The organism is Synechococcus sp. ATX 2A4 (assembly GCF_024346375.1).
GTDB lineage: Bacteria > Cyanobacteriota > Cyanobacteriia > PCC-6307 > Cyanobiaceae > MW101C3.
In genome coordinates, this window is sequence record NZ_JAGQCV010000003.1 from 1 (window position 1) to 57,671 (window position 57,671).

Genomic DNA, 57,671 nt, shown 5'->3' on the forward strand with positions numbered 1-57,671 from the left:
TTCGAAACCTTCTACACGAAGAACATTCTTCTGAATGAAGGTCTGCGTGCCTGGATGGCACCGGCTGACCAGCCGCATGAAAACTTCGTCTTCCCTGAAGAGGTTCTGCCCCGTGGTAACGCTCTCTAGTCCTTCTCTTACGGCCGTCGGCGGCAAAGACCTGGACTCCACCGGTTATGCCTGGTGGGCCGGCAATGCACGCCTGATCAACCTGTCTGGTCGTCTGCTTGGGGCCCACGTGGCCCACGCCGGCCTGATGGTGTTCTGGGCCGGCGCCATGATGCTGTTCGAGGTGAGCCACTTCACCTTCGACAAACCGATGTACGAACAGGGCCTGATCCTGTTCCCGCACGTGGCCACCCTTGGCTACGGCGTCGGTCCCGGTGGTGAGGTCACCAGCCTCTACCCCTTCTTCGTTGTCGGTGTTCTGCACCTGATCAGCTCGGCCGTTCTCGGCCTGGGCGGTTTGTATCACGCCCTGCGCGGCCCTGAGATCCTTGAGAACTACTCCTCCTTCTTCTCTCAGGATTGGCGTGATAAGAACCAGATGACCAACATCATCGGCTACCACCTCATCCTGCTGGGTGTGGGTTGTCTGCTGCTGGTGTTCAAGGCGATGTTCTTCGGCGGTGTCTACGACACCTGGGCCCCTGGCGGCGGCGATGTGCGCATCATCACCAACCCCACCCTCAGCCCCGGTGTGATTTTCGGTTATCTGTTCCGCGCCCCCTTCGGTGGCGAGGGCTGGATCATCGGCGTCAACTCCATGGAAGACATCATCGGCGGCCACATCTGGCTCGGCCTGATCTGCATCTTCGGTGGCATCTGGCACGTGGTCACCAAGCCGTTCGGCTGGGTGCGCCGCGCCTTCATCTGGAACGGTGAGGCCTACCTCAGCTACAGCCTGGGCGCCCTGAGCTTCATGAGCTTCATCGCCTCGGCCTACATCTGGTTCAACAACACCGCTTATCCCTCTGAGTTCTACGGCCCCACCAACGCCGAGTCTTCACAGGCCCAGAGCTTCACCTTCCTGGTGCGTGACCAGCGCCTGGGCGCCAACATCGGTTCGGCCATGGGCCCCACCGGCCTTGGCAAATACCTGATGCGCTCCCCCACCGGTGAGATCATCTTCGGTGGTGAAACCATGCGCTTCTGGGACTTCCGCGGTCCCTGGCTTGAGCCCCTGCGTGGCCCCAATGGCCTCAGCCTCGACAAGCTCCAGAACGACATTCAGCCCTGGCAAGTGCGCCGGGCCGCTGAATACATGACCCACGCACCGAACGCCTCCCTCAACTCCGTGGGCGGCATCATCACCGAGCCCAACTCGGTGAACTTCGTGAACGTGCGCCAATGGCTCTCGGCCACCCAGTTCGTGCTCGCCTTCTTCTTCCTGGTGGGCCACCTCTGGCATGCAGGCCGCGCCCGCGCTGCTGCTGCTGGTTTTGAAAAGGGCATCGACCGCAAGGCCGAGCCCACCCTGGCCATGCCGGACCTCGACTGAGCTCCGCTGGTTTCTGCCCTACCCCTGGCTCCGCCGGGGGTTTTTTCATGGGCAGCCAGGCCAGACAGACTTGGTGATGCTTTGCCGCCGGGAGGACACAGTCCAGTGATGCCAGCCCCCTCGGCTCTTCGTAGCTTTGAGAGACACCGCGAGTTTCCCGTGAGCATCCGCCCCTCCGCAGGCCTCATGGTTGCCGCAGCAGCCCTCCCGCTGGCCTTGGGGCCATTCGCAGCTGCTCTGCCGGCGGCCGCCAAGAAAGCCTCCGTCGATTTCCCGCGCAATGGCGTGGTCTGCGATCAGGCCACAAAGATGTGCTTTGACCGCACAGGGGTGTCGGTGACGCTCACCCGGGAGTTTTTCGGCCGCAGCGCCGAACGGGAGCTGATCCGCAAGCTGTCAGGCAGCAACCGTCCCACCCAGTTCAAGCTCAGCAACGGTGATGTCTGCGATGTACGGCGGCAGACCTGCTGGGACGATGGCTGGGGCGGCAAGAACATCAGCAAGGCGTTGAGCAAGCAGTTGTTCGGCAACAACGGCGCCTGGCGCAACCCTGGATCCAACAACAACAGCTGGAACAACAGCAACAACAATGGTTGGAATAACAACAACAGCGGCGGAGGCTGGAATAACAACAATGGTTGGAATAACAACAACAACTGGCAGCAGCAAGGTCAGGGCAACACCGCCTGCGAGTTGCGGCAGGGGAACCGCCGCCTCTTCAATGGCAACTGCGTGCTCAATCGGCGCGAATTGTCGAGTGGCATGGCTTACAACGTGGAGCTCGGCGATGGGCGCCGCTACAGCTTCTTCAACCGGCAAGGCAATCTTGTGCTCAGGGATGCCAGCGGTGTCTGGCCTGTGCAGGTGAGCAACCGCAACGGCAACGTGAGCTTCCGCTGGTCTGACCTGCGGCTTGAGGCCCAGGACAGCCGTTGGAACAACCAGGGCCAGCCAGGCGGGGTCGAAGAGGTCAACCCCACAGGTTTGTTCCTTCAGAACCTGTTCAACACCCTCTTCCGTTGACCAACTGCTGACCAACTGCTGAACCGCTCTCAGCCCCTCAAGCACTCGCTTGCAGGGCGCCGGCATCTTTCAACCAGCGGCGCAACAGCGGCAGGCTGAGGCCGATCACATTGCTCACGCAGCCCTCGATGCTCTCCACCAGCAAGCCGCCGCGGCCTTCCAGGGCAAAACCACCCGCACAGCCGAGCGGTTCACCGCTGGCCACGTAGGCCTCGATTTCAGCGGCTTCGAGCTGGGCGAACTGCACGCGGGTGGTCACGCTGGCCAGGCGCGGTGCGCCGCTGCCCAGCAGGCAATGGCCCGTGTGCAGCTCGCCCCAGCATCCAGACATGCGCTGCCAACGCTCGATCGCCTGGCGGGCGTCCCTGGGTTTGCCGTGGATCTCGCCCTCAAACACGAACAACGAATCACAGCCCAGCACGAGCCCCGGGCCGTGGGCAGCGGGGGCGCCGCCGGCGAGAGTGGTGGCCACGGCCTCAGCTTTGGCCGCGGCCAGCTGCCGGGCCAGCGCACAGGGGTCGGGGGCCACGATCGTGGCTTCATCGAAGCCGCTGGCCAGGGCGCGATGGGGAATGCAGGCCCGCTCCAGCAGCAGGCGGCGGGCCGGGGAGGCGGAAGCAAGCACCAGGGGAGAGGTGAACACGGCGGTATGGAGGGACAACTGCAAGGCGCAAAAGGGAGCGAACCAGGGGCTGCTCGCCCAGCCTGGGGGCGGAAGCCACCGCCGGCCGGCGCAGGGATTGGGGAGAATCAACCCCATGGACCCCATCCTGGACAACCCTCGCTCGCTGGCCCGCGCCGCCAGCGCCATGCGCTGCCTGCCGTTTCGCCTCAACCTCTACCGCCTGCTGGAGCATGAGCCGCTCAGCAGTGTGGCGCTGTGGGCCCGCGCCGATGCGGACACGCTCTGCAGCACCAGGTTGACGCCCGACGACACCGAAAATCTGTTCATCTGGCTGATCCGGCTCGGCGTGCTGCGCCGTGAAGTGGATGGCCAGGGGCTCACGGAACGGGTGCGGCTCACCCCCATGGGCCGCCAGCTGTTGACCGGCTGGGGGAACGAAATTCCACCCGCCGGCTGGAATGAACAGCTGCGCCATGCGATCAGCCGCTACCGGCCGCGCCTGTGACCGCTCCTGTGACCATGCCGGCCCCAGGTTCCGGCCAAGTGCCGCCAGCATTGATGGTGCTGGGCACCAGCAGCGGCGCCGGCAAATCCCTGATGACGGCAGCGCTCTGCCGGGTGCTGCGGCGCCGCGGCGAAACACCGGTGCCCTTCAAGGGGCAGAACATGAGCCTCAACGCCTGGGTGGATGAGGACGGCGGTGAAATGGCCTACAGCCAGGCGCTGCAGGCCTGGGCGGCGGGCCTGGAGCCGCGGGTGGCGATGAACCCGGTGCTGCTCAAGCCGCAGGGCGACAGCACCAGCGAGGTGATCCACATGGGCCGCGCGGTGGGCACGGCCCGCGCCGAGCACTACTACCGCGACTGGTTCCGCCCCGGTTGGCAGGCGATTCGCCAGGGGCTCGAGGAGCTGCGGCTCAGCCATCCCGGCGGGCGGTTGGTGCTGGAGGGGGCCGGCAGCCCGGTGGAGGTGAACCTGCAGGCCCGGGATCTCACCAACCTGCGCCTGGCCCAGTTCCTACGGGCGCGCTGCCTGCTGGTGGCCGACATTGAGCGCGGCGGTGTGTTCGCGCAGATCGTTGGCACCCTGGCCCTGCTCAGACCGGTGGAGCGCCCGCTGATCCGGGGCATCCTGATCAACCGTTTCCGCGGGCGGCGGCAGCTGTTCGACGCAGGGCGCCAGTGGCTGGAGCAGGAAACGGGGATTCCGGTGCTGGGCGTGATGCCCTGGCTCGATGAACTCTTCCCACCGGAAGATTCGCTCGATCTGCTGGAACGGCGGGCCCGCAAACCCGAGGCGGAGCTGGAGATCGCCGTGGTGCGGCTGCCGTCGATCAGCAACTTCTCCGACTTCGATCCGCTGGAGGCCGAACCGAGTGTGCGCCTGCGCTGGGTGCGGCCCGGGGATCCGCTCGGCCAGCCCGATGCGGTGATCCTGCCCGGCAGCAAGCAGACCCTGCGGGATCTGGCCGCGCTCAAGGAGAGCCCGCTGGCCGATGCGCTGCTGCGATTCGTGGCTGGCGGCGGCCACCTGTTCGGCCTCTGCGGCGGCCTGCAGATGCTGGGGGAACGGCTCGAGGATCCGCAGGGGCTGGAGGGGGGCGCAGGAACGGCCACCGGGGAGGATGGGCGCGGACTCGGGCTGCTGCCACTGGCCACCCGCTTTGTGGCAGGGAAAACCCTGCGTCAGCGCCGCGAGCTGGCCTGCTGGCCCGCGGCGGGCACACCGCTGGAAGGCTTCGAGCTGCATCAGGGGCACACCGAGTGCCTCGATTCCGCTCGCTGCCAGCCGCTGGCGGCGGGTGAAGCGGGCGCCGGGTTGGGCTGGTGGTCGGGCAGGGTGGCCGGCTCCTACCTGCACGGCCTGTTCGAAAACGGCCGCTGGCGGCGGCAGTGGCTCAATCAGCTGCGCGAAGCGCGCGGGCTCAGCGCCCTGCCGCTGGATGTGCCGCATCACGGCCTGCAGCGCGAAGGCTTGCTCGATCGCCTCGCCGACGCCTTTGAAGCGGAGGTGAACCTGGCGCCACTGCTGAACGCGAGCGGCCCCCAGCCCGCTTGCGTCCTCCCCCCTTCGCTCCGCCATGCCTGAGGTCCCGCCAAACCCAGCGCCCGTGGTGGCGATCCAGTGGCCCGACGGCAGCACCACCAGGGCGCCCGTGGGCAGCGACTGGCTGCAGGCCGCAGCAGCGGCCGGGGTGGTGATTCCCACCGGCTGCCTCGGCGGCAGCTGCGGTGCCTGCGAGATCGACGTCAATGGCGAGGTGCTGAGGGCCTGCATCGCTGCGGTTCCCGCCTGCGGCAGCGGCGTCCTGCAGGTGGAGCTGGCGGTTGATCCCTACTGGTGAACTTCTGGGGCAATCAAGCCACCACCCAGCAGCACCTCCCCGGCATAAAACACCGCCGCCTGGCCGGGGGTGATCGAAAACTGCTCCTCAGCAAATTCCAGGCGGGCGCGGCTGGGCCGGCCCGCGGCCGTATCGGCGGCGGTGGCGGCCAGGGGGGTGAGCCGGGCGGCCACCGGAGCACTGCGGTAGCGCACCTGCACGTCGAGATCCAGCGCCGCCTCGGGCGGATCAATCGACACCCAGTTGATGGCCCCCACCACACAGCCCCCCCGACCCGCCTCGGCCCGCGGCGCCACCACCACCCGGTTCATGGCGGCATCAAGGCGCACCACATGCAGCGGTTCGCTCCAGGCCACCCCCAGACCCTTGCGCTGGCCGATGGTGAAGTGCTCGATGCCGTCGTGCTGGCCCAGCACCCGCCCATCGCTCAGCACGATCTCCCCCTGGCGCGGCGGCAGGTAGGCATCCAGAAACGCCTTCATCGAGCCGTGGTGATCGGCCAGGCAGAGGTCCTGGGATTCAGGCTTCTTGGCCGTGCGCAGCCCGTAGCGCTCCGCCTCCAGCCGCGTGTCCGCCTTGGTGAGCTCCCCGAGCGGAAACACCAGCCGGCTGAGCACCTGCTGGGGCAGGTCGTAGAGGAAGTAGCTCTGGTCCTTGCGCGCATCCAGGCCGCGCAGCAACTGGGTGCGACCGGCCGATTCGGCCGCGTGCCGCAGGCGGGCGTAGTGGCCGGTGGCGATCCGGCCAATGCCGCGTTCGCGCTGCGCCCACTCCAGCATCGGCGAGAACTTCACCTCGCGGTTGCAGCGGGAGCAGGGCAGGGGCGTGACCCCGGCGGCATAGCCCTCCACCAGAAACCCGACGATCTGCTCCTCGAAGCGGGCGCGCGAATCCACCACGTGGTGGGGAATGGCCAGCTGTTCGCAGATCCCGGCGGCGTCCACCAGCCCTTCGGCGCAGCAGGTTCCCTTGCCGCTCATCAACCAGAGGGTGAGCCCCTCCACCTGCCAGCCAGCCTCCACCAGCAGCGCCGCGGTGAGCGAGCTGTCGACGCCACCGGAGAGCCCCACCGCCACGCGATGCTCGCCGGGCCAGCCCCGCAGGCGGCCGATCGCGGCAGCAGCGGGGGCAGCAGCAGAGCCCGCAGGAGTGGCAGAACGGGCGGCAGGAGCGCCGGTTGTGGCGGAGGGGGAGGAAGCCAAAGGAAGCAGTGCCGCCGGCGCGAGTGCGCAGCGTCGGGGCGTCTCCATCATGAAGCGAAGCGCCCAGCTCGGTTGGGCGCCGCCCCTGGAGTGCTGCCATGACCTGCTGGCCCGCCCGTGATGCCGCCCACCTGCTGGTGGAATCCGCGCCGATGGCGGCGTTGGAACAGCGCCTGTTCGCCAGCGGGCTGCCGGTTGAGGCGTTGATGGAAAAGGCAGCCCTGGCGATCAGCCGGGCGCTGCTGGCGCGGCCCGAACTGCTGCGCGATGGCGTGCTCGTGCTGGCAGGGCCGGGCCATAACGGCGGCGATGCGCTGGTGGTGGCACGGGAGCTGCACCTGGCCGGTATCGCCGTACGGCTGTGGAGTCCATTTGAGCGCCACAAACCCCTCACTGACGCCCATCTGCGCCATGCGGCCTGGCTGGGCATCGAGCGCCTGGCGGGGCCACCCGATCCGGCGGCGGCCGAGCTGTGGGTCGATGGGCTGTTCGGTATCGGCCAGCACAGGCCGCCGGAGCCCCGGATCGCCACCCTGCTGGAGCAACGCCAACGGCTGATGGGCGGCCGGCTGGTGGCGATCGATGTGCCCACCGGCCTCTGCGCCGACAGCGGCCGGCCGCTGGGCTCCGTGGCCGCCTGCGCCACCATCACCTATTGCCTGGGCTTGCTGAAGCAGGGGCTGGTGCAGGACACGGCCCTGGCCTGGGTGGGCCAGCTGGAGCGCCTCGAGCTCGGGCTGCCGGCGGCGCTGCTGGCGGAGCTGCCCGCCGATCAACCGCTGGCGCTGCTGGGCGGCGACCGGGCCAGCGCGCCCTGGCCCCAGCGGCCGGTGGCGGCCAGCAAATACGGGCGGGGGCGCCTGCTGGTGGTGAGCGGCAGCGCCGCCTACCCCGGCGCCGGCCAGCTCAGCCTGCTGGGGGCCAGTGCCAGCGGCTGCGGCAGCCTGCGGGCGGCCCTGCCCCATGCACTGGCGGAGGGGATCTGGATGGTGCAGCCTCACGTTGTGATCAGCGCCGCCCTGGGGGAGCAGGCCGGCGGCGGGCTGGCGCTGGCGCAGCTGGCGGCTCCTGGGCTGTTGGAGCGGCTCGATGCCGTGCTGGTGGGGCCAGGCATCGGGGGCGGCAGCGGGGCTGCTTGCGGCGCGGGCAACGAAGCGCATGGCTGGGACGCGCTGCGCCGCTTTGAGGGCCTGTTGGTGCTCGATGCCGACGGGCTCAACCGCCTGGCTGCCGGCGCCGCTGGAGCGCCGGAGGACTGGCTGCGGGGCCGGGCCGGAGCCACCTGGCTCACGCCCCACCAGGGAGAGTTCACCCGGCTGTTTCCCGACCTGGCCGGCGAGGCGCCGCTACGGGCCGCCGCCGCCGCCGCGCAGCGGTGCGGGGTGAGCCTGGCGCTCAAGGGGGCCCGCACCGTGGTGGCCGCTGCCGATGGGCGGCGCTGGCAAGTGCTCCATGCCGCCGCCGCCGCCGCCCGGGCCGGCCTGGGGGATGTGCTGGCGGGGTATGCGGCCGGGCGAGGCGCCTGGGCCGCCGCCGGAGATGGGTCGCTGCTGGCGGCGGCAGTGCTCGACCATGCCGAAGCGGGCCTGGCCTGCGGGCGGCAACGAGGGGCAGGGCAGGCCACGCCCCAGGCGGTGGCTGCGGCCTTGGGCGATGGCGGTTGAAGGAGGCGAAACAGGCTCGAATCGTTCAATCAAACCGGCCAATGTTTCCTTTTGCACGCAAAAAGTTGAAAGGTTGCTGAAATCACAGCCCCTTTTAAAAAACTGACCGGATAGTGACGACCTACAGCGGCCACAGGCTCCTCCATGACAGCCTCCAGCCTCCAGGGCGAAAAAAGCACTCGGAGCCGCGGCGGGGATCCGATCAGCTGGTATCTCATCTCCATTGGCCGGGAACCGCTGCTCACCCCTGCAGAAGAGATCGAACTGGGCAATCAGGTGCAAGCCATGATGCTGCTCACCCAACCCACGGAGCCGGTTCAGCCCACCGATCAACAGCGCCAGACGATCCGGATCGGCCGCCGCTCCAAGCAACGGATGATGAAAGCCAACCTCCGGCTGGTGGTGAGCGTTGCCAAGAAATATCAGGGCAAGGGTCTGGAGCTGCTGGATCTGATCCAGGAAGGATCGCTCGGCCTGGAGCGGGCGGTGGAGAAATTCGATCCCACCCGCGGCTACAAGTTCTCCACCTATGCCTTCTGGTGGATCCGCCAGAGCATGACCCGCGCGATCGCCTGTCAGTCACGCACGATCCGCCTGCCGGTGCATCTGAGCGAACGGCTCACGGCCATCCGCCGCGTGAGCCTCGATCTGGCCCACAAGCTCGGCGCCATGCCCAGCCGCCGCGAAATCGCCGAGGCCATGGCGATGCCGATCGAAGAGCTCGATGCCCTGCTGGGCCAGGCACTGACCACCTCCAGCCTGGATGCGCCCGTGAACGGCGAAGAGGGCCGCAGCTTCCTGGGAGATCTGATCGCCGATCCCGCCAACGAGGAGCCGCTCGATGTGGTGGAGCGCGGCATGCACCACGAGCAACTCAATCACTGGCTCAGCCATCTCTCCGAACAGGAGCGCCAGGTGCTCGAACTCCGCTTCGGGTTGCACGGCGATGAGCGGCACACCCTCGCCGAAATCGGCCGTCGGCTTGAGGTGTCGCGCGAACGGGTGCGGCAGGTGGAACTCAAGGCGCTGCGAAAGCTGCGCAGCCTCACCCACCGGGTGCCCAGCCGGCTTTGAGGGCCGGCACCAAGGCTCAGTCTTCGGCCCAGATGTAGCGGGTGAGCTCGGCGGGATCGGGCTCGGGTGCCGCCAGGGCGAAGCTGACGGCATCGGCCACCTCCGCGTCGATCTCCTTCTCGATCGCCTTGAGCTCCTCGGCGCTGGCGAGGCCGTGGGCGGTGAGATGGCCGGCGAGGGCCTTGATCGGATCGCGCTGCGCCCAGAACTCCTTCTCCGCCTCGCTGCGCAGTTCATCGGGGTCGGCCAGGGAGTGGCCGCGGAAGCGGTAGGTGAGGCACTCCAGCAGGGTGGGGCCTTCGCCCGCCCTGGCCCGCTCCACCGCCCGCTGGGCCGCGGCCCGCACCGCCAGCACATCCATGCCGTCGACTTCCTCTCCGGCCATGCCGAAGGCGGCGGCTTTGCGCCAGATCTCCGGATCGCTGGTGGCACGGTCGTGGGCCATGCCGATCGCCCACTTGTTGTTCTCCACCACGAACAGGATCGGCAGCTTCCAGAGCGCCGCCATGTTCAGGCATTCGAAGAACTGGCCGTTGTTGCAGGTGCCATCGCCGAAGAAGGCGGCGGTGACCGAATCGCTGCTGGCATCACCCATCGCGTCGCGCTTGTAGCGGCTGGTGAACGCCGCGCCAAGGGCCACCGGAATGCCCTCGCCGATGAAGGCATAACCGCCCAGCAGGTGGTGCTCCTTGGAGAACAGGTGCATGGAGCCGCCGCGCCCCTTGCTGCAACCGGTGGCCTTGCCGAACAGCTCACTCATCACCTCACGGGCCGGCACACCGCAGCTGAGGGCGTGCACGTGATCCCGGTAGGTGCTGCAGAACCAGTCGTGCTGGGCCCGCATCGCCTTGATCACGCCCGTGCTCACGGCCTCCTGGCCGTTGTAGAGGTGCACGAAGCCGAACATCTTGCCGCGGTAGTACATCTCCGCGCACTTGTCTTCGAAGCGCCGCCCCAGGGTCATGTCCCGGTAGAGGATCAGGCCGTCGTCGCGGCTCACCGCTGTGGGGCCCGCTGTGTAGAGGGAAGCGAGCCGTTCCGAGTGGCTGCTGAGTGGGCTGCTGACCGGGGTGGCCTCCGGCCGGGCCGGAACAGCGATCTCCTGGGTCATGGCAGGGCCGGTGGAACGTCTGACCGCCGACTGTACGGGGTCTGTTCCGTCAACAGAGTCAAATTCGTTGCCTCTGCCTACACTCCCTGCCAAGCCCGTGCCACGGGATTGCGAGTCGCCAGGGTTGGAACTGCCGATCGACCATTTCCAACTTCTGGGGGTGAGACCGGCCACCGACGCCCAGACGGTGTTGCACACCCTGCAGCAGCGGCTCGACCGGCCGCCGGAACAGGGCTTCACCGCTGCAGCCCTGGAGGCCCGCGCCTTGCTGCTGCGCGAAAGCGCTGATCTGCTCAGCGATCCAGAGCGCCGCCAGGCCTATGAAGCCGAGCTGATGGCGCTCGACACCGAGGACGGCACCCTGACACCGGGCCTGGACGTGCCGCCCTCCCGCGAGATCGGAGCCCTGCTGCTGCTGATGGAAGCGGGGCAGGCGATCGAGGCCTTCGATGCGGCCCGCCGCTGCCTGCAACCGCCGCAGGCTCCGGCGCTGGGCAGCCACCGGGAGGCGGATCTCACCCTGCTGGCGGGGGAGGCCTGCCGCCTGGGCGCCAGGGAGCTGCAAGGGCGCCGTCAGTTTGAGCGGGCGGCCCAGCTGCTCCAGGAGGGCATCACCTTGATGCGGCGCACGGGCCGCCAACCGGAGCAACAACGGCAGATGGAACACGACCTGGCCGATCTGCTGCCGTTTCGGGTGCTGGATCTGCTGCGGCGCGATCTGAGCGCCACCGACGAGCGCGCCGAAGGGCTGAAGCTGCTGGAGATGCTGGTGGAGCGCCGCGGCGGACTGGAGGGCGACGGCGATCCAGCCCTGCCGAGGAAAGACTTCCAGGACTTCTTCAAGCAGATCCGCCAGTACCTGACGGTGCAGGAGCAGGTCGACCTGTTCAGCCGCTGGGCCAGCGGCAACGCCACCACCGCCGGCTCCGCCACCGCTGAATTCCTGGCCAGCCTGGCGCTCACCGCCTCCGGCTTCGCCCAGCGCAAACCGGAACGCATCGCCGCCGCCCAGCTGCGGCTGGAGGCGAGTGGTCAACCGGGCCTGCAACCCTTCCTTGCCTGCCAGCACCTGCTGCTGGGGCGGGTGGCCACGGCGGAGGCCTGCTTCATCCAGGGCGCCGATCCCGCCCTGCGCGCCTGGGCGGCAGAACAGGGGAGCGAGCCGCTGGCCCAGCTCTGCGCCTACTGCTGCGACTGGCTGCGGCGCGACGTGCTCGCCGGCTACCGCGACATCGAAGCCGACCCCGATCTGGAGGCCTACTTCGCCGACCGCGATGTGCAGGCCTACGTGGAGCAGCTCGACCGGCGCCAGGCCCGCGCGTTGCAGAGCCAATCGGGCATTGAAGCGCCTGCGCCCCTCAGCACGGCTCCAGCCCTCGCTACCACTCCGCCCCTCAGCACGGCTCCTGGCCTTGCGGCTTCGCCGCCCCTGACCCCGGCCGACGCCGCTGAAGATCCGATGCGCTGGCCGGATGCGCTGGAGCCCGCTGCGGGAGCCGCAACCCCGCCGCTGGACCCCACCGATCCCTTCGGCACAACGGCCACCGCGCCGGCACAGCCCAGCGCCAGCGACCGCGCCCGACGGGGGCCCCGTGGCACCGCTGGCTGGAAGGCACTGCCCACCTGGGGCCGCCTGGCTGCGGCCGCGGTTCTGGTGGGGGCCTTTGTTGCCACCGGCCTGGCGGGGATGATGGCCCTGCGGCCCTTGTCGCCGGTCACGCCGGGCGAGCGGCCCGCGCCGGGAGAGGGCGCCGCCGGTACGCCCACGGCCCCAGCAGGCACCCCTGCCAAGAGCCCCACCGCGGTGAACCCACCGCCAACGCCTACGCCGGCCCGTCCGGCGGCAACGGTGCCGCTCACCAGCGCGGAACCGAACGCGGCCCAGCTGCGCGCTCTGCTGGAAGCCTGGCTGCAGACCAAAGCCGCGACGCTTGCTGGCAACACCCCCGCCACCCCGCCGGCGGATCTGGCCGGGGAAAGGCAGGTGCGCGAACTGACCGCGCAGCAACGCGACAACCGCGCGCGGGGCGTGAGCCGCGAGCAGGTGACGGCCGAGATCCAGGACTTCCGCATCAATACCCGCACGCCAAAGCGGATCGTCGCGGCGGTGGAAATCCGCTACAGCGACACCGCGCTCGACGCACAGGGGAAGGTGATCGGGCGCACCCCCACCACCAACCTGCGCAACCTGTACGTCTTCGGCCGCGAGGGCGAGGTGTGGAAGGTGGCCGGCTTCCGTCCGCGGCCCTGAACGGAACCCAAGCCCTTGGGGCTTGGCGACTGAAACCGGCTGCCGATTTGGCCCGCTGAGGCGGGCTACTGAAGGTGTGGCGGAAGCCGGGCCGGCATGTTTTTACGATCGGTTCACGATCCGCCGGCGCATCGCTCCATGTTCGACGAACTTTCTCTGCGTTTTGAAGACGCGGTCAAGAGCCTGCGGGGTCAGGCCACGATCACCGAAACCAACGTGGACGGGGCGCTGCTGCAGGTGCGCCGGGCCCTGCTGGAGGCCGATGTCAGCCTCGATGTGGTCAAGGGCTTCATCGCCGATGTGCGTGAGCGCGCCGTCGGGGCCGAGGTGGTGCGCGGGGTGAGCCCGGATCAGCAGTTCATCCAGCTGGTGCATCAGGCGCTGGTGGAGGTGATGGGCGGCGAGAACGCGCCGCTGGCCCATGCCGATCAAGCCCCCACGGTGGTGCTGATGGCCGGTCTGCAGGGGGCAGGTAAAACCACCGCCACCGCCAAGCTGGGCCTCCACCTCAAGGAACGGGGACGGCGCGCGCTGCTGGTGGCCGCCGACGTGTACCGGCCTGCCGCCATCGAGCAGCTGCAGACCCTCGGCAGGCAGATCGGCGTGGAGGTGTTCAGCCTGGGGGCCGACGCCAAACCGGAAGACATCGCCGCCGCCGGTGTGGCCAAGGCACGCGCTGAAGGCTTCGACACCGTGCTGGTGGACACCGCCGGCCGGCTGCAGATCGACACCGCGATGATGGAGGAGATGGTGCGGATCCGCACCGTGGCAGCGCCCGATGAGGTGCTGCTGGTGGTGGATTCCATGATTGGCCAGGAAGCGGCCGAGCTCACCCGCGCCTTTCACGAGCAGGTGGGCATCACCGGAGCGGTGCTCACCAAACTCGACGGTGACTCCCGCGGTGGTGCAGCGCTCTCGATCCGCAAAGTGAGTGGCGCCCCGATCAAGTTCATCGGCACCGGCGAAAAGGTGGAGGCGCTCGAGCCTTTCCACCCGGAGCGGATGGCCAGCCGCATCCTGGGCATGGGCGATGTGCTCACCCTGGTGGAGAAAGCCCAGAAGGAGGTGGAGATCGGCGATGTGGAGCGCATGCAGAAGAAGCTGCAGGAAGCCTCCTTCGACTTCAGCGACTTCGTCCAGCAGATGCGCATGATCAAGCGCATGGGATCGCTCGGCGGGCTGATGAAGCTGATCCCGGGCATGAACAAGATCGACGACGGCATGCTCAAACAGGGCGAAGCCCAGCTCAAGCGGATCGAGGCGATGATCGGCTCGATGACCGAGAACGAACGCCAGCAACCGCAGTTGCTGGCGGCCCAACCGTCGCGCCGGCGGCGCATCGCCGCCGGCAGCGGCCACACCCCGGCGGATGTCGACAAGGTGCTGGCCGATTTTCAGAAGATGCGCGGCTTCATGCAGCAGATGACCCGCGGCGGCGGCATGCCCGGAATGCCCGGAATGCCCGGAATGCCAGGGATGGGTGGGATGCCAGGGATGCCCGGAATGGGCGGCGGCCTGCCGGGCATGGGCGGCATGCCCGGATTCCCGGGGATGCCGGGCGCTGCCGGTGGGGCCGGTGGTGGCGGCGCGCGCAAGGCCAACCGGCCCGCCAAGAAGCGCAAGGGTTTCGGCCAGCTGTGAGCAAGCGCCGCCTGCGGGTGGTGGCTGTGAGGGCTGTTGTACGGTTAGGAACTGCCATCTTCACGACTGCGCCACGATGATCAAGCTCCGCCTGAAGCGGTTCGGCAAGAAGCGGGAAGCGAGCTTCCGCTTGGTTGCCACCAACAGCACATCACGTCGTGATGGCCGGCCGCTGGAGGAGCTGGGCTTCTACAACCCCCGCACGAAAGAAACCCGCCTCGATACCGAAGCGATCCGCGTGCGGTTGGGCCAGGGCGCCCAACCCACCGACACGGTGCGTTCGCTGCTCGAGAAAGGCGGTCTGATCGAGAAATCGATCCGTCCGGGCGAAACCGTCGGCAAGGCCAAGCAGGCCGCTGCCCGCGAAGCCGTCGCCAAGCAGGCTGAAAAGGAAGCAGCTGAGGCCAAAGCCGCCGCTGCTGAAGCCGCTGCCAAGGAAGCCGCCGAAGCTGCTGCCAAGGAAGCTGAAGCTGCGGCGGCAGCCGCTGAGGCTGCTGCAGCCGCAGAAGCCGCTGCTGCTGAGGCCGCTGCCCCTGAGGCTGCCGAAGAGGCCGCTGAGCCTGAACCCACTGCTGCTTCTGCGGCCGCTTGAGGGCGCGCCCCATGACCGGGGCCGACACCTCTTCTTCCCGCACGCTCATTGCATTGCCGAATCCTTCGGCGGCGCTCGCACTGGCCGGCGAAGCGGAAGCCACCCTGCATCACATTGAGGCGCTCACCGGCGCTGCGATGGTGCTGCGGGGTCTTGATTTATCCATTCAGGGGCGCAGCAGCCAGCGTGAGCGGGCCGCCGCGCTCGTGGATCTGTTGCGGCCGCTCTGGCAAGAGGGCCAGGCCGTCGGGGCGATCGATGTGCAAACCGCCCTGGTGGCGCTCGACACCGGCCGCAGCGCCGAACATCGCGACCTGGGCAATGTAGTGCTGGCCCGCAGCCAGGCCGGCAAGCTGCTGCGGCCGCGCACGCTGCGGCAGCGCAGCTATGTGGAGGCGATGGAACGCCACGACCTCACCTTGGCGCTCGGGCCGGCGGGCACCGGCAAAACCTTCCTGGCCACGGTTCAGGCGGTGCGCATGCTCAACGAGCGGCGGGTGGAGCGGCTGATCCTCACCCGACCCGCGGTGGAAGCCGGCGAACGGCTGGGCTTCCTGCCCGGCGATCTGCAGCAGAAGGTGGATCCCTACCTCCGCCCCCTCTACGACGCGCTGCACAGCCTGCTGGGGGCGGAACGCACCAGCGCCCTGCTGGAGAAAGGCGTGATCGAGGTGGCACCGCTGGCCTACATGCGGGGCCGCACCTTGGCCGATGCATTCGTGATCCTCGATGAGGCGCAGAACACCACTGCGGCCCAGATGCGCATGGTGCTCACGCGGCTGGGGGAGAACTCGCGGATGGTGGTCACGGGCGACCCCACCCAGGTGGATCTGCCGCGCGATCAAATCAGCGGCCTGGAGGAGGCGGCGCGGGTTCTGGAAGGCGTCGAAGGGGTGGCGGTGTGTACCCTCACCGCCGCGGATGTGGTGCGCCATCCGCTGGTGCAGCGGCTGGTGGAGGCCTACGGCCGGCTCGACGCCGAGCGGCAGCAACGGGGGCGGGAAGCGGGCAGCCGCGAGCCGCGCGGGCGGGACCGGCTGCGCTGAAACGCGCATGGGAGCTCGTGGTTAGGGAGATCCACACTCCGCAGCCCGGGCCTCGCTGGCAGGATGGAGAGGTTCGAACCTCTGGTGAGCCATGCCGGCCAGCAGCAATTTTCAGCAAGCGATCCGCGAGGCGCAAGGCAGCGCCCTCGTCGGCCCCAACGTCGTCAACAAGGCCCTGCCCTATGTGGGCGGCGGCATGGTGCTCACCGCCGGTGGTGTGGTGGGTGGCCTGTCGATGATCGGCACCCCACTGTTCATGCCCCTGTTCTGGGTGGCGTTGATCGGCAACTTCATCCTGTTCTTCGTCGCCCAGAACGTGGCGATGAAGGGCAACAACAGCACGGCGCTGCCGATCCTGGCGATCTACAGCCTGATCACGGGCTTCACGCTCAGCGGCATCGTGGCGATGGCGATCGGCACCGCGGGCATCGGCGCGATCGGCACCGCAGCCTTGGCCACCGGCATCACCTTCGTGGTGGCCTCGATGGTGGGCCGGCGCATGAGCGACAACCTGGGCCAGGCCCTCAGTGGCGTGGTGGGCCTGGGCATCCTCGGCCTGATCATCGCCATGGTGGTGCAGGTTGTGGGCGGGATCTTTATCCCCGGCTTCGGTGGCAACGGCTTTGAGCTGCTGATCGCCGGCTTCGGCACCGTTCTGTTCGTGGGAGCCGCCTTCCTCGACTTCTACACGATGCCTCGCACCTACAGCGACGACCAATATCTGGCCGGCGCGCTGGGCATGTATCTCACCTATATCAACCTGTTCATCTTCATTCTGCGCCTGATCATCGCCCTCAATGGCGGCGGCCGCCGCGACTGAGCCATCGCTGCATCCTGTTTCAATGCCAGGGGTTCGCCCCTGGCTTTTTCATGACTGCTGGCGGCTTGATGCCCGAAGCACGCAGACCAGGCCAGCGCCAGCGTGCTCGACGGCCTGGTGCAGGAAACACCGCAGCAGAAATCCACTCCCTTCTATCCAAGAAGCCCCAATGGGGGGCGGCAAAGCTTGATACCTGCTGGATCACCCTGAATGATCGGGAAGCCCATGGAATGGATGCCTGCAATGGCATTCTGTTCAACCACGAAAGCCCACGCCGCGGCGATATCTTCGTGACCCGCAAGATCACGCGCGCTACGGTGGTGGGATCGATGGAGATCCGCCGATACTGGTGCCTTAGCCCCCGCGCCTCTCCCCCAGCGCAAACGGCGCGAAGAAGGCGGTGATGCCGAGGGCCTCGGCAAATTCCAGCACGCGGCACCAGGCGCGGTTCTCACGCAGGATGCCGCGCAGGATCACCGGCGCGTTGCCGCCCTGGAGGCCCATCTCGAACAGGGGATGGCCGATGGAGGTCTGCACGCCGTCTTCTCGGTAGGTGGGGGCAATGTCGGTGCTGCCGATCAGGATGCGGCATTGGCCGGGGTTCCACTCAAACGGGATGTCGTAAAGGGTGAGCAGGTCGGCGGCCAGGGCCCAGGAGGTGCCATTGGCATCGATGTCCACAGCGAGGCTGGTGCCGCGGGCCGTCATCGAGGCCTTGCGGCGAAAGAGCAAAGGGGCTGGGCCCACGGCACCAGCGGGGGCAGGGGCCAGGAGTTCACGAATCCGTTGCCGCAGCTGCTCGCCACCGTCGGCGGGGCCACCCCTGCGCAGTTGCATGAAGTCCCAGCGTTCGCCGCTGCCGCCCCAGGCCACCGGGCCGTAGTTGTCATGCATCAGGCGGCCATCTCGGTTGGCGGCCGCTTCCGCGTGGGTCATCACGCGCTGAATGGTGATCTCTTCGGCTCGCCAGTTCCAGCTGCGCGCCACTGCGGCCACCTCCTGGCACATCGCTTCGAGCTGGGCCTCGGTGGGAGGAATCGTCCAGGGATCGGGGTTGCCACCCATGCAGGCACAGGAGATGGCCACGGCATTGCTGTTGCGACGCCAGGTATGGGCGTTGAGATCCATCGTGTAGGAATGGAGCCGATGCAGATGTCCATCACCAGCCACGATCGTGTGATACACCCCTGATCTCACCCAGCTGTAAGGGGTGGCCGTCCAATGCAGATAGATCGTTGCGGCCATAGATGCAGCGATGGGCCAGGTGGTGCGGCGGAGGTTAGCGAGGTTGGCTCAGTGCTGCTATCCCTCACGGACCCTGGCTTCGGCAGCGGCTCCCGAGCAGTGGTGGGGACGGCGGGGAAGACGCAATGAGGCCATGGGTTATGCTTCAGCAGGAATAACCATGTCACCGCTTACACTTCTTTGCCTCCGAGCAAGAATTGATATCAGCGTTGTCCAACTTTAGAGCAATCAGTTTCTTCCTCAAAGGAGTTTATGAAAGCCTTTCTTAAGCAAAAGCTGAAAACTGCTGCGAGGATGATGATCAACGCAGGAGCGGAGAGGATCGCAGAGGAAATCATTAGCGGCTCCGTGCAGGTCAACACTGTGCTGGCTGAGTTTCCCAGATCAGGTGGCAGCTTTCTCTTTTTTGTTCTCAATCATCTTCTTGAGAACAGGGATCAGCTTTGCGTTGCCAATCCGCATATCTATGCGAGCCTGCGCTCTTCACTAGACCTTGATCAATCAACATCAAGCCTGGCAAAGGCATCGGGGTTGATGAAGATAGATTCGAACAATGGCTGCCGGGTGCTGAAAACCCACGCGCGCCACAAGACACAATTTCGCTCGATCATCTGCCTCTATCGCGAGCCATTGTGTGTGATGAAGTCCTATTACAGATTCCTCATTGCCAGCGGCTGCAGTGACTACCAGAATCTCAATCAGCTGATCACCTGCCGCCACCACGGTTTGCCCGCATGGCTCGACTTCTACCGCAGCTATGCAGCGGCGCCCCAGGGCAGCCGGATTTACTTCCTGAACTACGCAGACCTTTGCGCCAATCCCGTTCAAGACATTGAGGACGTGTTGCTTGGCGTGTTTGGTCTCGGCCTCAACCAAGCCGGAAGGGAATGTGTTGGCAGAATTTCGAGCGTATCCTACGGGCAACGTCTTGAAGAGATCGTGATTAGCCATGATCCAAGGATGTCCTGCGAGCGACGCTTGATCCGCTCTCAATCGCCACTCGGCCAGACTTCCGATGAGCTTGAAATGCCCGCAGACCTGTCGATTCAATGCGAAGAAATGATGGGCTGGCTCAATGGATCCAGCGCAGACACTGAAGCGGGCACAAGCGAGCCTCAAGCGAATCAGCATGCCAATATGTCATGACTTTATCGGTGGACAGCCAGCAGCCACGCCACGCAGGGACAAATCACGCGAGACCAGAATAGCCATCACCAGTTTTTTTAGACGCTGAATTCCCTGGCATCAGCTTTTGACCATTTCGCAACGCCCGGTCACAACATCAACAACCGAAATCACCTTTGCCCGTTTATGCTTCATGTCCTGCCTCGAACGATTCGAAGAGGAAGACAAGCTTCATGATTGAGCCAGGTTGCTTCTCGCTATCTTTTGCTGAACACCAAGCCATCGTGCAACTCCTCGCAGCGGTGGGATCGGATCCATCCCTTGAACAACTTTGGTGGCTCATGGACCAGGCCTGGCAGGAGTGCGGTTGTGACAACCTGCGCGTGGATGAAGAGCGCTACTCCAGCTTTTACCGCCATCCGGTGTGGTTGCTGAACGGCATGTTCATTGAACAACATTCCACATCAATGGGGCACTGGCGTGCCATCACAGCGGCCGCCGCCGCCCTTCGCCCTGAGCATGTGGTGGATGCGGGCGGTGGCTTCGGCAACCTGGCCCGGTTGTTGGCCTAGGCCCTTCCAGCGGCGCCGATCCACATCTGCGAGCCCTATCCACACCGGCACGGCATCGAGAGCTGCCGGCCCTTCTCAAACATCCATTTTGTGCCCGGATTCACCAGTGAGGCCTATGACGTATTGGTGAGCACTGATGTGCTCGAGCATGTGCCAGATGCACTGGCCCTGCTGGCGCGCATGGTGCAGGCTGTGCGCCCTGGAGGCCATCTGCTGATCGCCAATTGCTTCCATCCAGTGATCCAGTGCCACCTGCCCTGCACCTTTCACCTGCGCTACAGCTTTGGCAGCTTTTGCCGTGAGCTGGGGCTGGAGAGGCTGGGCCCCTGTGAGGGAAGCCACGCCACCATCTACCGGCGTTCCCAGAGGATCGAGCCAAACTGGCCGCGCTTGCGGGCCTTGGAACGCCGTTCCCAGCAGCTGTTTCCCTGGCGCCAGTGGAAATCCAACCGCCTGCAGAATTGGAGCCATCGCGCTGGCCTGCTGGTCACCCAGCCGCTCCACTATCCACGCACAATGTTGGCGGTGATTAGGCCAAGGCGATGAAGATCCTCCACGTCAATGCGTCTGACATCTCCGGTGGAGCCGCCCGCGCCGCCTACCGGATCCACCGTTGCCTGGTGGACCACGGCCAACCCCACGGGCTGCAATCGCAACTGCGGGTGCTCCAGAAACTCAGCAGCGACTCCTCTGTGATCGGCGGCGCGGCCCCTTCGCAACGCAGCAGGATGTGGCGGCGGCTGGCGCCACGGCTGAGGAACTGGTCATACCGCGGCTTCGTCACCACCAATCCGGTGCTGCATTCCAATGCCTGGCTGGCCACCGGATTGGGGGCGGAGCTACAGGCTCGCCGCCATGCGCAGACAACCGATCTGCTGCACCTGCACTGGCTCTGCGATGCCACTCTTTCGGTGCAGGAGATCGGCCAGCTCCCCCAGCCCCTGGTATGGACCCTCCACGACCAATGGGCCTTCTGTGGCACTGAGCACTACACCCACCCGCCGGGGGCGGGCGAGAGCGAAAGCTCGGATCGGCGTTTCGAACTGGGCTACACCCCAGACAGCCGCCCGAAGCAGGAGCGCGGCCCCGACCTCAACCGCCGCTGCTGGTTGCAGAAACGCCGTGCCTGGCAGCGGCCAATGCGGATCGTTTGCCCCAGCACCTGGCTGGCGAATTGTGCACGGCGCAGCGCCCTGATGCGTGAGTGGCCGATCACAGTGATCCCTAATCCCATTGATGTCGAAGCATGGGCACCCTGCGACCAGGCGCAAGCCCGCATCCTGTTGGGGTTGCCGCTGGATCGGCCTCTGGTGCTGTTCGGGGCGATGGGCGGCACCCTCGACCCGCGCAAGGGTGCCGACTTGCTGCGGAAATCGCTGCGTTCTCTCAAGGCAGGCGCCTCAGACACGCCGCTGGCAGAGCTCGAACTGGTGGTGTTCGGCCAGAGCCTCCCTGCGGAGCCTCCTGAGCTGGGCTTTCCCATTCACTACAGCGGCCATCTCCACGACGACATCAGTCTGCGGTTGTTCTACGCCGCTGCCGATGTATTCGTGATTCCTTCCCGCCAGGACAACCTGCCCAACACTGGCCTGGAAGCCCACGCCTGCGGCACACCCGTGGTGGCTTTCCGCACCGGCGGGTTGGTCGACGTCGTTGAGGATCGAATCACAGGCTACCTGGCAGAGCCCTTCGATCCCGCCTCACTGGCTGCAGCCATCGCCTGGGTGCTGGAGGATCCTCATCGAAATCGACAACTTGGTGATGCGGCGCGGCAACGAGCCGAGCAGCTCTGGAACCCCGAGCGCGTTGCTGGGATGTATGCACAGCAGTACCGGCAGGCGTTAGGTTCCGCCGTGTCTGCATGAATGGGGCGCTACATAGAGTGTTAAGAAGATGAATACGTCCAAAGGGTCAACTGCATTATCTCAAGGGAAAAGAGATGTCATTGGGTCTATACCTCTGAACTTTGATGTTAGCAATACCAACGCCGTTTAACAACAATCAATTGGCTCGGCTCTCAACCGCTTGGCGAGGTAGCGCGCAGTGGCCTGCTCACTGCAGTGACTGTTCCACCATGCCAGGCTGGCTTGGTGGCGCTCCAGCAGGGCGGCCGGATCGGCAAGGAGCTGTTGGATCACCAAATAGCCTGTGCGCCAGTCGGGAACGGTGACGATCGGGGAGCCGCGGTAGAAGGTGGTATCGGGCAGTGGTTCGGACACCACCACTGCGCCAGCGCGTAGGGCTTCCATGTGGCGGAAGGTTTCACTGCTAGAGAAGCCGCGGGGGCAGAGCACGATGCGGCTGTCGTGCAGAAGGCCTGCGTAGGCGGCGGGGGCGAGGCCGCGGCGGAAGCCATCGCTGAAAAGCAGCGAGGTCCGTCCGAGGGCTGGATCCGCGAGCCGATCGAGGCTGTGGCGCCTCAGGCGTCGGGGCATGCGTCGAACCAGGGACCTGGCCAGGGCCGGGGACAGGTGGCGCAGCAGGGGGTGCAGGGCGCAGTAGAGGGGCAGGCGGTTTGGGTTGAGGTTGCCGGCGAAGAACACATCCAGCGAGCGCTCGGCGAAGGGCCGCACCGCCAGCTGGGGCACGGCCCCCACTACGCCGGGGTGGAAGGGATACACGCGGCTTCCGAGCAGCTCACGGGGCAGATAGGCCTTAAAGATGTGCCGGTAGTGGGCCTGCAGCGCAAGCGTGGCGGAGATGGAGGGGCTCTCGTCAGAGATGGCGATCAGGACCTTGTCGTCGCCGGGCAGTGCCGCCGAGGCAGGAACGGCCTCGGGCTGGTGGCTGCTGAACACGAAGAAACGCCAGCTGCTGAAACAAGGCAGCTCGCGAGCCAAGGTTACGAAGCAGCGTGTGAGGAAGGCGGTTTCGTTGAGTTGCTCCCAGCCATAGGCCGACGCGGCATCTAATTGCACGTTGGACGGCAGGGCGGCTTGGGTGTTCATCAGCGCAGCGGGGAAATCATGGGGCTCTTGATCGCGGCGAGGGTTTCGCTTCGCTTCTCCTGCAGCCGTTTGGCCGATAGCATCATCCATGGTTGATGGGGAGGTTGGGGTTGTGCCATAGGGACGCGTTTGCGTCACTGGCATGGGTAGTTTCCAGTAGCCTCGCAGATAGCAACGCTGTACCGCCGCATCGATCTGCTCCATCAAGCCCCCTGGATGTGCGATTGAGGTAGGTGGCAGCTGTTTTAATAGCGGGTGGTTACGTAAACCAACATAAAGACGAAAAGGCCTGCCGTCCTAATAAGAATTCTGCCCTGATGTCGAATCAGGTATCACTTGGGGCGATTGTGCGAGTGGCAGAGCTTCTATAGCCTGGGAAATTAGAATCTAAGTTTTCGACGGATTCTCATGTAAAACGCAACACTAGCAACCAAGAAGTCTTTGCAGGCATTTGCAAAACCAAGGCCTGAATCCTTTTTGCGATAACATCCTTGTTGAAGCATTCTCGCAAAAACCAACAGGCCATTCGATCGGCCTGAGTAAAGACTCGCCCGTAAACGATTATCCCTCATCCTCAATCGCACCGTACTTAGACGGTGATTGACATAGTCGGCAGAGCAACCACGCTCTAGCAATTCACCAACCATCACGTCCAAGATACAAGCTACTTTCTCAAGGGAATCGGCAATTTGTGAGTAAGTTTCGCTTCCGTGCCCTCGTTGGCTCCAGCGTAGCAATGGCAGCCTAAGCCGCATAGGAATCCATGATCGAAGCAAAAGTTCTTGATCCTTGCTTGTATCTCTGCTGGAATTGGATCCGTGCTCAATGTGGGCGACGAGTGGCTCAGGAATAAAGACGCCTGCGTGGAGCGCGGAAGCCAGAACACAAAGCAACTCATCATGCCCAACCGCAGGCTTGTCGTGCTTTCCATTAATCTCAATGAAAAACTCAGGCGAAAGGGAAACTGGCGCGTACCCCAAGAGCCGCTTATCCATTAATATAGAAAAGCCTGCACAGTCTACAGGACCCAACCGATACCCTAGCGGAGGATAGTAGCCAGTTGAATCAACTGTCGAAGAAATCTTGTCTCCATGGTCATCAACGACGTCAAACCCATGCGTGATCAACAAGGAAGGCGATTGTTTCAAGACGGAAAGGCTTCGCTTTAATTTGTCGGGATACCAAACATCGTCATGATCGCAAAAGGCTACGTATTGAGCTTTCGTAAATGCAATGCCAGTCAAAAAGTTTAGAGCATAGCCAAGGTTGACATCATTGACAATGACCTGGACCGGAAACGGAGATACACTCTTAAATTGATCGAGAATAGAAAGGGTATCATCAGTGGATCCATCGTCACAAACAACCAATTCGCATGGCTGAAGAGTTTGACTAAGCAAGCTGTTCAGCTGGGCGGGGAGCCACCTGGCGCCATTATAGGTACACATCAATACGCTAATCATTTCTTTGCTTGACTGGTTTTCAAGGTTCACGCCTACAAGCGGATTCCCATGTTACCTCTCCACCACCTATGCGACCGTGCACGTCATCCACCCTAACCCGTAACATAGTTGTACAGCCTGTGCATGTTGCGTGATTTCTCAGAACATGTAGCTGATGTTATCACAAAAGGACTTGAATACGGCTATTCTATCGAGAATTGAGAAGAGTGGGTTTCCACTTACAAGCAAGAGCTTAGCGGCCAGGTTCAATGCCTGCCGGGAAAGACAATGCCATGCGATTAGGCAATCGTCTCCAACTTACCTGATACCGCTTCGATTTCGGGCGTAGGGGGCTTAATCCATAGCAACTCTGGTGCCGCCAGCACCGCATGGATTATGACAAGCGGCATGGGTGCCGCTGTTACGGTGTCGCGAAGTTGATGCATCTGTGCCGGGGATTGCACCAATTCACAAATGCATAGCCCCATTGGCAGAGGTCTTCCAGGATGGCAAATGGCCACCGAAGGGTGATCAGGGCGGTCGTTCGCCGAGCGGAACACTAAATCGGAGAGGGGTTGTCGTTTGACACAGTGGGGCGAGGAAACAACTGCAGCAGGCCCAACTCTCAGAAAAGACTGCGGCTAGGGAGTTGCCATTGCCCGCGTGGAGGATTAGCGGCTGTTTTCGGCCCTTGCTGAGCCGCTCGCGCAGACAGGTCCCTCTCACCAGATTGGCTGCGAACTCCTGGCTCCGCCCAGTCGATACAGAAATCCAGGGACGCTGATCTTCCCGGCCCACAGAATCACTGGGGCCGCCACGGCCTGGCCAGCGGCTCGCCGATGAACACCCCCTGGCCCGGCATCGCCACGCTGCGCCAATAGGCCTCGATCAAGGTGTCACCACGGCGGTAGAAGAGCATCGCCAGCCCCGGATCAGGGAACTTGGCGGGAATGTTGCAGGGCTCCACAACCGTTCCATAGCTGCCGGTGGCTCCGGCCTCCAGCCAGCGCAGCGCGCTCATCTGGCCGCTGTCGGTGAGCTGGCCGCCAAAGGAGGTGAGGTGGTCGGCGATGGCACCGGGGCGGAACTGCAGCGTTTCCAGGCCCTCCACGGCCGTCAACCCAGTGAAATAGAACATCACGTCGTTGGCGTTGCGCAGGGCATCGGCGCGCAGCACCACCACCTTGAACGTCGGCGCCAGGGCCAGCCGCGCCTGTTCAAATCCCGCTGCACGCACATTGCGGGCCGCATCGCTGCTGCTCAGCAAGTAGCCGGTGCCAGCGGGTGCCGTGCCGTCCGCAGCCAGGCCCCGCTCGATCAGCCGCTGGCCCTGGGCGAGGCTGGTGGCTGCCAGCAACATCGTGGGCCGGATCCGCAGTTCATCCCAGGGGCGGCGCACCGCCGCATTGGCGAAATAGGGATTCATGCGCGTGGGCAGGCATCCCTGGGCGCAATGGCGTGGGTCGTAGCCAAAGGCGAATGCCGTGGTGATCGACAGGCAATCCACCCGGTAGGGCTCCGCCCAGGCCAGCGCATAGGCCTGCACGTGCGCAGGGGTGCGCTGGTCCACCTCTGCCTTGAGGGCGCGGAACGCCTGGGGGCTCAAGCTGCTGCTGCCTGCGGGGAAACGCACCCGGATCACCTGGGCAGCCGGCAGGCGGCGGCGGGCCTGATACGCCTTGCCAAGGGCTTCGCTCAGCGGATCGGCGGCATTGATGATCAAGGCGAGATGGCGGCGGTCCAGCGGGCCGAGGGCTGGGTTGTCGAGCAGCCCCATCGCCCCATCGAGGCTCTGGCGGCCGGTCTTGGTCAACCCAAGCAGGGCCGCCGCGACAGCCGCCAACAACAGCAGCGAACGCAGCACCACCGATCGTCCTTGCACCTGCCCAGCATGGAGCCATGGCGGCCAGTGGGCGAACTCGCCACACCACCTGGAGCAAGCGAAGGTGTTTCGGTAAGAATGCAGGCGCCAAGGAACGCTGCCCTGTGGCGGTCCCGATTCCGGTTGCTTCGGTCCTTGCGCGTCCTGCCTGCTCCCTTGCTGCGAACCGCACGCTCGATCAAGCGGGTGCTGCTCGGGCCCTTTGTGGATCCGGAGCCGGCGGCGCGGATCATTCGCACCACGGCTCGCCATCAGTGGCGGCTGATCAGCGTCAATCTGGCCACCAGCCTGTTTGAAGCCTTCAGCGAGGGAGCCACCTTCGGGGTGATCTTCCTTGCGGTGCAGATGCTCTCCGCACCCGCTGCCGCCGGCCAGAGCACTGGGATCAACTGGGAAACAAATCCAATCGTGGGCCATTTCCCAGGCGTGGTGGACTGGATGGAAACAGTGGATCCGATCCACCTGTTTCTCGCCCTGCTGGCGCTGGCGGTGCTGCTGCAGGCCAGCCAAAGCCTCAGCCGCTACCTGAGCCAGCTGAGTGTGGGCTATTTCGCTGCCCGTTGCCGCGCCATCATCACCGCGCGGGTGCACAGCCAGATCCTCAGCCTGAGCTATGCCTGTGCCAGCCAATGGCGGGTGGGGGATCTGGTCGACCAGGCCGCCCAGGGGCCCATGGCGGTGCAGGTGCAGATTGAAGCGGCAAGCCAGCTGCTGATCACGGGATTGTTGATCGCCGTGTATGTGGCGGTGCTGGTGGGCATCTCGCCCTGGATGCTGCTGGTGGCGGTGCTGCTGGGGGTGCTGATCACATTCGTTCAGCGCAAGTTGCTGCCCAGAATTCGCACGGGGTCCGCCCTGGTGGCAGCAATCCAGGTGGAGGTGTTCAGCCGGGTCACCGAAGACATCCAGGGTCTGCGCATCCTGCACAGCACCGGCCAGCTGGAAGCGGCCGATCAACGGGTGATCGGCCGCATGGGGGCGCTGGAGCAGAGCCTGCGCCGGCAACAACGCCTGATCAATGTGATCGGCCCCTTCTCCAGCTTTCTGCCGATCGCGGCGATGGCCCTGATCGCAGGAATGGGGTTGTTGGTGTTCGGTGCCCGCAGCACCGGCATCCTGCCCAGCCTGGTCACCTTCGTGCTGGCGCTCCAGCGCCTCAACGTGCGCTTCGCTGGAATTGCTGAGAATTTCAATCGGCTCTCAGACAATGCCGGGCGCTATCAACGCCTGAATGACATCCTCTCCAACGACGGCAAACAGTTCAGGCGGCGGGGGGGCGTGCCCTTCCAGGCGCTGGAACAAGAGATCCGCTTGGAGGATGTGTCGCTGCGATACCAGCCCGATCTTCCCGCTGCCGTAGAGGGAGTGAGCTTCAGCCTGACACGCGGAAAAACAGTGGCGCTGGTGGGGGCCAGCGGAGCGGGCAAGAGTTCCATCGCCGACCTGCTCGTGGGCTTGTATGCCCCCACGGCCGGCCAGATCCTGGTGGATGGCACCGATCTCGAAACGCTCAATCTCGCCAGCTGGCAGCAGCGGCTCGGTGTGGTGAGCCAGGACACCTTTCTGTTCAACACCAGCCTGGCCAACAACATCGCCTTCGGCACACCGCATGCCAGCCAGGAGCAGGTGGTGGACGCGGCCGTGAAGGCCCAGGCCGCCGGCTTCATTGAAGCCCTGCCCGACGGCTACGACACACTCGTGGGCGAGCGGGGCTTCCGCTTGAGCGGTGGCCAGCGGCAACGCATTTCCCTGGCGCGGGCCATCTTGAGAGATCCAGAGCTGCTGATCCTCGATGAAGCCACCAGCGCCCTCGATACCCAGAGTGAACGGCTGGTGCAGGAGGCGATCGAACGCTTTGAGCGGCAGCACACCGTGCTGGTGATTGCCCACCGGCTCAGCACCGTGGTGAATGCCGATGAGATTCTGCTGATGCACAACGGCCGCATCGTTGAACGGGGCCGCCATGAGGAGCTGGTGGCAAAGGGGGGGCGCTACCGCGAACTTTGGTTCCAGCAATCCATGCCCAACAGCATGACGAGTGCTCCGGGAGTGGGGGGCTGAGGCGTGCTTCCTCCAAGCACGCCTCAACAAGCTGCCCATTCTAAATCTGGCAAACTTCACTCAGCACAGATAGCGAGGGACAACCGTTGACGGATGCAGTCAGTGAACAGTTAAAAGAGTTTGAGCAGGCAGATCAGCTCCCAAAGCTGCTCTACATCGGTGACATACCGCTGCGTGACGATGCTTCTGGAGGCAGCATCGTGCTTTGGCGTCACAAGCAGAGGTTGAAGAGTTTTGTGATTGAAGAGCAGACTAATCCGCTCTGGTCCAATAGCTTCGGCGCTTTTTGTGCTGGGTATCTTCGACGTTGTCGACTCTCCCGTTTAGAACTGGTGATACGCCCTTGGCTTACGTCGATCACACACCGAGTTCCCCCAGGGCGTGCTCAGAACATTCGCGAATCACATGCAGCCATCCTTACCGTGGCGCATGGCAGCAGATGGTTGGAGGCAATGGCAGTGTCTGCTGCAACTGGCCTGCCACTAGTCAGCATCTTTCATGACTGGTATCCCGATGCAAGCGGTTGCCCTCATGGCTGGACAGCAGTGTGGGACTACTGGTTCCGACTCTTATACCGGCGCAGTTCCCTTGCCTTTACGGTTTCGGAAGGCATGGGGCGCGAACTGGGATGGCACCCAAACGCTCATGTGTTGCCACCAATTCCTGATCAACCGCTGCCCGAGCTTGCTGCTGCCGCTGAAACAGGCATGGGAAACCCTGAGGTGCAGTTGTACTACGCGGGCTTCGGAGGTGGGGTTTATGCACCGATGCTGGAATCCCTGATCAAAGCAGTCCAGAAGGATCAACGCTTTCGACTGCGAATCTCAGGGTCGGAAACAGGGGCTTTGGCAGAGTTGCATCAGAATGAAAGAATTGAGGTCCTTGGCTTCTTGAATGATGACACGTGGCAAGCGGCTTTCAACGAGGCGGATTATCTCTTGGTAGTGCTCCCATTTGCAAGAAGAAATCAACGGCACCTGCGAACGCATTTTCCCAGCAAGCTCGTTGAATACGCCAATCGAAAGCGTCCAATCGTAATTTGGGGTCCCCGGTCATCAAGCGCAGTAACATGGGCATGTGGAGTGGGCAATGCGCTTGTCTGCACGAGCCCCAAAGCAGAAGATCTACTGGCCACAATCATCCTTGCAAGCGAGAAAAGCGCTTGGAGGAGAAAACGTTCTGGTTTCGAAGTAAAGCCTATTACCCAAACAAGGTTTGACCCAAAGACCATCCATCAAACATTTGAGTCTGAGCTGGAGAACCTGCTGTGTCATCAACGCAGGGAAGCCTACAAACCAAGCTCGTAATAAATGGGGATGGCAAAGCCTAGAGAGCCAGCTGTGTACACCAAACCAACGATCAGGGCCAGCCGAGCAAACCGAAACATCCAGCAACAACAGAAGACGCACAAAAGAATGTCAATGCTAGATCAACTCCTTGTGAGTCGCATAATCAGCATCACAACAGGCTGCCAATGCTTAGAATTGCACAAATAACAAGATCAACCCACCACCAAATATAAGCAAGAAAGCCGGAGCAGAGCGAAGAGCTACATCTTTAATGGATGCATTTGAGACACTCGGAGAATGAAGTTATTGTATGATAGAGTCTTGATCGTTCTTCCTCCGAACATCTCAGCAAAGGATTCCCATGGCTTTCCCAATTGATCGCCTCAAGGGATTTGCAAAAGCCTGCCAATTCGCCGCCTACAGCTGGCCAGTTAGCGAGATTCCCTCTTACAGCATCCGCCAAAGATATCTCAGGCATATACTAAACTACAAGATCCATCCCTCCGCCAGTATTCACAAAGGATGTTTTGTTAGTGGGTTTCACTTAACCATTGGCGCTCACTCAGTCATCAATCGCAATTGCCGTCTTGATGCGCGCGGCGGCATTCATATCGGCATGAATGTGAGCATTTCAGCGGAAACCTATCTCGTTTCCGCTAGCCATGATCCTCATTCGGAAACATTTGAAGGACTGAATGGTCCGACCCAGATACAGATTGACGATTACGCATGGATTGGGGTGCGCTCACTGATTCTTCCTGGCATCCACATAGGCCATGGATCTATAGTAGGAGCAGGGTCGGTTGTGACCCACAACGTGGGGCCTTATCAGATTGTCGCTGGCAATCCAGCACGCCCGATCAACACCCGCCTGTGCGAACCACACTATCAACTGAACTGGAAACCCTGGTTTGATACGGACATCTCTTAGTCGAAAGGGCGATGATGCATTCACCAAAGCCAGGCAAGTACGCAATTGCAAACCACCTCAATGCTATTGAATTTCAACTGCTATCATGAAGAGCTTTCAATTCCATGAGGCCCATCACTGTCCACAGCTCGGCGCTGTAAGCGCAGATTACTGCAGCCAAAAAGTCCGCTCTGTTATTATCACCATGGATCATCGGTGCGCCGAAGAACAACTCAACCCAATTCATATAGACTGAGAGTTACTGTGCTGTTTCACTGTGCAAAACAAGGTTCCAGCTGGATTCTTGAATTAATCTGCTCAGACTTCTCAATTTCCTCTGGGGCGTGCCACCGCTCCATGCAGATCAAGGCGATTCTCGAATGCGGAGGGTATACCTTAGATCTCATCAGCCCGCCAGAACGGCCACATCGATGGGAGCTTGCTCTTTCAGGGATCAAGCTGGGCCTTGCCAATGGATTTTACCGTCCGGCAGGATTGGCATCCCTGCGAGCCGGAGGCAGCCAACGAAGTTTACTGAAAGCCTTATATCACCGATTTCCTGACATCAAAGGGTTCATTTTCGAAGGGACAGGATTCGGAGCGCTTGCTGGCTTGGGATGGTGCAAGCGCCATGGGCTGAAGACCGTGTTGATCCCCGCCAACATTGAATCACTTGCAAATTATCCAGGGGCATGGACTCACAAGAACCTTTCCGTTTCAGAGCGGTTCCGCAATGAGGAGCCATGGCTAAGGCTTGCCGATGCAATTTTTGCCATCTCGATTGAGGAAGCTTGGTGGCTGGAGCTTCATGGCATCAAGGCCCAACATCTCCCGTACCATCCATGTGAGCAGCATCTCGAATCCCTAGTGCGTCTACGACAAGCGCGAGAGCCCGATCATAACTTTGGCTATCTTCTATTAGCTGATTTTGGAAATGCTGCCAACCTTCGTGGTGCCAGAGTTTTTGCTGAGCTTCTGGCGAAAGGCCTAACGGTGAATCACCCAATCCATGTGGTGGGCCGCGGAATGGAACAAGCAGAGCACATTTTTGAATCCCACAGTTCTCACCCTTTCATCTTTGAAGGAGAATGTACTGAACTCGCCCTAGCAGAGTTTCAGCGGCGTTGTCTCGCCTTGGTGCTTTTCCATCCACCCACTTCTGGGATGCTGACAAGGGTGGTAGATGCCGCCATTGCCAACATCCCTATCGTAGGCAACTTAATGGGGCTCAAGAGCTACTATCACTTCTTCAGTGAAGCATTGATTGAGGCCGAGCACTTTCCCTTGCAACCCAGCGTGCGCCTGAGTCCAGAGCCTTCACGTCAGGCTGAGGCGAGCCTGCTTCGTACACTTGAGGCATAATATGTTTCCATTGTCTCAGGGAGTTGCTACCATCTATGCTTATCAAGGAGACATTTCTCGAAGTCAGACTCGGTGCCCCAACACCTAGAAAAGATTAGGAGTGATGAGTCTAATGGCGTGATACCCAATCCCAAGAATCACTCTGCATTAGCAAGATTCTCACAGTGAGCAACAGTTCCCGCATTGAGATTCTGCGAGCAGGGTCTGGCCTTCCAGTGGTGCTTCTGAATCTGGATCGACGACCAGACAGGCTGGCTCTCTCGTTGCAAGGGGCGCCTGCTGGAGGAAAGATTCAATTGCTGCGATTTCGAGCTTTTGACGGCCTGAACCCCGCCGATATTCAGCAGATAGAAGATCAGTTCGGGCTTCGATCAGATGATTTCCCCCACGGGGCTGGTAGTTTCTCCCATCGATACTCGATGCTTAGAATCCTTCAATATGGCGTTGATCAAGGCTGGCCCATCTTCACAGTCGCCGAAGGCGACGTATCACTGAGAGGTTGCTTCCGCCATCTTAAGTTCGCCATAAATGCCTTAAACAAGCATCAATCGGATATCTTTTTTCTTTGCGGATGGGATTACCAAGCCAAAACCAGTGGCTATGGGCATCTTTGCCGCGTGAAACGAGCGCGATGCACACTTGGCACGGCCTTTTCTGTGTACTCCAGGCAAGGGGCTGAGCGGTTGATTGAACATTCAACGCGCTATCCCCAGATGCCCCTTGATCAGGCCGTTGCTCAGCTCACCGTAGACGGTGCACTGAATTGCATTGGCTATCGGTTTAACCCCTATCGCCAGATGCCCTGGCTGGGTACAGATGTACAAGTTGGTGCCACGACGCCCGAGGATCGTTCCATGCTGCGATCCCTGAAATCCCAAGCGAAACACATCTTCCAGCTGGGCGTGAACAGGCTTGGTTTATAGTTCTTCCAGATTCCTAGCCACGATTCACCTCAGAAGCCAGTCTGCCCGTGGCCAAGCAAACCCGTCACCCAGCCCCGAACGACAGCAGGCGTCTTCGGGAAGAACAGGGCACAACTCCCTTGCGTATTCTTCATCTTTCAAACTCCTTCTATCCCACTGTCACTGGGGGAACGGAGATCTTCGTTCATCAGTTGATCGCTGCCCAGCGCCATTCAGCTGATGTTCAGGATCTGCTCTGGGCGGCTCATGCGCCCATGCCCGCGTCTGAGCAGGAGTCGGTTTGCCCCCCACTGGAATCCAAGCAGCACTGGCTGCCACCAGTGAGTCTTGGTGGTCGATTGGCCACGGTTGGGGCCGAAGCCGCTGCGATTCCTGGTTTCCAGGCACTGCTGCAAAGCTTTCAACCGGATGTGGTGCATCTCCACTCGTGGAGTGAGCGCTGTGGCCTCAGCCATGCCCGGGCCGTCAAAGCAGCCGGAGCACGGCTGGTGGTTACCGTGCACGCACCTGGCTTCACTTGTATGCAAGGAAGCCTGATGCACCATCGCCGCAGCCTCTGCGATGGAGAAATTCAAGACCATCGCTGCACCGAATGCCGGCTGGTGAACGGCGGGCTGCCGGCGCCGATCGCCCAGCTGGTGGCAACGCAGAGTGGCTGGCCCCTCTCCGCCGAGCAGCCGGGCACCCTTGCCCATGTGCTCACGGCCCGCCAGCTCACCCGCGAGTTCCGGCTGGCCTGGCAGGAACTTGTGGGATTGGTGGATGCCTTCCATGCCTTGGCGGCATGGAGCCAGCAGGTGCTGTTGCGCAATGGTGTGCCGGCCGAGGCGCTCCATCTGATTCGCACCGCCGGTCCGCAGGCGCTGCCACCGCGCACACGCCAACCCATGGAAGATGGCGTGCTTCGGCTGGTGTATTGGGGGCGCTGCGCAGAAGTGAAAGGTCTGCATCTGGTGATTGATGCAATCCGCGCGCTTCCCGCTCACCTGCCGGTTGAGCTGAGCTTTTATGGCCCCTATTGGGACGACAGCTATGGCCGCGCCATGCAGCAGCGGATTGCCGGTGATCCCCGCTTCAAGCTGATGGGTACACTTCCGAAAGATGAGCTCCTGGTGCAACTGCAGGCCTACGACCTGGCTGTGGTTCCATCCACCTGGCTGGAAACCGGCCCGCTCACGGTGCTGGAAGCCTTTGCAGCGGGCCTGCCCGTGGCTGGCAGTGATCTAGGCGGAATTGCGGAGCTGCTGGCATTAAGCAATTCAGGCATCTTGATCCCAACAGAAAAAACCGCCTGGAGCAAGTTGTTCAGGGATATCACTGAGGGCAACCAGGTATGTCCGCCTGTCAACAACTCCAGCCTTCATGATTTCAATACAATGGCACAAGAAATGCTGGATCAGTGCTACTGATAGCCTAATTTGTATCTTTAGCCAAAGAACCTTCTGGATCAAGTTCATCAGATGAACGAAAAGCAATTCCGTGCGCACTGCCAACACCACAGATTCATGTGGTTTCAGCATGTAGCCTAGTATCCAAGGATGAAGACAGGATCAACACTCACCAACGTCAGCGTTCGCAGACAGTTGCACACTTGCTGGCGTAGCATCAATATCAAATCGCTTGGCTGCAATGTCCAAGACATAACACAATGAAAATCAATTAACGAGCATGAGAAACATTCGACAAATCTCGCACCAATCGCCAGTTAATTACCATTGTACCTCCCACTTCCAGAGTTCAAGTGTAGATGCACGAAGCACAGCTTCAAAGGTTTCCTGCTCTGCATGAAGCATCCATCGGCCAACGCAGTACTACGCAGCCCACAGCACCGATAAAGCCACCATGAAGATTCTTTTGATTGCAGATCCACTTATACCTGTGCCTCCTAAACATTACGGAGGCACGGAGAGAATCGTAGCTCTATATGCCGAAGAATTTTCACGACTAGGCCACGAAGTGAATTTGATGGCAGCGCAGGGGTCAAAGTCATTCGGCGGGAAGCTCTATTGCCATAGAGCACCAAATCATCAATACCTCAGCAGAGCCTATCGGAAATTACGTTTTCAACTTCAAAGTACTCTAGCGTTTCATCGCTGTGACGTTGTTTACAACTTTGGACGAATCGATTATCTTAAGACATTGTTTTCACTTGGAGCTCCAGTTCTACACTGTTTTCAGAATCCTGCACGCCAGGAAGACGTCAACACTTTCGAAAGCCAGCAATCATCAAATGTAGCCCTGCACTTCATCAGCAATAACCAAAGAGCTTCGGTTAAAAGCAGCCTAAAAAGCTATGTGATTTCAAATTGTTTGAACACACGCTCAATCCAGAGTGGTGCAGGCCAAGGTGGCTATTTAGCCTTCTTGGGGCGCCTCACGCGGAATAAAGGGGTGGATGTAGCAATTTCAACCGCCAAGGCAACGGGTAAACGATTGGTGATTGCAGGCACTGTTTCTAGCGAGGAAGAGGGAGAGAAGTTCTTTCAGGAGGAGGTTAAACCCAATCTCGATGGCGAGCAGATTGTTTGGATTGGCCCAGTTGATGATCAGGAAAAATACAAGTTGTTAAGCAACGCGTCTGCGCTACTATTCCCAATCAGGTGGGATGAGCCATTTGGAATTGTAATGGCGGAAGCACTTGCATGTGGAACACCTGTGATCGCAACAAAACGCGGCTCTACCCCAGATGTCATTCGTCATGGAGAGAATGGCCTCCTTTGCAACTCTATTGAGCCAACCGTTGAAGAGTTTTCTGATGCTGTTTCACGACTAGACCTGATTGATCGAAAGGATTGCAGACGGGCAGCCGAAGACTATTTCGACGTAAGAGTTGTAGCGCCTCAAGTTTTGGGAGCCCTACAAAGGTTGGCATCCCGTGGATCTACCAAAAATGGATAAGGCAGTCTACCTTGCAATCTCAAGCCTCAAAGATGGATGAACCGGGCTCAATGCTAGCAGATATGAACAATTGCTAGTTGTTCCAATAACTCTTTGCCTGCGTACTATTGATAGACTCTTGAACGCCTTACGATCAAGCACCCATTTCTTCAAAGTTCGAGCAGTCCACTTTCTTGCTTGCATGTAATTGAACTGCAAGACCAGGATGCAAGGCTTAAACGCTAGACAATACGCCCAGCTTCGCCCGACTTCACTTGTAAAGATAATTTGGTGACACCACCACCTCGGCGCTTGAAGAGTCGTGGACCTCAGTGCAAATAGTGAGATTTTCACATTTAGCATAGAAACGCAAGATTCCCATCGCCTGAACCCCACTTAGCCACGACAGAAACGACGCAGCCTTTTACATTGGCATCGTTATTATCCCACGTCCTTATAGCACGGCATCACAATCGCCATAAGAGAAAGGCGTCTGGCATCAAATAGATTTGCGTAAGGCCCATCTTGATTCTTGTCTGTTTCCAGCCATGCCATGGGCAACAGCCAGATCGTCAGCTTTGCCGAGCAACCATCATTGGGTGATGAGCAAACGATGCTCACGCCGTGACGCAAGGGCTTGAAGTAGGGTTGGCATCTCAAAATCTGTAATAGAACTCCCTTGGCAACTATTACAGTGATCCATCAATGCCCTGAGTAAAAGCTTCCAAACCACCCATTCCACAGAAAGGCCTCATGGAATTTGCCAAAACGCCGAGAAAGCCAAGCGCTCGATAGGTATAGTAGCGGAATTGTTGATCCACATCTGATGGTCGAACAGCATGCCAGCCATTAACGAAAAACTGATTTGCGTTCTCGATTCCTTTTGTGCTGAAGGCACTCCAGTCCTAGCGTTACAGCTATCTCGTCACTGGATTAACAAAGGAGCTGACGTTCACTTGGTTCGTCTTAACCACTACCCAGATGACCTCCTGGCGGAGTTCACGGCCCTTGAAATCCCAATTCACACATTCCGGCTCGGAAAGGGTCCAATGCGCTACCCGCGTCTGTTCTGGCAGAGTTTTCGCCTCTGCCGGCGCACCAGGGCCACCGCCGTGCTCAGCTTTCCGCTGGGCTGGCATGCCTTCATCGCCTGGGGCGCCAAGCTCGCCGGGGTGCCCCGGATCTGTGCCCATGTGGGCAATTTGCCACCAGTGTGGACAGGTGCCGCCTTCAGGAAGTTCAAGGCCCTGGTGCAGTTGGGCCGACCAGTGACCCATCGGCTGTTGTGCTGCTCCAGCTACATCCGCGACGCCACCATCCGCGATTTCGGCCTCAACCCCTCCGAAGCCATCACCATCTACAACGCCTGCGATCTCGAACGCTTCCAGGCCGAAGAGGGCAGATTGTTGCCCCATCCGCTGCCCCGCGTTGGCATGGTGGCCCGGCTGGAAGGCCACAAAGACCAACCCACCTTGATCCAGGCCATCGCCCTGCTGCGGAACCAGGGCACCATGGTGGAGGCCTGGCTGATCGGCGAAGGCTCTCGCCGGCCGGCACTTGAGCAGCTGATCAGCGAGCTTCAGCTCGAGAAGCAGGTGCGGTTGCTGGGCATGCGTCGCGATATTCCCAGCCTGCTGAGCGAGCTGGATCTGTTTGTGTTTGCCGCCAAGCCGGATGAAGGATTCGGCATCGCCTTGGCCGAAGCGATGGCGGCTGGAGTGCCAATCGTGGCCTCAGATGTGGGCGCCTGCCGGGAGATCCTTGCCGGCGGTGATTGTGGGCTGCTTGTGCCCCCGCAGGATGCCGCTGCACTGGCCGAAGGCATCATGCACCTCTTACTAAACCCCGAGGGGTCTCGGGAACAGGTTGCCGCCGGGCAACGCCGGGCCAGCGAAGATTTCGGCGTCGAGGCGATGGCCCGTGGCTACGCCGATGCACTGAAACTTGCCCTGCCCGCAGTGACGACACTGCGGGCACTGCCAGTTAGCAAAGCATGAAAGACCATGCCTGGTGTTCTTCCTGCATACAACTATTCTCAGGCTTTTGTGGCCTCAACATCACAACCATTGCTTGCAGTCATCATTGCCGCTCTGGAGTGCCAGTGGTTCAGCTTCCGGGTCTGTCTGTGAGATGGCCGACGGATACCGTCCTGCCATCAAGATGCGGCCGATGAGCAAGAACAGCGTGAAAAGGCCTCTGGTGCCGATCCTGCATGTGCTGAGCGGCCTTCACACTGCCGGCATTGAGCAGCTCGCCCTGCAGCTGATCGGCCACTCTCCCGAGGGCTTCTCGCCCCAGCTGCTGAACACCGATGCCGCCCACCAGGAACTGCGGCCGGCGTTCCAGGCACTGGCCACGGAGCCGCCACTGGCGATCACCGACTGGCACCGCTGCGACGGCCCCGCCCTGGCCTGGCGCAGTTTCCGGCTCTGCCGGCAGCAGCGGCCCGCAGCCGTGCTGATCTATCCCTTCAACCGTCCCATGCTCTGGCTGGCACTCGGGGCGCGGCTGGCAGGGGTGCGGCGCCTGGCGGTGGCGGTACAGAACACCGCTCCGCAGGAGCGCCGCGGCCTGGCCAGCTGGCACCGGCTGCTGCGTTGGTTCCAGCGGCTCGGCGTGGTGCCCGTGCCCTGCACCCAGGCAATCGTGCGTTCGCTGCAGCCGCTGCCGCCGGGCCTGAAGCTGGCAGCACCGATTGCCAACGGCTGCGATGTGGCGGCGGTTGCCCAGCGGGCGGCAGCGGTGCGGCAAGGCCGTCCCATTGATGACGTCAAACGCGTGCTGATGGTGGCCCGGCTGGAGGGAATCAAGGATCAGGCCACCTTGCTGCGCGCCTTCGCGGCCGTGGCTCCGCAGCGTCCCCAGTGGCAGCTCCAGCTGGTGGGGGAAGGGCCCGAACGAGCAGCCTTGGAAGCCCTGGCCATGGCGCTCGGCCTGGATCCCGCCACTGTGTTTCTCGGACGCCGCAGCGACATTCCCGAGTTGCTGGGCCAGGCCGACCTGTTCGCCTTCTCCACCACCGCCGCCGAAGGCTTCGGCATCGTGTTGATTGAGGCGATGGCAGCAGGCCTGCCGGTGGTCGCCAGTGATGTGGCCGCCTGCCGTGAGGTGTTGTGCGAGGGCGCCGCCGGTGAGCTGCTGCCCCCGGCAGACGTGCAGGCCTGGAGTGCGCGTCTTGACGAGTTGATGGGATCAGCTGAGGCGCGCGACGCTCTGGCCAGGCGGGCGCTGGCGGCGGCCCCCGGCTACGACATCCGCAGCACGGCCCGTCAATGGCTGGAGCTGCTGGGACGATGAGCCAGCCCGGCGCCACCCCGATCGACCGCCAACTGCTCTGCAACGGCGATGCCACGGCACTGGCCACCTGGAGCAGCACTCCCTTTTTTCTGCTGCAGGCCGGCCTGCGCTCCGGCCTGCTGGCGGGTGGCCTCGCCCTCGATCCCGTGCGGCTGCGCTGGCGGCGCCGGTGCTGGAATGGTCTCCAGCTGCTGCGCAGCGGCAAGGCCGGTGGCTTCCAGTACAGCCGCAGTTTTGCCCGGGCGCTGATGGGGCAGGTGGATCTCGGCGAAGCGCCGCTGGCCCTGCTCAGCCATTTCCCCCTGCTGCCGCCCCAGCCCTGGCCGCCCAGCTGGCGGGTTGATTTCTACATCGATGCCACCACCCGCCAGGTGTTCGAGGCCTATGGCAAAGGCGCCCGCCTGGCCCCAGGCTTCCAGCGCCAGGTGCTGGAGCGGGAACGCCAGGCCTACCAGCAGGCCGGCGCCATCGTGTGCATGAGCCGCTGGGCCGCCGATTCTGTGATCAGCGATTACGGCATCGAGGCCGCCCGGGTGCATGTGGTGCCGGGCGGCGCCAACCTCGACGGGGCGGCGCTGGTGGGATTGCCCGAGCAAATGCCGGCGCCGCCCAATGCCAGCGAGCCCCTGCGGCTGGGCTTCCTCGGCAAGGAATGGCAGCGCAAGGGCGGGCCGTTCCTGCTGCAGCTGGCCGAAGCCCTGGCCGCGCGCGGGCAACCCGCGGTGGTGCGGGCGGTGGGTCCGGCCGCCGCCACGCTGCCGCCGCACCCGCTGCTGCAGCCCGTGGGCTTTCTCGACAAAGCCAACCACACGGCCCGCTTCGTGGCCGAACTGCGCAGCTGGCACTTCGGGACGCTGTTCTCCAGCAGTGAAGCGTTCGGGATCTCCAACCGCGAATGCCTGCGCCTTGGGGTGCCCGTGCTCAGCCACGCGGTGGGCGGCATCGCCTCCACCCTGCCGGATGGCGGCTGCGGCCAGCTGTTTGCGCCCCATCCCGAGGCCACCACCGTGGCCGACTGGATTCTCAGCCGCCTCACCCCCTACCCGGCCTACCTGGCCTGGCGCGCTGGCCTGGCCCTGCGCTGGCGAGAATTCACCTGGGAGGCAACGGTGGAGCAGCTGCAGGCGATCCTGGAACCGTCGGGGACCCAAGGATGACGCCCACTCCCCACCGCTACGCCGTGCTCCAGGCCGGCGCCCGCATGCACTACGCCGTACCGGCGCTGCTGGCCCAGGCCGGTGCCCTGGCCGCCTTCTACACCGATCTGCACAGCAACCATCGCCTGCTGCGCTGGCTGGAACGGCTCTGGCCCCCATCCCTGCAGCCGAAACCGCTGCGGCGCCTGCTGGGGCGCCGGCTGCCGCAGGCGCTGCCCCGTCGTCTCGTGCGGGACCAGCCGCTCGCCTCCACCACCTGGGCACGGCAGAGCGAACGCAGCGATGCCTTGGTGTTCGAGCGGGCCTGCCGCGAGCGTTTCGGCGGTGCCGATGCGGTGTACACCAACTTCATCAACAACGATCTGGAGGTGATCCGACAGGCCAAACAACAGGGCCTGCATGTGGTGCACGAAGTGATCATCAGCGCCGATGTGGGCCGGGTGATGCTGGAAGAACGCCGCCGCCACCCCGGCATCGAACCGGACGGAGAGGCGGAAGCCGTGGTGGAGGCAGGCATCGCCAGGGACCGTGAGAAATGGGCCCTCAGCAACCAGGTGTTGGTGCCTTCTGCCTACTGCTGGGAGAGCTCCGTGGCCCTGGGCTGTGATCCTGCCAAGCTGGCGCTGGTGCCCTATGGCATCCCAGAGCATTGGTTTGAACTGAAGCCCGATCCTGTGCCGGGCAGAATCCTGTTTGTGGGGCAAGTGGGCTTGCGCAAAGGCAGCCACGTGCTGGCAGCCGCCTGCCAGCAGCTGCGCCTCCACCACCAATCCTTCGAATGCCGGGTGGCGGGGCCCTGCCAGGTGGACATCACCGGGCCACTCTTTGCAGGCCCCACCTACCTGGGGCAGGTGCCGCGCAGCCAGATCCAGGAAGAATTCCGGCGGGCTGATCTGTTTGTGCTTCCCACCCTCGCCGAAGGCATGGCCGTGGTGCACCTCGAAGCGATGGCCTGCGGCGTGCCCGTGATCACCACACCCCACTGCGGCTCAGTGGTGCGCAATGGGGTGGATGGCTTCATTGTGCCGATCCGCAACGCGGAGCTGCTGGCCGCACGCATGGAACAACTGCTGAACGACCGCAACTTGCGCGATCAGATGGCACACTCAGCCAGGGCACGGGCCAGGGACTACACCTGGAAGCGCTATGGAGAACGGCTGTCCACCACCTTGAACCTGAAATCCCCTGCACCATGAACGCGCCCAACCCCAGCTGGACCAGTCGCGCCATGGAGACCACCGCCAGCAAGGTCTACCGGCTGGCCCGTGGGGTTCGCAACTACGCCAATCCGATTGCGCTGGCCTGGCAAAAGTTGGCGGTTCATGCCGATCCCATCGAGATCACCGACCGCGCCGCAGGCCTTTCCTTTCTGGCACGGCCCAAAGCCTTTCAGATGTTTGGTGAGGTGTTCCACCTGCACCTTTACGACATCCCCTGGGTGCCGATTCGGGCAGGAGACACGGTGATCGACGTGGGGGCCAACCACGGCTTTTTCTCGTTGTATGCAGCCAGCCAAGGGGCCACGGTGTACGCCTTTGAGCCACAACGCGATACATTTGAACTCCTGAAACAGAACATCCGCCGCAATGGGCTGGAAGATCGGGTGATCCCCTTCTGTTGTGCCATTGCAGGGGCAAAAGGCACCAGCACCCTTGCCATCACTGAAGAGCTGGCCGGTGGCATGAGCAGCATCAATCCCACGTTCACCAAAGCCTCAGGCGCAAAAGTTATCGACTCCTACGATGTAGAGACAATCAGCCTGGCGGGCTTGATCGAGGAGAAAGCGATCAAACGGATTCGCATTCTGAAGCTCGATTGCGAAGGATCAGAACTCATGATTCTGCGATCGCTGAGCCCTGAGCAATGGCGCGTGATCGAAGGCATTGCTGCTGAAGCCCACCCCGAGGCCTATCCCTCCACCGAGCTGTTTGCCACCATCCAGCAGTCTGGCCTTTATCAGATCGGAACCCTCGATACGGTCCGGCATTACGGCATTGGCAGCGATATCTTTCACTGCGCCCAATCTGAAGTGGTGATGAATGCCTTGGGCAAGGGGAACGCCATAGGCAAGGATTCCTGAGTTTCAATGCAGAACGGGATGCACAACAGTGATCAGATCGATGTGCTGATCGCCTTGCATCGCATCGGCCCCTATCACCATGCCCGCTTCTGCAAAGCTGCTGAAAGCCTGAATCTGGCTGTGGTGGAAACCCGCCCCTGCTCTGCGGAGTATCCCTGGGTGGAGATCACTGCTGAGGCCTACCCACGGCACGCGCTCACGGGGCAAAGTGCGGCGGAGGAGGATCCTCCCAATCATGCAATTGAGCGGCAGCTCCATCATCTGATCGATGCACTGAAGCCCAAAGTGATCGTGAGCGTGGGCTGGGCAGATCGAGCCTATCAACGGTTGTTGATCGTGGCCACGAACCGCAGGATCCCTGTTGTGATCGTCTCGGACAGCCGCTGGAGGGATGAAGCGCGTAGCCGGATCAAAGAACGCATCAAGCGCCTCCTCCTGCGGGGCTATTCAGCCGCCCTGGTGGCCGGGCAGGAAAGTCGCTCCTACTTAGCAGCGCTTGGCTTCCCGCCCGATTCGATCTTCCAGCCGTGGGATGTGGTGGATGAACGGGTGTTCATGGCGGATCCATCCCACACCAGCGGCCCTTCAACCGCACACCCCCACTTCCTCTGTGTGAGCCGCTTTGTCGCCAAGAAAAACCACCTCGGCCTGCTCGCCGCTTTCGCCAGCTATCGCCAACAGGGGGGCAAATGGGGCCTGCGGCTGATCGGCAGCGGCACCTTGCAAGCAGAGCTGGAAGCCGCCGTGGCCAACTGTGCACTCCAGGGGTGTGTGAGCATCCTTCCGTTTCAGCAGATTGATCAGCTGGCTTTGAGCTATCAGAAGGCGTCTGCATTTGTGCTGGCCAGCAGCACAGATCAGTGGGGTTTGGTCGTGAATGAAGCGATGGCGGCTGGGCTGCCGGTTTTGGTGAGTGGTGCCTGTGGTTGTGCCGTTGATCTTGTCAGCCATGCCTCCACGGGCTGGGTGTTTCCTCCAGGGGATGCCGCCGCGCTCACCAAGCTGTTGCACACTGCTGAGCGCCAATCCGAACAGGAGCGCCGCCTGATGGTGCAGGCCGCCCGCGCCCGGTTGCAGGCCTTCAGCCTTGAAGCCTTTGCCCAGGGCCTTCAGGCTGCCGTGGCAGCAGCCGCCGAGAATCCACGCCAGGATCGCTTAAGCTGCATCTTGGCGAGGATATTGAGCCGTCGATGACAGATCCAAGCAGCCTTTCGTTCCTTGAAGTATCCCTTTTGGGTGGGCTGGTTTGCCTGATTCTGTGGGAAACATACCGGGCCTGGATCAGCAGAGATCCCCTGGAGATCTACAAGCCCACCGTTATCCTTGCTGTGATTTTAGTGTATTACTGCGTGGTGGGCCCACTCCGCGCCCTTTCCGCTGGCGAATGGGTCGATCGAGGGCTTGATCTTCGCGATTCAATGGTATGGGGATGGGGAGGCGCCTTGGCCTTTTATGGCTTTGTCTTGATTGGTTTTTACAACCTGCCCGGCTGGCGCATCAATCCACACACCACCAGGCAGCTTTCCATCAATTGGGCCAAAAAGATAGGGATGCGTTGCAATATCATCGGCCTATCTCTTTATACCCTCGCTACTGGCACACGAATCCTGGCTCAATTGAATCCCCTCGATCCGCTTGCAAATCTGATTCTCAGCCAGCAATCACAAGGAGATGAAGGGTCGCTGATTGAAGGATTGTCGAACTATTTTTCACTCAGCTTGAATCTGCTGATTCCAGGCACCCTGCTTCTATTTTGTGCCTGGATCCATGAGAAGAGGGGTCTTTTCAGCGTCGTCAGCTGGACCTTCATCGCAGCGGCTCTGTTCACAACTGCGGGGTTCCGGTGGCGCTTGGTGGTGTTGCTCGTGCCGATGGCCATGCTCTGGTTTTTAGCACGCCAAAAGAAGCCTCAGCTTGTGGTGATCTCCATTCTCACCATCGGCTTGATCACCTCAGCTGGGTTGATCGGCCTCACGCGCAATTACGGCATTGGCCTCAACCTTGCCGGTGTTGAGGAAAAATCGGCGGCTGATGTGTTCTCAGCCGGTTTCCACGAAAGCAGCATCTTCCTCACCACTGGTGGGGTGATGAAGCGTGCCCCCGATTTGATTCCCTTCGTGGGTCTTACCCCCCTGTTCAACACCGCAGTCTTCTTTGTACCAAGAGCATTCTGGCCTTCCAAGCCCTCCAATGAATACGTGAGCAACGCCACGGGCAGGCTGTATGGAAGCGCAGCCATGTCTGGGGGTTCAGCATTCATGAACTACGCCGAATATTATCTGATGTTTGGCTGGGTGTCGCTGCTTGGCATTAGCCTTGTGATCGGGCAGCTGCTGCGAGGGTTATACAATTGGTTCCTCTTGCATCGCTATGATCCCTCTGCGCAAGTTGCCTACTCTGTCACCTGCTGCTTCCTCTATGTGGTTGTGAGCCGTGGCTATCTCCCCCAAGTGTTTTCGCTCTTTTGCTTCACCGTGCTGCCCCTATTTTTTGCCCGTAGGTTCAGCCTGAATCAGCCCGAAAGCCAGCCCTTCTACCCCGGCGGCAACCAGCCACCCTTTCAAGCCAAGCAACCAGCGGCGTGAAGAAGCTGCTGATCCTGGGTCCACTCCCAGGCCAAGGCCATGCCGGTGGCATCGAAACCCAGATCGCACTGCTGGTTCCAGAGTTTCAGCGGCGCGGCTGGGCTGTCAGCACGGTTGAAACCTTTCATCAACCCTGGAGCCTTGGCTTGCTCTGGCATGCCCTGCGAGAAGGAATCACCAGTGACGCCGTGCTGATCATGGGCCTGGGGGTTAAATCACTGGTGCTTTCCATCCTCACCCGGCGGCCCACGGTGGTAAGCCATCACACGCACATCAGCAACACCCACAAACTTCGCCTGCTTCGCTGGCTATCCAAGACAGTCAAGGTCAACCTCTTCAACAGCGCCTTCATGCAAGCGCGGTTGGCCTGTGCCCTGGGTTCACAGAAGCCTTCCACGGTGTATCCCTGCTACGACGATTCCACCTTTTCGGCAGCGAACGCAGCTTTCAATAACCACGCCCAAGGCGCGAAAGGCCGTGATTCGTATGATTTCGGCTTTGTGGGTCGATTGATTCCAGACAAGGGCTTAGAGATTTTTTTGGCAGCCCTTCGAGAGCTTTCTTCCCCAAAATGATTGAACGTTCTTGTTGTCGGTGATGGCCCACAAAGGCTGCAGCTCATGCAACTCGCCTCCACGCTCCAGCATCATGTTGAATTCGTCGGCTCGCTTGCTCGCAGCGATGTGGCCCAGCTGATGGCAACAACAAGGTGCCTCGTAGTGCCCTCCCTTTGGCAAGAGCCCTTCGGCATTGTTGCACTGGAAGCCTTGGCATCGGGCTGTACGGTGATCGCCTCAAGAATCGGCGGGCTCACCGAGGCCGGTGGCCCCTATGCATCCTATTTCCCCCCCGGTGATACGAACACTCTTGCCAGTTTGCTGCAGGCGCACCTAGAACCCTGCAAACCAGAGAAGTTGGAATCCAAAACCAGTTACCTTGCACAGTTTTCCATTCAACGGGTGGCAGATCACTATCTCGATGCGATTCGCACAGCCATGGAGGATGCATGAATCCGTCCGGCTCAGAGCTTTCCCGGGTGATCCTGATCGGCCAGTCCTTTGGCCGGGGCCATGCTGCAACCTCGGATCTTTTCACCGAATTGGCCGAATCGCTGGCCAAGCATTCCTATCAAGTGGCCGTGCTGACATCAAGCCCAGCCGGGCAGCCAAGCTCTACATCTCTCGAACATGGTGTTGTGGTGCACCGGGTTGGCATGCAGCTCCCCGAACGGTTTCAGAACCTAGGGCTCACGCTGCCGTTCCTCTGGTTTCAGCTCATGCGCTGGTGCCTGCATGCGCCGCACCACTTTGATCAAGCCATTCTTCTAGATACTCCCTATTTCCTCACCCTTGGTGGGTTGATTCTCAGGTGGCGCCACGGCACCCGTTTGATCGCCTGGATCATGGACCGTCCCTTGCTGCAGATCAGCCGCCTGAATCCACCCCGCTCTGTGAAAACACAGCTGGCCATCAGGTTGAACTGGATCCAGAGCCTTCTCTACAGGCAATGTCAGCGGGTTGTGGCGCTGGGGGTCTGCATGAAACGTGGCCTCATCGCCGACGGCATTCCCGCCGAGCGCATCCGCATCATTCGCACCTGGGCGGAGTCGAGCCTGTTGGATGTGTCAATCAGCCCCACCGAAGCGCGGGAGAGCTGCCGCTTGCCGCAGGCTTTCACCGTGATGTATTCAGGCTATGCCGGCGCCTGGCACAACTTTCAACCGATTCTTGAAGCCGTACAGGCGCTTGCGTTCAGGCCCGATCTTCAGTTCCTGTTCTGCGGTGAAGGGCCAGGCATCGAAACAGTCCGCAGGTGGACAGATCTCCATCCGCAGTGCCATGTGATCTTTCGTCCGCTTGTGCCGGCCAGCCAGCGGCTGGAATCCCTCTGCTGCGGCGACCTGCACCTGGTGGCACTCAAGGCATCGATGGAGGGAACCTGCTGTCCTTCCAAGCTCAACCCCCTCCTGGGCCTCGCACGCCCCGTGATCGTGGTAGCCCCGCGCAGCACCCAAACCGCCGAGGATGTGATCCATTCAGGAGCCGGGCTCTGCGCCGAAACCGGCCTCGAACTCATTGAGGCCATCGAAAGGATGATCACCACCCCCTCTTATCCAAGCCCCTTTGCAGAGCTGGCCCGCCAAGCCTTCCAACACGCCCATTGCGAAACTGCTGCCATCGCCGAATGGCTGGCATTGCTGAAAGAGGCAGAAACCTCTCATCAGCTCCTCGCCAAAACCCGAATCTCGCCACTCAAGAACCGCGATGAGATGCGCTAAAGCAACGACTTGCCCCCATCTCATCGCGACGAGATGGGCAATGTCACGAGGATTCTTGATAGACATAGATCACGCCCATGGGCAACTTAACGCCTATTCCTAATTTCATGCACCCAACGAAAGCCGCAACTCGCTTTGAAGAGATCGACGCCATCAAGGGCCTAGCCATCATCGGCGTCATCATTGCCCATATGTCGTTCACCAGCCGCTTTGATCCTGAAACCATTGCCATCATAAAAGCACTTCAATTACTCTTTGCCTGGTCGGTAATCGCATTCTTTTACACTTCAGGAGCCTTGGCCAGAGATGCCGCCATCACAAATCTCCCCCAGCTACGCCACTTCGCATCAAGAAGGTTCAAAAGGCTTATCCTGCCAAGCATTGTTTTTAGCTGCACCTATAACCTCATCCTGATGGCAATGAAGTTGAGCGGGAGGTTTTCCCTGCCTTGGCAGCCACCAGACAGCGCGCTGGGCCCCTGCAGCTCATCGTGACACCGATTGGCCCGCAGCTTTACTTCTTATACTATTTATTCTTCGTATCAGTTTCAATCGCCATCTTGCAATTGTTATTCAAGGGCAAACTGTGCGTCTGGATCCTCATTGCAAGCTTTCCGCTTCTCATCGCTCTCTTTGGTGCCCCCGCCAGTGGCTACGGCCCAGATTTTCAACTTCTCCCCCTTTACATCTTTGCCTACGCAAGTGGTATTTCACTCCAAATTCAGGATCAGCCACTATCGCCAGTCAAGCTTCTTGCGGTGCTGCTTCCAGTTGCCCTGGCGTTGGCTGTGAGCCAAAGCGGGATCACTTCACTCGTTGCGGCTCCCATGGCCATTCACCTATTCCTCAAGAAGGTTCCATGGATTGCAACTAAAACCAGGCTGAACTCCCTTGGAATCAAGTCAGCTGGTATTTACGTATGGCACGCCCCGATCGTACTGCCCTTAGCGTCAATTATTACCGTGAAGCTGTTGGGATCGGGGCCCATTGTGATCATCCCCACGATCGCCATTTCCGTCGCCCTCTCAATCATCCTTTCCCTAGCCACTTGGCGCTTTAAATACTTGCGTGCATGGCGATTCTAATCATCGTCCGCAACAAGGCCCAGCGATGGCCGTTCACGCTTGATCCACCTTCAAGCCACACCTTGTTTTTACAGCCCGTTGCGCGGCAATACGATTGCCCCCATCCCGTTCCCTGGTCCTGAAGCCGTTCCCTTGGTTTCCCCTCCGCCCCCATCGTGCCCTCTGCATCTCTCCCACGCGGCATCGGCGGCAGCAGATGGGGGCATCGCCACGATGGTGGCGGAGCTGAGCCAGGCCCAGCAGCGTGTGGGCCTGGCGGTGGGCTGGCAAACCGCTGCGGCGCTGCCCAGCTGGCGCCGGGACCAGCTGCTGCTGCAGGCGGTGCGCCAGCGCCAGCCTGGCCTGGTTCATGTCCATGGCCTCTGGCGTTCTCCCACCCGCATCGCACCGGCGCTGGCCGCCGCGGGTGTGCCTGTGGTGATCGCGCCCCACGGCATGCTTGATCCCTGGGCAATGGCCAACAGCCGCTGGAAAAAGCGGCTCGTCTGGTCGCTGTGGGAACGGCGGGCGGTGGCGGCGGCCGGTTGCCTGCAGGCGCTCTGCGCTGCCGAGGTGGAGGCCATCCGGGCGCTGGGCTTCAGCGGGCCGGTGGCCCTGATTCCCAATGGGGTGCACGCACCGGCGCCGCACCAGATCGCTGCCGCGCCGCCCTGGGCCGGGCGCATTCCAGCGGAAGACAAGGTGTTGCTGTTTCTCGGACGGTTCCATCCCAAAAAGGGGCTGGCTCCGCTTGTGGAAGCCTGGAGCCGGTTGGCGGCGTCGGCCGCCGCCGCTGGCTGGTGGCTGGTGGTGGTGGGCCATGGCGATGCAGGCGCCCTGCAGGCCCGGATCAACCGCGAGCGGCTCGCCCGGGTTCTGGTGTTGGGCCCCTGCTTCGGCGGCGAAAAAGACGCCTGCCTTGCCGGCGCCACGGCGTTCGTGCTGCCCAGCTTCAGTGAAGGTCTACCGATGGCAGCACTGGAAGCGATGAGCTGGTCCCTGCCCTGTCTGCTGTCGCCAGCCTGCAATTTGCCCCAGGCCTTCACAGCAGGTGCCGCCCTGTCCGTCACCCCGTCGGCCAGCGCCCTCAGCGGGCCGTTGCGGGCCTTGATGGCCATGGACGGATCTGAGCGGCGCCAGATGGGTGCGGCCGGCAGGCGGCTGGTTCAGCAGCACTACAGCTGGCCGCAGGCGGCCGAAGCCACCGCCGCGCTTTACCGCTGGCTGATGGGGGAGGGTCCCCGTCCTGTCAGCCTCCTCTGAACCGCGCCCTGCCGCCCCCACCGTGCCCCGCTCGATGGCCACTCCTGCCCCCATCCAGAACCTGGGCGGTTACCAGCTGCCACCGGGCTGGAGCCCGGGCGCTCCCCGTGGCCTGCAGGTGCTGTGGATGCTGTTGGGGCAACCGCTGCTGGGCTCCGAACTGCCCGGCACGGGCTGGCGCAAGGCGTTGCTGCGCGGCTTCGGTGCCCGCATCGGTGCGGGCGGCCGCCTCAAGCCGCGGCTGCGGGTGAAGTTTCCCTGGCGGCTGGCGGTGGGGGAACACTGCTGGCTGGGGGAGGCGGTCTGGATCGACAACCTGGCGCCGGTCACGATCGGCGACCGGGTGTGCCTCTCCCAGGGGGCCTACCTCTGCACCGGCAACCACGATTTCCGCTCCCCCGGCTTTGACCTGCAGCTCGGGGCGATCACGATCGGCGCCGACGCCTGGATCGCCGCCCAGGCGGTGCTGGCGCCCGGCACCGAGGTGCAGGAGCGGGCGGTGGTGGGGCTCGGGGCCGTGGCCTCCGGCACGGTGGCCGCCGGCACGATCGTGCGCGGCAACCCGGCGGTAGCGGTGGCCCAGCGCTGATGGGGGCCCCGTCCGCTCCGCTGATGGCGCCCGCCCCCGCCGCGCTGCTGCTGGTCGTGCCCACGCTCGACTCCCACCTCCTGCTGCCGCGGCTGGTGGAATCCCTGCAGCGCCAGAGCCTGCAGGCGTGGCAGGTGCTGTTCATCGACGGCCCCTCGGCGCCGCCCCACCGCGCTTACCTGCAGGAGCTCTGCGCCGCCGATCGCCGCTTCCGCTGGGTGCGGCAGCACGGCGATCAGCCGGGCATCTTCGGGGCCATGAACCAGGGCTTCAGCGCCGCCCAGCCGGGCCAATGGCTGCTGTTCTGGGGCAGCGACGACTGGGCCGCCGGCCCCGATGTGCTGGAGCAGGCCCTGGCGGCGATCGCCGCCGCACCGCAACCGCCGGATCTGGTGGTCTGCGCCGGGCGCTACGCCACGCTGCCACCGGTTCTGCCGCCCGCTGGCGCTCCCCAGCTGGGGCGCCGCACCGCCTTTCGCTGGCGGCACAATTTCCGCCGTTCCCTGTTCCTGGGCTCCACCCCGCCCCACCAGGCCACCTGGATCGGCCCCGGGGCCCGGCGCCGGTTGGCCCGCTATGCGGAGGGCTTCCGCCTCGCCGCCGACCTCGACTACTTCCTGCAGCTGTCGCGCTTCAACGACCTGGCGGTGTTGCCCCTGCCACTGGAACTGGTGCACATGGCCACAGACGGCGTGAGCGGCGTGCAGCACCGCCGCCGCCTGCAGGAGGTGCGCCGCGCCTATCGCCGTGCCTTCGGCCTGTGGTGGTGGGCCCCCTTTCTGCTGCGCTATCTGCAACGGCTGCAAAGTGTGGCCAGGGCCGCCGGCTGAATGAACCCCGCCATCCGCACACCGCGAGATGAACACCGCCAGATGAACACCACCGCTGCCACCACCCGGATCGTGCTGTTCGGCGCCACCACGCCCAGCGGCGACGCCTTGCTGCAGCAGAGCCTTAATGACCCATCACTCGAGCTGGTGGTGGCGGGCCGGCGGCCACAGCTCAACCGCCCCGGTGTGCCATTTGTGCCCTGCGACCTGCGCCAGCCGCTGCAGTGGCCAGATCCGAAGGGGGAGGGGGGGGAAACGCCCCAGGTGTGGCTGAGCTTCGCGCCGATCTGGGAGCTGGCGCCCTTTCTGGCGGCCCTGGCGGCGGCGCGGCCGGCCGCCCTGGCCGCCGTGCGCGGCGTGGTGGCCTGCTCCTCCTCCTCGGTGATCACCAAGCGCTTTGCCACCAACAGCTTCGATCAGGCGCTGGTGCGGCGGCTGCGGGAGGCGGAGGAGCTGCTGGAGCGCAGTTGCAGCGCCCTTGGCCTCACCAATGTGGTGCTGGCCCCCACCCTCATCTATGGCGCCAGCGGCAGCTACGGCGACCGCAACCTCAGCCGCCTGTCCCGGCTGATGCAGCGCCTGCCCCTGCTGCCGGTGCCGGCGCTCACCGGTCTGCGACAACCGCTGCACTGCAGCCAGCTGGCGGCGGTGACCCTGAGCCTGGCCCGGCGGCTGGCCGCCCCGAGCCCGAGCCTGCAGCCCCCGCTGCCCCGGCAGCTGGCGGTGGGGGGCGACGACACCCTCAGCTACGGCGCCATGCTGGAGCGGCTACGGCACACCAATGGCGGCGGCGCTCTGCTGCCCCTGCCGCCACGGCTCTTCTATGCGCTGGCGGCACCCTTGCTGATGCTGAACCCCAAGCAATTTGAAGCAGTTTTGAGGATGGGCGCCGATCTGGCGGGATTCACGCCCGCACACCAGCTGCTGGGGGGCGAGCCCCAGCCGTTTCCGCTGCTGCCGCTGGCCCGATGAGGCCTCCCCGCCGGCAGCGGCGCGGCTGGCGTGTGGGGCTGCTCACACTGGGGGCCGCGGTGCTCTGGTGGCAATGGCCCTGGCTGCGGCCGGCGCTGCTGCCGGCCCGTGGCGACGCCGCAATCGCGGTGCTGGCCGAAGATCCGGTGCGGCTGGAGCACGCGCTCGATCTGTGGGAGCAGCGGCCAGGCACCTGGTTGGTGATCCTGGCGTCGACAGCCCTGCACGACGCGGCCCGGCGCCAGCTGCAGGCCCGCCGGCCCGAGCCCGCTGCCCTGCGGCGGGTGGTGAAGATTCCCGATGGCCTCGATACGGTGGGGCAGATGATCGCCCTGCATGCCTGGACCCGCCGCCAACCGGTGCGGGAGCTCACCCTGGTGACGGGCGAGGAGCACCTTCCCCGGGCCCGGGCGCTCGCCGCCATCCCGCTGGGGGCAGCAGGGATCGCCGTCTCCGGCTCGGCGGCGCGCACAGGAGGATTCCGGGAAGATCCCATGCGCCGCTGGCGCGATGTGGCGCGGCTGCAGCTCTGGCGGGCCAGCGGCTGGGATGGGCGCACCGGCGGCCCCAACTGGGCGGAGCCTGCCCGATGACGTCAGCAGCAGCGCCCATCGCCCTGGCGTTGGTGGCGGCCCTGCTCACCGCTCTGTTCACCGGGGCATTGATCCCGCTGCTGCGGCGCCGCCTGCTCGATCACCCCAACGCGCGCAGTTCCCATGCCACGCCCACCCCCCGGGGCGGTGGGCTGGCCTTCGTGCTGGTGGCCACGGCCTTGGCCGCCGCCAGCGGCGCGCTGTTGCCGCTGCTGTGCCTGCCGCTGGCCCTGGTGGGCATGCTCGACGACCGGCACAACCTGCCGGCCGGCCTGCGCTACGGGGTGCAGGCCGGCACCGCTGTGGCCCTGGTGGCGCTCGCGCCCCTGCAGCTGGCCTGGTGGCTGTGGCCGCTGGCGCTGGTGGCGGTCACCGCCGTGATCAATTTTGTGAACTTCACCGATGGGCTCGATGGCCTGGTGGCCGGTTGCCTGGCGGTGCTGCTGGCCGTGGCGGCTGTGCAGCTGCAGGCCGGCTGGCTGTGGGCGGTGGTGGGCGCGCTGCTGGGCTTCCTGGTGTGGAACTGGAGCCCGGCGCGGGTGTTCATGGGGGATGTGGGCAGCACCTGGCTGGGGGCGATCTACGCCGCAGCGGTGCTGCAGGCCCCCACGCCTTCGGCGCTGCTGGGGCTGCTGCTGGTGGGCTTTCCCCTGCTGGGCGATGCCTGCAGCTGCGTGCTGCGCCGGCTGCACGCGCGGCAACCGATCTTTCAGGCGCATCGCCTGCACCTGTATCAGCGCCTGCAGAGGGCCGGCTGGCCCCATGGCCGGGTGAGCGGCCTCTACGTGGGCGTCACGGCGGTGCTCGGTGTGGCCTGGTTGGTGGGGGGGTTGCTGCCGCTGCTGGCGTTGGTGGCACTGAGTGCCGCCGCCGGCCTGTGGCTGGATCAGCGGGTGGCGGCTCCCTTCCGCGCTGAAACGCGCCAGGAATGAGCTAGGTTTTGCGGATCTCATGCATTTCCCAGTCTTCTTTCAGGCGTTTCCGGGTTTTTTCACCAGATCCGCCCCGATCCGCTTGACAGGGCCAGCGGGCGCGGCCTTGGGGGGTCTGCATTGCTGAACTCCTATAGGAGAATGCCGATGGTCCGCCATTGAGTGTTTTCACGGAACAAACCCAGGTCCGTCCCGTTCCGACCTGACCCTGCCCCACCGTCTCCATTCGTCGCCAGCTTCCCTTGTCGGTTTTTTCTCTGATTCCGAATCACGTGTTTACACGGCGGCTCGTCCTGATGGGAATCGATGGCTGGCTGATCGCCGTCTGCTTCATCGCGGCACTTGTGCTGCGCCTCTCCAAGCAACCGGGCCTTGAGATGATTGTGGCCGGACACCTGGAGATGGTGCCGTGGGCCGTGGTCACCGGACTGACCGTGCTCTATCTGAGCGGCTGGTACCGCGGACTCACCCGCTCCTCGGGAAGCCATTCCCTCTACGGGCTGCTGCCGCGCACCGCTCTGATGGTGCTGCTGATGCTCGTAATCAGCCGCCTGCTGGGCGGTTACCAGCCGCCGCGGTCCTTCTGGATTCTCTATTGGTTGCTGATTTCCGGCACAGCGATCGCCAGCCGCATCGTGATGCGCGACCTGCTGATCCTGATGCTCAACCGCTCCCAGCGGCGGGACCCCCAACCGGGTCACCAGGTGCTGCGCACCTTGATCTATGGCGCTGGATCCACCGGGATGCGCCTGCTGCAGGAGCTGCGCAACGATTCACGCTTTCAGGTGGTCGGCTTCCTCGATGACCAACCAAGCCTGCAAGGTCGTCACCTTCAGAACGTCAGGATCCATCTCCCCGAGCAGCTTTCCGGCCTGGTTGCCCGGCACCAGGTGGAGCAGGTGTTGCTGGCGATGCCATCAGTACAGCGGGATCGCAAGCGGATGCTTGTGGATCTGCTCACCAATCAGGGGCTGAAGGTGCTCTCGATTCCTTCACTGGCCCAGCTCGCCTCCGGTCAGCGTCTCGTCACCGATCTTCAACCGGTGGCCATTGAGGATCTGCTGGGCCGGGAGCCCTCCACCCCCGACCCGCAGCTGCTCACAGCGGCGGTGGCGGGCAAGGGCGTGTTGGTCACCGGGGGGGGCGGCTCCATCGGCAGTGAACTCTGCCGGCAGGCGCTCGCCCTTGGTGCCCGTTGCCTTGTGGTGGTGGAGCGCAGTGAATTCGCGCTCTACACCGCTCACCTTGAGCTCAGCAAGCTGTGCTCGGCGGATGTGGATCTGGTGCCCGTGCTGGGGGATTCCACCGACGCCGCCCACCTCACCCGTCTGTGCCGCCGCTATGCGGTCGACACGATCTTTCATGCAGCGGCCTATAAACACGTGCCGATGGTGGAAGCCAACCTCTGCGCCGGGGTGGCCAACAACCTCCATGCCACCAAGGCGGTGATCGAAGCGGCGTGGGCCGCAAAGGTGGAACGGCTCACCTTGATCTCCACCGACAAAGCTGTGCGCCCAACCAATGTGATGGGAGCCAGCAAAAGGGTGTGCGAGCTGTTGATCCAATCGGCGGCGCGCGAAACCTCTAAGAGCGGGGGTGGTCCGGTGTTCTCGATGGTGCGGTTCGGCAATGTGCTGGCGTCCTCCGGTTCCGTGATTCCCCTCTTTCATCAGCAGATTGCCGAAGGCGGGCCTGTCACCGTCACCCATCCCGCCGTCACCCGCTACTTCATGACCATCCCCGAGGCCGTGCAGCTGGTGCTGCAAGCCACCGGCATGGCCTCCGGTGGTGATCTGTTCCTGCTCGACATGGGCGAACCTGTCCGGATCGCAGACCTGGCGCGGCAAATGATTGAGCTGTCCGGCTTGCGTGTGCGCGATCAGCACCATCCAGAAGGGGATATCGAAGTGGCCTACACCGGCCTCCGCCCCGGCGAGAAGCTCTACGAAGAGCTGCTGATCAGCGATGACGACCAACCCACCCGGCACCCCCTGATCCGGCGGGCTCGGGAGCCCATGTCGGGCCATGAAGAGTTCGGCTGGAAACTCAGCCAACTGGAGCAGGCATTGGCGGCCTGGGACGAAGCCGGTACCCTTGACGCGCTGCAGCGTCTCGTAGAAGGTTACACAGCTGACGTCGGCATCCCCACCCATCGATGATCAAGATGCCATCGCCAGCCTTTTTGAAAGCACTCCTGCGCAGGATTCCGCCTGCCACCTCAAGAAATCTCTGGCTGCTCACAGCTGCAGCTGTGGCAATCCACAACACGTGGGTGATTTACAGCACGCAGGATGCCACCGCGCTGTTGGTGTTCAGTGTTCTCTGCTGGTGGGGGGCCCTCACCTGCATGGAGGATCGCCTTGAAGATCTGCGTCCGCGGCCTTCACTTCCAGGGATGGTGCTTGGATTTGTGATCCTCGCTTGGTGCCTGATCAGAAGCGGCCTGATTCTGGATCGTGACACTGTAATTTATGCGCTCGCCCCTCTTGAGGTGATCGGGCTTGCATTGTTATGCACTCCCATGCGGCGGATCACCGAGTTCTGGCATCAGATCCTCATCCTCACCCTCGTACCCCTTTCCCTGGTCGGCGAAAAGCTCTACCCAGAAGAGTTGCTGAGCGTAACCACAGCTGCCATGGCAAGCATGCTGCTGTCACTGCTCGGCTTTGATGTATCCACGTACGGGAGAGTGGTCACCATCAGTGGCCAAGCATCTGTTTCAGTGATGGAGCGGTGTAGTGGCTATGAGCAGATCGCTCAAGTGACTTCAATCGCTATCATTTTTCTGTTGGCTTTTCCATTGCGCAGCTTTATGAACAAGCTGCTGGTTCTTTTTGCGGCTCCAGTGATCGCCATCATCAGCAACACCTTCAGGGTGGCCCTTCTGAATTTGATCATCTACATCGAGTTTCTGAGAAACTCTAAGGACGATTGGTGGTTCATCTTCTTCCACGAAGGGGAAGGTTCGCTGGTCTTCTCTGCCATTGCCGTTTGCATCTTTTCCTGGTTCTATCTGAAGGTGCTTGACAAAGAACTTGGGCCACCTCCCAGTATCCCCACAAGTTCCACCATTTCCACCGTGGATTGAGCATGCCTGAATCCCTCGTGCGTTTCTGGCTCGGTCTTGCCGCCGCAGGCTCCGTCGCCGCCACCTTTCAGGTGGTGTTCTGGCCGCGCTGGCCCAGCGCCTCACTGCCGTCCACCGCCAATCTGGCGGTGGACGGATACACATTGAGTCCTGAGGCCGGCAGCCCGGCAGAGCGAACGTCCGACCTCGCCATCAGCCCCACCGTCCGCTACCGGATGGTGAGCAACGGCAGCAGGCCGGAGCAAGCATCCCCCCTCACCTTGCAGCTGGCCATGCTCTCCCCTCGCAGGCTCGGAGGCTTTCAGTTGGCAGCCGCCACAAAGGAGCGGCCCGCCTGGCACATGAGCCAGCGGAGGCTGCAGCAGCTTGGGGATGACGAAATCGCAATCGGCACCATCAACAACCGCCTATCGGTGCAAACCTGCTTAACAGCAGCCGAAAAAGGCGCTGTGACGGAAGCAGTCTTCGGAGCCACGGTCATTGCTCCCGCCAATCGGCGCCAGCAATTGGAGCGTGTGCTGGGGATGCGACCAAACCGGCGCACCGATTGTGTCCTGACGACCATCAGCAGCTTCGGTGGGCAACAACCGGAGGCTGCATCCTTGCTTGAGGCGTTCAGTGAACTGAGGCCACAGCTTAAACTCCTTCTCAATCCATAACCACCGCCCGAGAATTCATGGTAGACCCCGGCATCCCGGAATCTGAAGTTACCGAGTCAGCGACAGGCTCAGAGTCAGCGACAGCTTCCGAAGCAACAACAGGCGCCCTGATCATTGATGAGGCGTTGGGTGCTGTCACTGAAGACACTGCAGCGAAGCAGCAAGCAACTGTTGTCCATAAATCGCGCGAATCTCAGTCGCCGCTTCTGGCCGTCGGTGGAGCCTCTCTTCTCGCCTACAGCTCTTACAGTATTATTTTCCTGATCGCATCCAATCCATCGCCTGCCCCGATTGCAGTGCTTGATCGGATCACAGGCTTCATCAGCTTGCTTCCGCAATTCATCCTGGGATTTGTTCTGCTGTTCCAGAGCTTCTCGCCTCAGGCAATCCAAAGCGAATCGATCTGGAAGAAACTCCTACGCCAGCTCGTTGCTCTGCTCGCTATTGCCTATCTTGTCTGCGCTCCAATCAGCACCATTCAGGCTATCAGTCAAAGGCGTGTTGAAATCTCTAATTTCACCAGAGCCAATCAGCAGCTTCAAGAGCGAAAGCAACAGATCATGGGTGCGATCGCCAACCTCACAAGCAAGGAGCAATTTGAAACTGCTCTTCAACAATTCACTGAAATCCGAGCGATCAGGATCGACCCCACAGCTCCTCCAGCAGAGACAATTGCTGGAGTTGAAACCGCCATTGACAACGCCCTTGACCTTCAGATCCAGAATTTGCGTGTACAGGTGGAGCAGCGTCTTAGC

Annotated in this window: 51 protein-coding genes and 4 pseudogenes (1 of these 55 running past the window's edge); 48 read left to right on the plus strand and 7 right to left on the minus strand. The window is 62.5% G+C overall.

Annotation, left to right across the window (positions count from 1 at the left end; genetic code table 11):
- The 3 genes and pseudogenes from KBY97_RS03270 to KBY97_RS03280 form a co-directional block, all read left to right on the plus strand.
- A pseudogene (locus KBY97_RS03270) lies at positions 1-129 on the plus strand (photosystem II D2 protein (photosystem q(a) protein)); the annotation flags it as partial.
- Positions 113-1,501, plus strand: coding sequence for a photosystem II reaction center protein CP43 (gene psbC, locus KBY97_RS03275; RefSeq protein ID WP_255145271.1), 1,389 nt, complete (start codon positions 113-115; stop codon positions 1,499-1,501). The pseudogene KBY97_RS03270 and the gene psbC, both read left to right, overlap by 17 nt.
- A gap of 186 nt (positions 1,502-1,687) precedes the next feature.
- On the plus strand, positions 1,688-2,524 hold the full coding sequence (locus KBY97_RS03280) for a YcgJ family protein (protein ID WP_255145272.1): 837 nt from the start codon (positions 1,688-1,690) through the stop codon (positions 2,522-2,524).
- Between the two features lie 37 nt (positions 2,525-2,561).
- On the opposite strand, the gene KBY97_RS03285 is transcribed toward KBY97_RS03280, so the two are convergent.
- A complete protein-coding gene (locus KBY97_RS03285; RefSeq protein WP_255145273.1) occupies positions 2,562-3,167 on the minus strand; it encodes a nucleoside triphosphate pyrophosphatase in 606 nt (201 codons plus the stop codon).
- 115 nt (positions 3,168-3,282) lie between these two features.
- On the opposite strand from KBY97_RS03285, the gene KBY97_RS03290 reads away from it, so the two are divergent.
- Genes KBY97_RS03290 through KBY97_RS03300 form a run of 3 tightly spaced genes read left to right on the plus strand, consistent with a single transcriptional unit; the run spans position 3,283 to position 5,493 of the window.
- Positions 3,283-3,654, plus strand: a complete 372-nt coding sequence (locus KBY97_RS03290; RefSeq protein ID WP_255145274.1) for an Npun_F0494 family protein — start codon at positions 3,283-3,285, stop codon at positions 3,652-3,654.
- Between the two features lie 53 nt (positions 3,655-3,707).
- Positions 3,708-5,237: a cobyric acid synthase gene (locus KBY97_RS03295; RefSeq protein ID WP_255145481.1), complete on the plus strand. Its 1,530-nt coding sequence runs from the start codon at positions 3,708-3,710 to the stop codon at positions 5,235-5,237.
- Complete coding sequence (locus KBY97_RS03300; protein WP_255145275.1) at positions 5,230-5,493, plus strand: 2Fe-2S iron-sulfur cluster-binding protein; 264 nt, start codon at positions 5,230-5,232, stop codon at positions 5,491-5,493. Before KBY97_RS03295 ends, KBY97_RS03300 begins: the two co-directional genes overlap by 8 nt.
- On the opposite strand, the gene mnmA is transcribed toward KBY97_RS03300, so the two are convergent.
- Positions 5,484-6,596: a tRNA 2-thiouridine(34) synthase MnmA gene (gene mnmA, locus KBY97_RS03305; protein WP_399217258.1), complete on the minus strand. Its 1,113-nt coding sequence runs from the start codon at positions 6,594-6,596 to the stop codon at positions 5,484-5,486. The genes KBY97_RS03300 and mnmA overlap by 10 nt on opposite strands.
- A gap of 197 nt (positions 6,597-6,793) precedes the next feature.
- Between mnmA and KBY97_RS03310 the strand changes: the two genes are divergently transcribed.
- A complete protein-coding gene (locus KBY97_RS03310; RefSeq protein WP_255145277.1) occupies positions 6,794-8,359 on the plus strand; it encodes an NAD(P)H-hydrate epimerase in 1,566 nt (521 codons plus the stop codon).
- Between the two features lie 144 nt (positions 8,360-8,503).
- Complete coding sequence (locus KBY97_RS03315; protein ID WP_255145278.1) at positions 8,504-9,433, plus strand: sigma-70 family RNA polymerase sigma factor; 930 nt, start codon at positions 8,504-8,506, stop codon at positions 9,431-9,433.
- 16 nt (positions 9,434-9,449) lie between these two features.
- Here the strand turns inward: KBY97_RS03315 and pdhA are convergent, their stop codons facing one another.
- A complete protein-coding gene (gene pdhA / locus KBY97_RS03320) occupies positions 9,450-10,544 on the minus strand; it encodes a pyruvate dehydrogenase (acetyl-transferring) E1 component subunit alpha (RefSeq protein ID WP_255145279.1) in 1,095 nt (364 codons plus the stop codon).
- A gap of 97 nt (positions 10,545-10,641) precedes the next feature.
- Here pdhA and KBY97_RS03325 point away from each other — a divergent pair, with 97 nt between their 5' ends.
- The 6 genes and pseudogenes from KBY97_RS03325 to KBY97_RS03350 form a co-directional block, all read left to right on the plus strand.
- On the plus strand, positions 10,642-12,795 hold the full coding sequence (locus KBY97_RS03325; RefSeq protein ID WP_255145280.1) for an IMS domain-containing protein: 2,154 nt from the start codon (positions 10,642-10,644) through the stop codon (positions 12,793-12,795).
- Positions 12,796-12,933: 138 nt separating this feature from the next.
- Positions 12,934-14,436, plus strand: coding sequence for a signal recognition particle protein (gene ffh / locus KBY97_RS03330; RefSeq protein WP_255145281.1), 1,503 nt, complete (start codon positions 12,934-12,936; stop codon positions 14,434-14,436).
- 76 nt (positions 14,437-14,512) lie between these two features.
- A pseudogene (rpsP, locus tag KBY97_RS03335) lies at positions 14,513-14,929 on the plus strand (30S ribosomal protein S16); the annotation flags it as partial.
- A 110-nt stretch (positions 14,930-15,039) separates the two neighbouring features.
- Positions 15,040-16,074 (plus strand): PhoH family protein, encoded by a 1,035-nt coding sequence (locus tag KBY97_RS03340; RefSeq protein ID WP_255145283.1) that lies wholly within the window; start codon positions 15,040-15,042, stop codon positions 16,072-16,074.
- A gap of 91 nt (positions 16,075-16,165) precedes the next feature.
- A complete protein-coding gene (locus KBY97_RS03345) occupies positions 16,166-16,894 on the plus strand; it encodes a Bax inhibitor-1 family protein (protein ID WP_255145284.1) in 729 nt (242 codons plus the stop codon).
- Between the two features lie 87 nt (positions 16,895-16,981).
- Positions 16,982-17,205: pseudogene (locus KBY97_RS03350) on the plus strand (GDP-mannose 4,6-dehydratase); the annotation flags it as partial.
- A gap of 43 nt (positions 17,206-17,248) precedes the next feature.
- On the opposite strand, the gene KBY97_RS03355 reads toward KBY97_RS03350, so the two are convergent.
- On the minus strand, positions 17,249-18,139 hold the full coding sequence (locus tag KBY97_RS03355) for an N-acetylmuramoyl-L-alanine amidase (protein ID WP_255145285.1): 891 nt from the start codon (positions 18,137-18,139) through the stop codon (positions 17,249-17,251).
- Positions 18,140-18,391: 252 nt separating this feature from the next.
- On the opposite strand from KBY97_RS03355, the gene KBY97_RS03360 reads away from it, so the two are divergent.
- From KBY97_RS03360 to KBY97_RS03375, 4 genes are all read left to right on the plus strand, one after another.
- Entirely contained in the window at positions 18,392-19,285 is an 894-nt protein-coding gene (locus KBY97_RS03360; protein ID WP_255145286.1) for a sulfotransferase domain-containing protein, read from the plus strand.
- 263 nt (positions 19,286-19,548) lie between these two features.
- Positions 19,549-19,836, plus strand: a complete 288-nt coding sequence (locus KBY97_RS03365) for a hypothetical protein (RefSeq protein ID WP_255145287.1) — start codon at positions 19,549-19,551, stop codon at positions 19,834-19,836.
- Between the two features lie 24 nt (positions 19,837-19,860).
- On the plus strand, positions 19,861-20,382 hold the full coding sequence (locus tag KBY97_RS03370; RefSeq protein ID WP_255145482.1) for a methyltransferase domain-containing protein: 522 nt from the start codon (positions 19,861-19,863) through the stop codon (positions 20,380-20,382).
- A complete protein-coding gene (locus tag KBY97_RS03375; protein WP_255145288.1) occupies positions 20,379-21,701 on the plus strand; it encodes a glycosyltransferase in 1,323 nt (440 codons plus the stop codon). Before KBY97_RS03370 ends, KBY97_RS03375 begins: the two co-directional genes overlap by 4 nt.
- A gap of 126 nt (positions 21,702-21,827) precedes the next feature.
- Here KBY97_RS03375 and KBY97_RS03380 read toward each other — a convergent pair whose 3' ends face one another.
- From KBY97_RS03380 to KBY97_RS03390, 3 genes are all read right to left on the minus strand, one after another.
- Complete coding sequence (locus KBY97_RS03380; protein WP_255145289.1) at positions 21,828-22,784, minus strand: hypothetical protein; 957 nt, start codon at positions 22,782-22,784, stop codon at positions 21,828-21,830.
- Between the two features lie 380 nt (positions 22,785-23,164).
- Positions 23,165-24,277, minus strand: a complete 1,113-nt coding sequence (locus KBY97_RS03385) for a glycosyltransferase (protein WP_255145290.1) — start codon at positions 24,275-24,277, stop codon at positions 23,165-23,167.
- Positions 24,278-25,028: 751 nt separating this feature from the next.
- Positions 25,029-26,108 carry a TIGR03790 family protein gene (locus KBY97_RS03390; protein ID WP_255145291.1) on the minus strand — a complete coding sequence of 360 codons (1,080 nt, stop codon included), beginning with the start codon at positions 26,106-26,108 and terminating at the stop codon, positions 25,029-25,031.
- A gap of 156 nt (positions 26,109-26,264) precedes the next feature.
- Between KBY97_RS03390 and KBY97_RS03395 the strand changes: the two genes are divergently transcribed.
- The 30 genes and pseudogenes from KBY97_RS03395 to KBY97_RS03535 all read left to right on the plus strand — a co-directional run.
- Positions 26,265-28,169, plus strand: coding sequence for an ABC transporter ATP-binding protein (locus KBY97_RS03395; RefSeq protein WP_255145292.1), 1,905 nt, complete (start codon positions 26,265-26,267; stop codon positions 28,167-28,169).
- 86 nt (positions 28,170-28,255) lie between these two features.
- A complete protein-coding gene (locus tag KBY97_RS03400; RefSeq protein ID WP_255145293.1) occupies positions 28,256-29,476 on the plus strand; it encodes a hypothetical protein in 1,221 nt (406 codons plus the stop codon).
- A 343-nt stretch (positions 29,477-29,819) separates the two neighbouring features.
- A complete protein-coding gene (locus tag KBY97_RS03405; protein WP_255145294.1) occupies positions 29,820-30,389 on the plus strand; it encodes a DapH/DapD/GlmU-related protein in 570 nt (189 codons plus the stop codon).
- 336 nt (positions 30,390-30,725) lie between these two features.
- The gene (locus KBY97_RS03410) at positions 30,726-31,730 is read left to right on the plus strand and encodes a hypothetical protein (protein ID WP_255145295.1); all 1,005 of its coding nucleotides are present in this window, start codon (positions 30,726-30,728) and stop codon (positions 31,728-31,730) included.
- A 218-nt stretch (positions 31,731-31,948) separates the two neighbouring features.
- Entirely contained in the window at positions 31,949-32,653 is a 705-nt protein-coding gene (locus KBY97_RS03415) for a hypothetical protein (protein ID WP_255145296.1), read from the plus strand.
- A gap of 47 nt (positions 32,654-32,700) precedes the next feature.
- Positions 32,701-33,108: pseudogene (locus KBY97_RS14800) on the plus strand (hypothetical protein); the annotation flags it as partial.
- 66 nt (positions 33,109-33,174) lie between these two features.
- A complete protein-coding gene (locus KBY97_RS03420) occupies positions 33,175-34,062 on the plus strand; it encodes a glycosyltransferase (RefSeq protein ID WP_399217260.1) in 888 nt (295 codons plus the stop codon).
- 433 nt (positions 34,063-34,495) lie between these two features.
- On the plus strand, positions 34,496-35,551 hold the full coding sequence (locus tag KBY97_RS03425) for a glycosyltransferase family 4 protein (protein WP_255145298.1): 1,056 nt from the start codon (positions 34,496-34,498) through the stop codon (positions 35,549-35,551).
- Between the two features lie 818 nt (positions 35,552-36,369).
- On the plus strand, positions 36,370-37,527 hold the full coding sequence (locus KBY97_RS03430; RefSeq protein ID WP_255145299.1) for a glycosyltransferase: 1,158 nt from the start codon (positions 36,370-36,372) through the stop codon (positions 37,525-37,527).
- A 172-nt stretch (positions 37,528-37,699) separates the two neighbouring features.
- Positions 37,700-38,827, plus strand: a complete 1,128-nt coding sequence (locus KBY97_RS03435; protein WP_315857136.1) for a glycosyltransferase — start codon at positions 37,700-37,702, stop codon at positions 38,825-38,827.
- Positions 38,824-39,984 (plus strand): glycosyltransferase family 4 protein, encoded by a 1,161-nt coding sequence (locus tag KBY97_RS03440; protein WP_255145300.1) that lies wholly within the window; start codon positions 38,824-38,826, stop codon positions 39,982-39,984. Before KBY97_RS03435 ends, KBY97_RS03440 begins: the two co-directional genes overlap by 4 nt.
- Positions 39,981-41,180 (plus strand): glycosyltransferase, encoded by a 1,200-nt coding sequence (locus KBY97_RS03445; RefSeq protein ID WP_255145301.1) that lies wholly within the window; start codon positions 39,981-39,983, stop codon positions 41,178-41,180. The genes KBY97_RS03440 and KBY97_RS03445 overlap by 4 nt, the downstream gene beginning before the upstream one ends.
- Positions 41,177-42,064 carry an FkbM family methyltransferase gene (locus tag KBY97_RS03450; protein WP_255145302.1) on the plus strand — a complete coding sequence of 296 codons (888 nt, stop codon included), beginning with the start codon at positions 41,177-41,179 and terminating at the stop codon, positions 42,062-42,064. Before KBY97_RS03445 ends, KBY97_RS03450 begins: the two co-directional genes overlap by 4 nt.
- 6 nt (positions 42,065-42,070) lie before the next feature.
- Positions 42,071-43,258, plus strand: a complete 1,188-nt coding sequence (locus KBY97_RS03455) for a glycosyltransferase family 4 protein (protein WP_255145303.1) — start codon at positions 42,071-42,073, stop codon at positions 43,256-43,258.
- The gene (locus KBY97_RS03460) at positions 43,255-44,649 is read left to right on the plus strand and encodes a hypothetical protein (protein ID WP_255145304.1); all 1,395 of its coding nucleotides are present in this window, start codon (positions 43,255-43,257) and stop codon (positions 44,647-44,649) included. The genes KBY97_RS03455 and KBY97_RS03460 overlap by 4 nt, the downstream gene beginning before the upstream one ends.
- Positions 44,646-45,224 (plus strand): hypothetical protein, encoded by a 579-nt coding sequence (locus KBY97_RS03465; protein ID WP_255145305.1) that lies wholly within the window; start codon positions 44,646-44,648, stop codon positions 45,222-45,224. The genes KBY97_RS03460 and KBY97_RS03465 overlap by 4 nt, the downstream gene beginning before the upstream one ends.
- Complete coding sequence (locus KBY97_RS03470; RefSeq protein ID WP_255145306.1) at positions 45,225-45,659, plus strand: glycosyltransferase family 4 protein; 435 nt, start codon at positions 45,225-45,227, stop codon at positions 45,657-45,659.
- Positions 45,656-46,927: a glycosyltransferase family 4 protein gene (locus KBY97_RS03475; protein WP_255145307.1), complete on the plus strand. Its 1,272-nt coding sequence runs from the start codon at positions 45,656-45,658 to the stop codon at positions 46,925-46,927. Before KBY97_RS03470 ends, KBY97_RS03475 begins: the two co-directional genes overlap by 4 nt.
- A gap of 77 nt (positions 46,928-47,004) precedes the next feature.
- The gene (locus KBY97_RS03480) at positions 47,005-47,421 is read left to right on the plus strand and encodes an acyltransferase family protein (protein ID WP_255145308.1); all 417 of its coding nucleotides are present in this window, start codon (positions 47,005-47,007) and stop codon (positions 47,419-47,421) included.
- Positions 47,418-48,011 carry a hypothetical protein gene (locus KBY97_RS03485; RefSeq protein WP_255145309.1) on the plus strand — a complete coding sequence of 198 codons (594 nt, stop codon included), beginning with the start codon at positions 47,418-47,420 and terminating at the stop codon, positions 48,009-48,011. The genes KBY97_RS03480 and KBY97_RS03485 overlap by 4 nt, the downstream gene beginning before the upstream one ends.
- 132 nt (positions 48,012-48,143) lie before the next feature.
- The gene (locus tag KBY97_RS03490) at positions 48,144-49,253 is read left to right on the plus strand and encodes a glycosyltransferase (protein ID WP_255145310.1); all 1,110 of its coding nucleotides are present in this window, start codon (positions 48,144-48,146) and stop codon (positions 49,251-49,253) included.
- Positions 49,254-49,275: 22 nt separating this feature from the next.
- Positions 49,276-49,842 carry a putative colanic acid biosynthesis acetyltransferase gene (locus tag KBY97_RS03495; protein ID WP_255145311.1) on the plus strand — a complete coding sequence of 189 codons (567 nt, stop codon included), beginning with the start codon at positions 49,276-49,278 and terminating at the stop codon, positions 49,840-49,842.
- A gap of 23 nt (positions 49,843-49,865) precedes the next feature.
- Positions 49,866-50,672: a glycosyltransferase gene (locus tag KBY97_RS03500; RefSeq protein ID WP_255145312.1), complete on the plus strand. Its 807-nt coding sequence runs from the start codon at positions 49,866-49,868 to the stop codon at positions 50,670-50,672.
- A 42-nt stretch (positions 50,673-50,714) separates the two neighbouring features.
- Positions 50,715-51,644, plus strand: a complete 930-nt coding sequence (locus KBY97_RS03505; protein ID WP_255145313.1) for a hypothetical protein — start codon at positions 50,715-50,717, stop codon at positions 51,642-51,644.
- Positions 51,641-52,237, plus strand: coding sequence for an ElyC/SanA/YdcF family protein (locus KBY97_RS03510; RefSeq protein ID WP_255145314.1), 597 nt, complete (start codon positions 51,641-51,643; stop codon positions 52,235-52,237). The genes KBY97_RS03505 and KBY97_RS03510 overlap by 4 nt, the downstream gene beginning before the upstream one ends.
- A complete protein-coding gene (locus tag KBY97_RS03515; protein ID WP_255145315.1) occupies positions 52,234-53,169 on the plus strand; it encodes a glycosyltransferase family 4 protein in 936 nt (311 codons plus the stop codon). The genes KBY97_RS03510 and KBY97_RS03515 overlap by 4 nt, the downstream gene beginning before the upstream one ends.
- Before the next feature lie 296 nt (positions 53,170-53,465).
- Positions 53,466-55,328: a nucleoside-diphosphate sugar epimerase/dehydratase gene (locus tag KBY97_RS03520; protein WP_255145316.1), complete on the plus strand. Its 1,863-nt coding sequence runs from the start codon at positions 53,466-53,468 to the stop codon at positions 55,326-55,328.
- Positions 55,325-56,257 (plus strand): archaeosortase/exosortase family protein, encoded by a 933-nt coding sequence (locus KBY97_RS03525; RefSeq protein WP_255145317.1) that lies wholly within the window; start codon positions 55,325-55,327, stop codon positions 56,255-56,257. The genes KBY97_RS03520 and KBY97_RS03525 overlap by 4 nt, the downstream gene beginning before the upstream one ends.
- A gap of 2 nt (positions 56,258-56,259) precedes the next feature.
- Positions 56,260-56,916, plus strand: a complete 657-nt coding sequence (locus KBY97_RS03530) for a hypothetical protein (protein WP_255145318.1) — start codon at positions 56,260-56,262, stop codon at positions 56,914-56,916.
- 17 nt (positions 56,917-56,933) lie between these two features.
- Positions 56,934-57,671: the 5' portion of a hypothetical protein gene (locus tag KBY97_RS03535; RefSeq protein WP_255145319.1), read on the plus strand. Its footprint extends 390 nt past the window's final position; only the first 738 of its 1,128 coding nucleotides appear in the window; its start codon is at positions 56,934-56,936; the stop codon falls past the right edge of the window.

Bases quoted from the DNA above. Each gene is read 5' to 3' on its own strand.
- KBY97_RS03530 (WP_255145318.1), top strand. From the start codon at position 56,260: ATGCCTGAATCCCTCGTGCGTTTCTGGCTCGGTCTTGCCGCCGCAGGC.
- ffh (WP_255145281.1), top strand. From the start codon at position 12,934: ATGTTCGACGAACTTTCTCTGCGTTTTGAAGACGCGGTCAAGAGCCTG.
- KBY97_RS03500 (WP_255145312.1), top strand. From the start codon at position 49,866: ATGGCGCCCGCCCCCGCCGCGCTGCTGCTGGTCGTGCCCACGCTCGAC.
- KBY97_RS03440 (WP_255145300.1), top strand. From the start codon at position 38,824: ATGAGCCAGCCCGGCGCCACCCCGATCGACCGCCAACTGCTCTGCAAC.
- KBY97_RS03425 (WP_255145298.1), top strand. From the start codon at position 34,496: ATGAAGATTCTTTTGATTGCAGATCCACTTATACCTGTGCCTCCTAAA.
- KBY97_RS03300 (WP_255145275.1), top strand. From the start codon at position 5,230: ATGCCTGAGGTCCCGCCAAACCCAGCGCCCGTGGTGGCGATCCAGTGG.
- KBY97_RS03510 (WP_255145314.1), top strand. From the start codon at position 51,641: ATGAGGCCTCCCCGCCGGCAGCGGCGCGGCTGGCGTGTGGGGCTGCTC.
- KBY97_RS03380 (WP_255145289.1), bottom strand. From the start codon at position 22,784: ATGAACACCCAAGCCGCCCTGCCGTCCAACGTGCAATTAGATGCCGCG.
- pdhA (WP_255145279.1), bottom strand. From the start codon at position 10,544: ATGACCCAGGAGATCGCTGTTCCGGCCCGGCCGGAGGCCACCCCGGTC.
- KBY97_RS03420 (WP_399217260.1), top strand. From the start codon at position 33,175: ATGCAAGGAAGCCTGATGCACCATCGCCGCAGCCTCTGCGATGGAGAA.
- KBY97_RS03505 (WP_255145313.1), top strand. From the start codon at position 50,715: ATGAACACCACCGCTGCCACCACCCGGATCGTGCTGTTCGGCGCCACC.
- KBY97_RS03460 (WP_255145304.1), top strand. From the start codon at position 43,255: ATGACAGATCCAAGCAGCCTTTCGTTCCTTGAAGTATCCCTTTTGGGT.
- KBY97_RS03280 (WP_255145272.1), top strand. From the start codon at position 1,688: ATGGTTGCCGCAGCAGCCCTCCCGCTGGCCTTGGGGCCATTCGCAGCT.
- KBY97_RS03290 (WP_255145274.1), top strand. From the start codon at position 3,283: ATGGACCCCATCCTGGACAACCCTCGCTCGCTGGCCCGCGCCGCCAGC.
- KBY97_RS03450 (WP_255145302.1), top strand. From the start codon at position 41,177: ATGAACGCGCCCAACCCCAGCTGGACCAGTCGCGCCATGGAGACCACC.
- KBY97_RS03475 (WP_255145307.1), top strand. From the start codon at position 45,656: ATGAATCCGTCCGGCTCAGAGCTTTCCCGGGTGATCCTGATCGGCCAG.
- KBY97_RS03435 (WP_315857136.1), top strand. From the start codon at position 37,700: ATGAGCAAGAACAGCGTGAAAAGGCCTCTGGTGCCGATCCTGCATGTG.
- KBY97_RS03355 (WP_255145285.1), bottom strand. From the start codon at position 18,139: ATGGCCGCAACGATCTATCTGCATTGGACGGCCACCCCTTACAGCTGG.
- KBY97_RS03405 (WP_255145294.1), top strand. From the start codon at position 29,820: ATGGCTTTCCCAATTGATCGCCTCAAGGGATTTGCAAAAGCCTGCCAA.
- KBY97_RS03410 (WP_255145295.1), top strand. From the start codon at position 30,726: ATGCAGATCAAGGCGATTCTCGAATGCGGAGGGTATACCTTAGATCTC.
- KBY97_RS03520 (WP_255145316.1), top strand. From the start codon at position 53,466: ATGGGAATCGATGGCTGGCTGATCGCCGTCTGCTTCATCGCGGCACTT.
- KBY97_RS03515 (WP_255145315.1), top strand. From the start codon at position 52,234: ATGACGTCAGCAGCAGCGCCCATCGCCCTGGCGTTGGTGGCGGCCCTG.
- KBY97_RS03375 (WP_255145288.1), top strand. From the start codon at position 20,379: ATGAAGATCCTCCACGTCAATGCGTCTGACATCTCCGGTGGAGCCGCC.
- KBY97_RS03445 (WP_255145301.1), top strand. From the start codon at position 39,981: ATGACGCCCACTCCCCACCGCTACGCCGTGCTCCAGGCCGGCGCCCGC.
- KBY97_RS03430 (WP_255145299.1), top strand. From the start codon at position 36,370: ATGCCAGCCATTAACGAAAAACTGATTTGCGTTCTCGATTCCTTTTGT.
- KBY97_RS03525 (WP_255145317.1), top strand. From the start codon at position 55,325: ATGATCAAGATGCCATCGCCAGCCTTTTTGAAAGCACTCCTGCGCAGG.
- KBY97_RS03340 (WP_255145283.1), top strand. From the start codon at position 15,040: ATGACCGGGGCCGACACCTCTTCTTCCCGCACGCTCATTGCATTGCCG.
- KBY97_RS03345 (WP_255145284.1), top strand. From the start codon at position 16,166: ATGCCGGCCAGCAGCAATTTTCAGCAAGCGATCCGCGAGGCGCAAGGC.
- KBY97_RS03295 (WP_255145481.1), top strand. From the start codon at position 3,708: ATGGTGCTGGGCACCAGCAGCGGCGCCGGCAAATCCCTGATGACGGCA.
- KBY97_RS03315 (WP_255145278.1), top strand. From the start codon at position 8,504: ATGACAGCCTCCAGCCTCCAGGGCGAAAAAAGCACTCGGAGCCGCGGC.
- KBY97_RS03310 (WP_255145277.1), top strand. From the start codon at position 6,794: ATGACCTGCTGGCCCGCCCGTGATGCCGCCCACCTGCTGGTGGAATCC.
- KBY97_RS03360 (WP_255145286.1), top strand. From the start codon at position 18,392: ATGAAAGCCTTTCTTAAGCAAAAGCTGAAAACTGCTGCGAGGATGATG.
- KBY97_RS03455 (WP_255145303.1), top strand. From the start codon at position 42,071: ATGCAGAACGGGATGCACAACAGTGATCAGATCGATGTGCTGATCGCC.
- KBY97_RS03480 (WP_255145308.1), top strand. From the start codon at position 47,005: ATGGGCAACTTAACGCCTATTCCTAATTTCATGCACCCAACGAAAGCC.